The following is a 56,937-nucleotide window of genomic DNA, read 5'->3' on the forward strand; positions in this document are numbered from 1 at the left end:
CGCATAGCATCGAGATCCAAGGATTGATCCCAAACAAGGACGGGCCGAGCGCAACCGAATACGCGCCCAGAACGAAGAATCCCGCGTGACCGAGGCTGACCTGTCCCGCATACCCCATGAGAAGATTGAGGCCGAGAACGACGATTGAAAAGATAAAGACCATCGTCGCCATACGGATCTGAAAGTTCGACCCGACGATTAACGGGATGATGGCGATCAAGACCGCAATCAATAGAGTGGGAACGAATGGATTCTTGATGAAGCGTGACATTTTCAAACTCGCTGCACGGACTGGCTGCCAAATATTCCCTGCGGCCTAAAGGCGAGAACCGCGAGCAGAACAACGAGCGCAACGACATCTTTATAGGTGGACGACAGATAGCCAGCGCCGAAGGCCTCCAGCAGTCCAATCAGGAGTCCCCCGACGAGTGGCCCAGCGGCCCCCGACATGCCTCCGAGCATTGCCGCGGAAAATCCCTTGATCGCCAGCATCGTTCCGGAGTCGTAAGTGGACAGGGTGATAGGTGTCGCCAGCAGGCCTCCGACGACGCCGATGAAGGCGGAGATAGCGAAACAAAGTGCGACGATCAGTGACGGATTGATGCCTACGAGACTTGCCGCCATCGGGTTGGCGGACACGGCAGTGACTCCCTTCCCGAGGACGGTGAGCTTGAGAAACAACCAAAGCACTAGGGACATGATCCCGGTGCCCAGAATAACCAGTACGGCCTGCGACTGCACTGCAACACCCCCGATGTGAAGAACTTCGGGAGAAATGAAGCTCGGAATTCGGACGAAGTCCTTGCCGAGAATTGCCGAAGTGAATCCTCGGAGCAGGACGGAGATGCCGATTGTGATGATCAGTATCTGAACCGGCCCTGCCAAACGCGCCTGCCGGATAGCGAGGAAGTATCCTGAAAGACCGATACCCACCGTCACAATGATGGCAATTGCCCCGGCGGGGACCAAGCCGAATCCAGACGATACCATCAACACGCCAGTGATCATGCCGCCGAGCATGACATATTCGCCCTGAGCAAAATTGAAGATGTCAGACGCGCGATAAACAAGCGTGAAGCCTATGGCGACAAGCGCGTAAATCGATCCGACGGTGATGCCCGACACGAGCAACTGGAAGAAGGTTGTCACCCTATACTCCTTGCGGAGATTCCGGCGGCGCAATGTCCGCCGGTTCTCACCTATGACCTAATATTGCCGAGGATCAGTCTGCCGCGGTCCATTTCCCGTCTTTGACGGTAATCATCCGGAAAGAACTCAGGTCGATGCCAAGGTGATCCGTAGGGGTCATGTTGATGCTGCCGACCGTGCCGAGGAATCCCTTAGTGGCTTCCAAGGCATCGCGCACAGCTTTCTTGTCCTTTGAACCCGCGCGCTTCATCGCATCAGCCAGAAGGAGCAGGCAATCATGAGCATAACCGCCGAACGCATCGGCTTCCTTGCTCGTGGATTTCTCGAAGGCCGTCTTGTAGTCGACGAGAACCTTCTTGAGAGGTTCGCTGTCGGGCAGAGAGTCCGCAATCAAAAGCGTCGGAGCCGGCAACAGGAGTCCCGCCGCATCATTTCCGACCGCCTTCAGATAGCCAGACGTCGCCGCCGCATGGCTCAGATAAAGCTTCTGCGTCATTCCGAGCTGCCGGAAGTTGCGCGTCACGACGGCTGGCCCCTGCCCGATATCCGGATTGAGGACAGCTTGAACATCCGGCAACGCCTTAATACGGTTCAACTGAGGGGTCACATCGCTATCGCGCGGCCCGTAGCTTTCCGAAGCGACAATGGTGATGCCGTGTTCGCCTGCGACACGTTTGCACTGCCGTTCCATAGACTTGGCCAAGCCGACCTGACCGGCGATAATCGCGACCCTAGAGATGCCTCGCTTCTTCATATCCTCATAGATCTTCTGGCACGCCATGAGGTCGGTGTGCGGGGGCTTGAAAACCCACTTGCGAACCGGGTCAATGATTTCGACACCGCCCGAGAACGACACGTATGGTACCTGCGCGTCTTCGAAGACCGGAATCATTGCCAATGAATTGCCGGTGCCGCTGCCTCCGATCACAGCATCAACCTTGTCTTCCTCAACAAGGCGCGTCGCGAAGGTGCGAGATGCGTTGGCGTCGCTGCCGTCGTCGTACAGGACTAGTTTGACGGGTTCGCCGTTGATGCCACCCTTGTCATTGAGCTGCTTCACATACAGCTCGACGGTCTGCTTCTGCGGATCTCCCAAGAAGGATGCAGGCCCCGTCGCCGAAACCACGGCTCCAATCTTGACGTCTGCGAACGCAACATGCGCGTTCAGCAGAAGCGCCAGAAATGAACAAGCGCCGTACTTCGCCACCTTCATTGCATCTCCCCCATTCATGCTTTTCGAGTTGAGGTCTTGTTTGCTGGGACCTAAGGCCTGATATCACGCAGCCTTTGCACGGAAAGGGACCGAAAATGACAATGGGGGAGACAGATTCGATCACGTGGCTGTCACTGACGCTCTAGCTTCGATTGCCTCAGAAGACAGATCATCGTCCAGTGTCGCATGCCGCCGGACACGGCGCTGATATTTCCCCGTTCCCGTTGGGACGCCACGAATAGCTGCGGAACCAAAAGGGTAAACCACGGACAGGGGCAATCAGCACAGGGCTCGCGACGAGCACAATATGACAGGGCCACATATGATGGGCGGCATTCTCCATTGAGGTCTCGCAGATCGAGCAGGTCACAAACATTCCGACGCCGATCGGCGGCGAGAATGTGCCGAGCTCCATGTTCGTCGTCAGATAATTTGAGACCGCTCAGGCATTTCGAGAAGGGAGGATCTGGCTCATCTAGGGTTAAAGTTTAAGCGGCTTGCAATAGATGCTGCAAGCGGCGGTTTGCAATGGTTTCACGTTTGATGCGCGCACGCTCAGTCAGGATGGTTTCGGCTCGGCCGAAGTAAACATCCGCAGGCGTGAGGTTGTCGATGCTCTCATGATAGCGGTGATGGTTGTAGTGTTCGACGAAGCCGCTGAGCTGACGTTCGAGGTCCCTCGGTAAATAGTAATTCTCGAGCAAGATGCGGTTCTTCAAGGTCTGATGCCAGCGCTCGATCTTGCCTTGGGTCTGGGGATGATACGGCGCACCGCGCACATGCTGCATGTCCTTGCCCTTGAGCCAGGTGCCAGATCTTCCGCGACGTAACTTGATCCGTTGTCGCTCAGAAGCCGTGGCCGCTGCTTTATATTGACGTGGTCCAAGCCTGAGGCGGCAAGCGCCTGATCGAGCGTGGCCGTGACGTCGGAGGCGCACATGGTGGGACCAAGCCTCCAGGCCACAATGTAACGAGAGAAGTCGTCGAGCACCGTCGATAGATAGTACCAGCCCCAGCCAGTGATCTTGAGGTAGGTGAAGTCGGTCTGCCAAAGCTGGTTGATCGCCGTGGTCTTGTCCTTGAACTCATTAGCCGCCTTGATCACCACATAGGCGGGGCTGGTGATCAGGTCGTGCGCCTTCAGCAGCCGATAGACCGAAGCCTCGGAGACAAAGTATTTTCTCTCGTCGGTGAAGCGCACCGCCAGCTCTCGCGGCGACAGCTCGGGGTGTTCCAGTGCCAGATCGACGATCTGACCGCGGACATCGTCCGGGATGCGATTCCAGACCCGGTCCGGCTTGGAGCGGTGATCGGCCAGCGCCTCGATGCCACCCTCGCGATAGCGATCGTACCATCTATAAAAGGTGGCTCGCGGGACGCCGAGCTTTTCCAACGTGCGCCTGGCAGGCAGATGCGATTGCTCGACCAGCGCGATTATTTCGGATTTCTCGGATGCTGGATACCTCATGCCTCGTCCTCCCCAGCCCCGTTCATGCTTTTTTTGAGCAGGCGGTTCTCCAGGGTCAGGTCGGCCACCACCTCCTTCAATTCGGAGGCTTCGCGGCGAAGGTCTTTCACCTCACCGGACGTGGCGGAGCGGGCCGTGTCACCCGCCAGGCGGCGTTTGCCGGCCTCCAAAAACTCCTTCGACCAACCGTAATACATCGAGGCGGCAATGCCTTCACGGCGGCACAGCTCGGAGATGTTCTCCTCGCCGCGCAGTCCTTCCAGCACGATACGGATCTTCTCTTCCGCCGAATACTGCCGACGCGTCTGCCGCCGGATATCTTTTAGCACTTGTTCTGCGGGCGCTTTGCCCAGTCCGGATTTCTGCTTCATCTTCGCTCCCTGACGGCTACGATGAACCAGAAGTCCTCCTTTCGTGAAGTCCCTCATTTGGTCTCAGAGGCGATGACGCCGAACACACCGACTGTGGAACGACGTCGCGAGGATTAATGAGATGTTTGACGTGCCAGTCGTCGGTGTACTTGCCGCCGAGCCTTGCGAGGTCGGGGCCAGTTCGCTTCGACCCCCATAGCATCGGATGATGGTACTTTGATTCGACGGCGAGCGAGTAGGGTCCGTAGCGTCCCACTTCGTCGCGCAAGGTGCGGATCATCTGTGAATGACAGGAGTAGCACCCTTCTCTTATGTAGATGTTGCGGCCTGCAAGCTCCAGCGGCGTGTAGACGCGCATGTCTGGTGCATCTTCAACCGTCTGATGAATGGTGAAGAGCGGAGCGATCTCGACGATGCCTCCGATCGAGGCGGCAAAGATGATGCCGATTGCAAGCGTCATGGTCTTTCGCTCGACGCGATAATGCAGCCCGAGAAATCCCATGATCACTCTCCCGACTGCAGAACTGGCGGTGTCGATGGCAGCGGCAACGGCCGATCAGAGGCCTTCGCGTCGGTCGCCTCACCCGACTCGCGGATCGTCATCCAGACGTTGAAAAGACCAGTCATAGCGCCGGCGAGGAAAAACAGACCGCCGATCGCACGAGCGACATAGTACGGCTTCATCGCGGCGACCGTCTCGATAAACGAGTACGAGAGCGTTCCGCTACTGTTGTACGTACGCCACATCAGGCCCTGGATGATGCCGGAATTCCACATTGCGAAGACGTACGTGAAGAGTCCGGCGACAGCGAGCCAGAAGTGCACCTCGATCAGACGCGACGAGTACATGCGCTCCCGCTTCCAGAGCCACGGGACGACGGCATAAATGGACCCGAAAGTGATCATAGCGACCCAACCGAGAGCCCCTGCGTGCACATGGCCCACCGTCCAGTCGGTGTAATGCGACAGCGAGTTCACCGAGCGGATCGCCATAAACGATCCCTCGAACGTTGTGACGCCGTAGAAGACGGCCGCGACCATCATGAAGCGAAGCGTGGCATCGCTTCGCACCTTGTGCCAGGCTCCGTTCAGCGTGAGCAGAGCGTTCGCGGCCGAGCCCCAGGACGGAATCAATAACATCAACGAGAACGTCATTCCGAGGGTCTGCACCCATTGAGGCAGCGCCGTGTAATGCAGGTGATGCGAGCCCACCCACATGTACATGAAGGTGATGCCCCAGAACGAGATGATCGACATCCGATATGAATAGATCGGCCGCCCTGCTCGCACCGGGAGGAAGTAATACATCATGCCGAGGAAGCCAGAGGTGAGGAAGAAGGCGACGGCGTTGTGGCCGTACCACCATTCGGTCATCGCATCCTGCACGCCGGCGAAGGCCGAATAACTCTTGGCGTGGCCGAGCGAGACCGGCATCGTCAGGTTGTTGACAGTGTGCAGGATCGCCACCACCAGGATGAACGCCATGTAGTACCAGTTCGCGACATAGATGTGCGGCTCCTTGCGCCGGGCCAATGTCCGCACATAAATCGCGAAGTACACGATCCAGACAATCACCAACAGGATGTCGGCATACCATTCCGGCTCGGCATATTCTTTCGACTGGGTAATCCCCATCAGGTAGCCGGTGCCGGCAAGGAGGCAAAATAGATTGTAGCCGAACAAAACGAACCACGGGCTGAGTTGATCCGGCACACGCGCGCGGGAGGTCCGCTGCAAGACATAGAGCGAGGTGCCGATCAGCGCATTGCCGCCGAATCCGAAGATGACGCCGCTGGTATGAAGAGGACGGAGGCGACCGAAACTTGACCAGCCCGCATCGAAGGTGAGATCTGGGAAGACCAATTGCCACGCCACCCAATCGCCGACGAAGGCCCAAACCATCGCAAGTACGAGTGCGACCTTCGTCGGATCATCGTAGTAGCGCGCAAGCCGCGCCTCGTCCGGTTCGGGGTCGTAGTAGACATTGATGACCTTGAAGATGCCGGCGATACCCACGAGCATCACGATTGCGCCGTGGGCACTAAGAGGATCGCTGATCCCCATGATAGTCATCGCTAATCCAAAAACCGTCAGCGCCAACAGCAAAATCAACGCAAGGTCGCGTTCCGATCTTGTCAACTGAGCCATCATCTCTGAATTCGTCGCATGACGTCCCCGCCGTTCCCAAGCTCAACTCACTAGACGCCCCCGCCGCCGGCGAAGTTGCTCCAGGTCAATCTCGGCTCGGTTTCGTCAGAAAAAGCCGGCGAAACCAATGGACATCACCTGGTGGCTTACGGCCATAACCGGCCAAGCACGCCGACGGATGTCTGGCGCGATACGACGACCTGATGTCCGATCAGAGACCCGACCGGACCGTGTTTGAAAATGCGATGCTTATGATCGGGGATAGATCGCACCCGACGTTCCGCACCGGCGATCTAGGCCATTTATGCCGCGCAATCGAGCCGTGCATACTATACCGTCGAATAGGTTCGGCGCGATTGATCCGCAGTTTCCGATAGCGGAATGAATCGCGACCCGCCCGGCGACGACCGCCGAGCGAGCCGTACATCGACCTCTCCGAACAAATGGATGCACGTCCGCGATCGGAGATGACCTGATGTTACGCTTGTGACCGCTTCACGTACTTTACCGCGACCTTTTGCATTCCCACGCGCTCATAGAACCGCTGCGCATCGACGTTATTCAAAGCTGTGTCGAGGACGACGGTCGTCCCGCCGGCCGCAACGCACGCCTTGCCGACCGCTTCCATCACCTTCGCTCCAAATCCCTGTCCTCTGACCTGGTCACAACTAACAAGGTCATCGACGTATACATGGTTGCCGAAGACCAAGTTTTCCTGCTGCCTGACGCCAGCAAGTGCGACGATCTCATCGTTACGTCGCAGGACAATGAGCTTGTATCCGTGCGCGCTCTGGCGGATCACCCGATCTACGAAGGCCTTCGGCGATTCGAGATGGGGCCGCAATTGACGCATGAGTGGCCAGCATTCGCCGATCTCGCTGGCCATCTCAGCATATCCAACTGAGAAGTTGTCTTTTGACATCATGCGACCTCCGACATGTCCGGCGTTCGGAGGCTCCACTTACCGGCGATGCTGCTCAATTCAACGCGGGCTTCGGAGATCGCCCGTTGCTTGCGCTCCTCGCCGCTCACCAGTAGCGGCTGCACATTCACGTACGCCGCCTCCTTAAGGCCGATGAACTTAAAAACGGCGCGGATACCGGGTAGCAACCCGTCCATGTCCTCCCAAGCGGCCCCCGGGCTGAAGTCAAGCCCACGCGTCGAGACGACCAACGCCCAGTGTGCGCCCATCTTGCCACTGATCGTGCCGTCAGCCTCCGCGACATGCGTCACGCCGGGCCTTACAACCTGGTCAATAAAGGCCTTGAACGTCGAAGGCATTCCGAAATTGTAAAGCGGAACGCCGAAGAGCAATGCGTCTGCCGACATCATGCGCGCCGCCACTTTATCTCCCTGCTTGAGAGCCTCTCGCATGGCGTCCGTTCGCTGCGGAGGAGGAGTGAACATCGCAGCAGTGAACATTTCCGTGACGTGCGGCAACGGGTCTGTTGCCAAATCCAGGTAGTCGACCTTCAGATCTCTCACATGACGTCGCAACTCTTCGACGAAATATGCCGTGAGGTCGCGGCTGATCGAACCTTGTTTGCGGGCGCTGGAGTCAACATGAAAGAGGCGCATCTGCTTTACCTTCCAGAGAATGTCGTAGATTTTGCGAGCGACGGACCTTCCGTCCATAAAGTCGAACTTGTCGCAGTGCTCCGGCTTCCCACAGTGGATTGAGATGCCGAGGAACTGCGCCCCCTCTTGATATGCGCTAGGCCGCCTGTCCGGCAGAACCAAGGAATGAGCGTTTGACTGTACCAAGCGAGAAGACCGTGATCTCGTTCGAGCTTGATCGATCCAAACCGGTACCGTTAGGTGAGCAGATCAGCAACGCGATCCGGTCGGCAATCCTTAACGAGCGATTGGCGCCCGGAAGCCGCCTGCCTTCTTGGCAAGATCTAGCGACCCAACTCGGCGTATCGCGTGGTACTGTGAAAGGAGCATACGAACGCCTCGTAGATGAGGCTCTTCTCGTCTCGGCAGGGGCTGCCGGCACAAGGGTAGCGGAGGCAGTGCCAAACCGGTCGAAGTCGTCCACCGTCAGGTCCGAAGCACCCTACTCCGGACTGCTCCCCGCCTTCTACAGCACCCCCCTTCCGTTTCAGATGGGCGTGCCAGCGCAGGATGCCTTCCCGGCCAAGATTTGGGCCCGCCACCGGATGCGCGCCGTCCGTGCCGATGCAATGGCGTCGGTCGGGCAGATCGATCCGCGCGGACACCCCGAACTTCGCACGCAGATTGCGAGCTACCTAGCCATCGCGAGGGGTCTTCAGTGTGACCCTGATCAGATCATCCTGACATCCGGCTACCGCAGCGGGCTGGCCATGGTGATCCGAGCTCTTCGATTGCAGGGACGCCCCGTCTGGATCGAAGAACCCGGCTATCCATTCACGAAAAAGGGGCTCGAACTCGACGGCATGAAGCTTGTGCCCGTCCCGGTGGACGGTGAAGGAATCGACGTCGGTGAGGGCATCCGAGCCTGTAAGGACGCCGCACTGGTCGTCGTCACGCCCGGACAGCAAGCGCCGACCGGTGCTGCCCTGTCTCCCGCGCGTCGAGCGGCACTTTTGGGTTGGGCTGCCAAGTCCGGAGCCTGGATCATCGAGGACGATTATCTCAGCGAACTGCAGCTTTCCGGAAGGGCCATGCCGGCGTTGGCCAGCGAGGTCGGAGGCGACCGCGTCATACACATTGGCAGCTTCGGAAAAACGATGAGCCCAGCGCTCGGTCTCGGCTTCGTAGTGGCGCCGCTCGAACTCGTCACTTGTCTTTGGCAGGTCGCGACCTATCTGCAACCCGCGCCAAACACGACAACTCAACTGGACTTTGCCGGATTCATGGCAGACGGCCACTACCTCCGGCATCTCCGACATATGAAAGCACTATATTCGGAGCGCCGCGACGCCTTGCGGGATCGCCTCGGCCAAAAGATCGCGATCGAAGCGATGTCGGGACTGGCCATAAAAATAAAGTTGCCGCATCGCATCGATGATGTCGCATTGGCAAGGTCGGTCCTGCCGCAAGGAATTGCTCCGATGCCATTGTCGCTGTGGTGGAGCGCCCCTGAACGGCGAGAACCGGGCTTTCTACTCGGCGTGACCAATCTCCGCCCCAAGGTCTTAGACAAAGCTTGCACCACGCTCGAAAGGGCTATCGGCTCACTTTGACAGGCTAAGGGAGTTAGCATTGAACACTTTGACTGCGGCGCTCTAGCTGTCGGTTCATAGAGCGTCATGAGCCTGTGACGGCGGCGCCGGACTGATGTCGAAAGACGGCGAATACTTGATAGGCGGGAGCAGCTTTTTGAGCCTGCTGGCGTTAGAAGACGCAGGCGCGAGGTGTTATTTGGACATTCCACGGCTTCATCCTCTCAAAGCCGCGAAGCTGGGTTGCTCGGGCGAACTCAGAGTGCTGTGACCCGCAGCCCCTCCTAAGGTTGCTGCGATCGCGACACGAACCTTCTGAATCGCACGTTCTTCGACCTGACGGACACGTTCTCGGGAGATCCCCAATTCAGCGCTGAGCTCATCCAGAATCAATGGTTCGTCGGTGAGCCATCTCGCCCTGATGATACGTTGCTCTCGCGCGGAAAGTCCGCTCAGCGCCTGTTCGAGGGCTTGTCGACGTCGAGCGCTATCACTCCGCTCTGCATAGACTTCCTCCACATCCATGTCGTCCGCAAGGCGATCCTGCCATTCCAAGCCTTCATCCTCGTCGTCGGAGGACTTGGCGTTTAAAGACATATCGCCTTGGAGACGCCTGTTCATGTCGATGACTTCGGCCTCGGACGCGTCCAGACGCCGCGCGATCCGCGTGACCTGCAATGCTTGCATATCGCCGTCCTCCAACGCGCCAATTTTACTCTTCAGACGACGCAAATTGAAAAAAAGGCGCTTCTGAGAGTTCGAAGCTGCGATCCGGACAACGGACCAAGACCGCAGAATATATTCGTGAATCGTCGCCTTGATCCACCAGGTCGCATAGGTTGCGAGCCGGAATCCGCGATCCGGGTCGAAGCGTTTGACGGCCTGCATCAATCCGATATTGCCCTCCGAAATGACGTCGGAGATCGGCAGCCCGTAGCCGCGATAGCGCATCGCGATCTTTGCGACGAGGCGAAGATGACTCGTCACCAATTGGTATGCAGCGTCTTCGTCGTCCTTCTCACGAAGCCGCCGCGCGTAGGCAACCTCCTGATCCGGCGTAAGCATCGGGAAGCTTTTGATGGCGTTCATATAGCGAGTAAACCCGCTTCCTGCTTCCAGGGCGGGAAGAGCCGTTGTGGCCATTGTCGAACTCCATGGTGGATGCCTGGCACCCGCGCGCCGGGCAACCGGCGCGCGGAGTCGAAAGCTACTTAGGCAGCCTTCGCTTCCAGTTGTTCGACGTTATTGCGCACACCCTGTCCGATCAAGATGTTGCGAGGCTTCATGGCCTCGGGCACTTCGCGCTTCAGGCCGATCCGCAGCAGGCCATTGTCAAAATGAGCGTCCGTGACGGTGACGTGCTCAGCGAGATTGAACTGCCGCTTGAAGCTGCGCGCCGAAATGCCCTTATAAAGCAAGTCGCGCTTTTGCTCGTCTTTGCGGCCTTCCACCGTGAGGACGTTCCGCTCCGCGGTCAACGAAATGTTCTCGGGAGCGTAGCCCGCCAGTGCAATGGAAATGCGATAGCTGTCTTCGCCAAGACGCTCGATATCGTAGGGCGGAGAGCCCTCTTCGTTGGCGCGCTGGGTCGCGTCCAAATGGTCGAACAGGCGATCGAAGCCGATGCTCGAGCGCCAAAGCGGGGCGAAATCATAAGTCCTCATAGCCAAATCCTCCGTTGAGCAAGATGGGTATGAGCAGACGCCGGACACCACCGGCGCCCGCCTTTGCCGGACCCTGAGGCATCCGACAGCCGATATTTAGAAAAAATGGCCCGGCGTTTTCAAGAGGCCTGCACAAAATTTTTTGCCAAGCCCCGCCGGCCGAACCTTCTACCAGCCGATGCAAGATGCCTATCGCCAGCGGTGCGGTCCGGAACGCAGATTTCGTCAAGGCGAAGGAGGCGATCAATCGCGGCGTCGACCAGGCCTACGATAGTCTGGACGGGAAATATGAGTGGGATAGCGGCGACCCGCTTGTCATGGGCGCCTGGAACGTGCCGTCCGCCCTGAAATACGCGTTACGTAAGGGCCAGGTCGCACGGATCGAACTTTTGACCGCCATGCTGCCACTGCACCAACTGCTGCAGTTGGCCAAACCGCTGAGCGTCAAGCGCCCACAGAGGGAGACGCCGTCGACACCGGTCACGCAGCCCGGGTACATGACGTGCCAAGTCTGTGGTCGATCGATCGGCGCCACCACTGGCGTGATCGCGCTCCATGGCTATAGCCGCCCCGGGGATGGATCGCAGACCCAGTCATGCTCGGGCGCCAGCGGCGCGCCCTACGAAGTAAGCCGGGAAAGGCTTCGAACGCTAATCGAATCCTTAGACGCCAACGCACGCGAGATTCGCAAACAAATCTGTGACGCAGCGGCTGACCAGATGCCCATCAATCTGCGCGTGCCGGACCCTTCGCGACCGCGCAGCCGCTACGGCGGGAGCGCGACAAAGGTCGTGACGATGACGCGCGAAGACGCTTCTGATGTTTTGGCCGGCGTGGACTGGGACGGAAGACCACCCATTGCGACATTCGAGCAAGCCATGGCGATCTGGCTAACGGGCCAAGAACATTTGCTACAGGAGATTGCTTGGCGAATTGAGCCGCTTCAACATCGCTTCGACGCATGGAAGAAGACGCACGAATGGGATGTCGAAAAGGACGGCTGGGCGCCGATCGGAGATGCGGCTGCCGTCGATGGTGCGCCCTAATGATCACGACGATCCGACGCCTTGCCGAGGAATTCCGCAGCGCGATCGAGCGCTGCCCTGAGGACCTGTTGCCCATTTCCTTCGCCGACTTTCCCTATGGATCGTGCGGTGACGCAATACTACTGCTGGCGAAACACCTCGAACACCACGGCCACACCGGCTTCGCCTACATCTTGGGAATGCGCGCCGGCCGGTCACATGCCTGGCTGGGTCGCGACGACCTCGTCGTCGATATCACTGGCGATCAATTCGATGATCAGGACCACCCTGTCGTCGTGCACTTTTCTTCGAAGTGGCATCGTTCCTTCGAGCTTCGATCGGAGGATCAGCGCCATCCTGCGGATTTCTGCTTGTACGATCCTGACACCGTTGCGGTGCTCGCGGCAGCTTATGCAGCGATCGCGGCTCTGATACCTCATGTATATGATGACAGAATCCTCTGAAGCGCCGTCGCGCAGCGACAAATCTTGCAGAGGCTGATCGCGTGGAGGCAGCCTGGGATATGGATCACAGGGTTGACGACGTGGCTGGCTCCTCATTTGTGCAAGGATTCGGAGAGCCAACAGAAAACAGGCATGACGCTCAGTCTGAAGGGGACGGAACTCGCAACTTTAGCTTGCTCCGGAAGATGATAAAGGCTGAATTCACGGCGTAAATCAGGAGCCGGTGATGGCGATCGTCCGACGAAACAAGCGCGTGAGAGTTGCAAAAGGCGTGTATCAGATCTTCGCGCGGATGGCTCGATCCGATCCATGACCTACAAGCAAGGGAACCGGACCGAGACCGTGAGCGGCGACGGTCGTATCCAAACGATCAATCTCGGAAACGGCCTGTCGGACGTCTACCGTAGCGGTCGCTATGCGAGACGCGGGGCAAAACGGGAGGAGAACGAACTCGCCGGCGAGATATTGATCTGGATTGCGACTTTGACATTCCGACTACTGGCCTGGGCCGGCCGGGCGCTATGGTCTCTTGTTCAGGAAACCTACCATCGAATACAGGAAGAACGCCTCGAGCAGCGGCAACGTGTTTTCGAGCAGGTAGCCGCGAATAACTCCGCGGTCATCGAATCCGATGGTGCTGTGCACCGAAGCGGTCTCGCCACCACGGGCGCGCCGACCGAATGCGACTTTGATGGAGAGTTGCCTCGGACGCCTGGGAAGACCGAGCATACGAACACAGAGCTCACACGGGAAGCAATCGCCGATGCGATCTGCTCATCGGGCGCCGACGCCGTTCGGGAAATCAGAATGATGGCGGGTGTCGACCACGACAATGAGATCAGGGAAGAAACGCTGTCCGCTTCGATTGCCCGTAAACTGCATGAACGGCTGAAGGCGAATGTCAGGACGGAGGTGTACTACTCCGCGATCGCGTCCATGCTCGAAGTTCGGCTGACCGAGGAACAGAAAGTCGCTATGCAAGGTCTCAGGGCGGACGTCGTTATCTTCGACGGCGATTTTCCTGACGCGAAACCATCCGCTATCGTCGAGATCAAGAAATTCGCCGAGCACCAAAAGCCCGCTCACATCATCGCCGACCTCCATAAAGCTCGGAAGGCTTTCGGCACCGATGAAATACTCATTTGCGTCGGCGTCATGGTCTGCGAAACAAGAAACCAGGGTTTGCGTCAGCGAGAAGACATGCTGAGCGGATCCGATTGGTCGTCCCATTTTTCCGAGCCGGAACTCTCAGTCAATCGTAAGTGGAGATGGTCCTTCGGATGCCTCCAGGCGATTTAGGTTGGGCATTTCGCCTAGGCTCGACGTACGCCCGTGCTCTGGCCAATTCGGCTTCGCTCAAAGGCGGGACAGTCCGCTCGGCTCTAGATCCCGCCGCACGGGGCGGCGCCGGGCCGCGACATGTCCGACCTTCCTAGGCAGAAGCTTTGATCGCGGGATCGGAGGCCGCGATCTTAAAAACGGTCTACTGCTGTAGCGGGCATAGCGAGAGGCATTACCCACACACATCAGATCGGCGCTTGAGCAGGCTCTCAGACAGAACCTCCAGCAGCCAGAAACTTGTCCTGATGCCTCCTGTCGCGGCAGCTTGTAACACGCCATTGAGCGGCCATCCTCCGTTTGCGCACAAAAGTAGCGTTGCTTACGAGATGCGCCCGCTGCACTTAGCAAATGGATTTCACTGGCCACTGCCGAGGCAGGATGTCCTGTCGGCGGCACAGCACCGGATATTGCCGCGGTGCAGATAACTAGGAAAGCAATCGACGTAAGCTTCACGAAATTTTCAAAGCTTCCCCGCCGGGATGGCATAGCAGAGCTACAACAGCAACAGTACAGCTCCGACGTTCCGTCGTTAGCGCCATTCTAGACCGCCTGTTTGACGAGATGCCAGCCCTTCGCGTACGAAGCACTTGGGCGGCCTAAATCGCCACAAACCATACTGATCGGCAGAAAGGTGCTAGGAGCACCCACATCTTTGGGCGTCCCATGCAATCGCCTGCTCCGCTCGATGTACTCGATTGTATAGCGCTGCAACCGGGAGTGCGGCTCATTACGGACGGACCTTATGCCCCTGCCAGTCTTGACTTACGATGACGCGCTGAGAAATGCTGGAGAAAAGCCATCGCTTCTGCTCGGCAACGGCTTTTCCGCCAAGTATTTCAGCTACAGCTCGCTTCTTGAGAAGGCAGGTCTGAAGCCAGACGACCCCGTAAGGGTATTGTTCGATCGCCTTAAGACGGTCGATTTTGAGAGAGCGGTCAAGGCTTTGGAAGGCGCATCGGAGGTCGAACTTGCCTATGACAATAAGGATCGCGCGGCGGAACTACTCTCGGATTCAAAGCGGTTACGTGAAGCGCTAGTCCACGCCATTCGCGAGACCCACCCTGCTCACCGAGAGGACATCGAAAACGTCATACCTAGCTGCATCACCTTTCTATCCGGCTTCGAAAACATTTTTACCTTGAACTACGACCTATTGTTGAATTGGGTCTCGTTATCCGAAGGAGCCAATCTGACTGATGGTTTTGGACTCGGTAAGCAGCGTAACGGCTTTCAAGGACCGTTCCAAGAAGACGCCTACTGCCGCGTGTACAACCTGCATGGCGGGCTTCATCTTTTCCGGAATGAGCCCAACATCGACAAGAGGCTTGCCGGCGATTTAGGAGTGATCGAAGCAATATCTCGGACCATCATAAACGACAGGCGCTTTCCGTTGTACGTAGCGGAAGGCACATCACCTGCGAAGATGAACCGGATCAAGACGAACAAGTATCTAGTCATTGCTACCAAAAACTCAGCGAGAGCGTAGGTTCGTTTTTCATTTTCGGTCATTCAGCAGACCCGAACGATGCGCACATCTACTCAGCGCTATTCGGGTCTAAGGTCAAACATATTTACTTCTGCGTGTATCAGCCCACCGACGAGAAGCTGCGGAAGCTCAGAGGTGAGCTGGCGCGATACAAGGAGCTTAGCGGCTCGGACATCGATTACACATTCGTGGATTCGGAGTCTGCGCATGTGTGGGATCGATCGAAAGGCTGAGGTCTTTTGGACCAATGACTCAAGTCGAATACGCTTCTTAATCACAATTTCTCGCTCGATCGTCCTCTATGGTCGGGTCGGCAAATCGACTTCGCGTCATACAAGCCGGAGACTAAGTTCCTACTGTTTCAATTAGTGCGTTCGTTTGTAACAGCCTCGAGGTCTGCCACTCGCTGCAACGCTCCACGTGACCACCGCTTAAAGTCTTCCGGTTCGCGCTTTGAGTGTTCATACCCTTCGTTCTGATCGGCAAGGTCCCTCAGCAGGGCGATAATCGCTGCAGCCTGAGTGTCGGCGGCATCTGCGCCGACCTCGATATAAGCGGCTAAGGCCCGCAGTCCCTCTATGGCGATCGGGATGCCATCGTTGTTGTGGGACGCGTTTGCGACGTTTCGGAGCTCGGCAAGGGCGTCGCGCCAGCTCGACAGGGCTGCGCGTTGGCGTTCGCTACGAACAGAACGGCGCACAAGCGCGTCAGCAAGCAGATGAAGTTTTTCCGGAGCTTGATCGAGCAGGCGATCAATGAGCGGCATTGCCACCTGGGTGGGCGAGCGCGCGATCGTGCGTGCGTCTGCTGCCACCGTTGTGATCCGGCCTGGCAGAAATCCGCAAGCCTCTCCTATTTCGCGCTGAAGGAGTCTGAGCTCCGCGATATTTATGGGCCACCATCGTCCGAACTCCTGGGCGCGATAAAACGCGATCGCATCAACAACGATTGTGCCAGCATGATTTCGGCGCCGGAACTCCACCAAGCAGAACGAGGCAAACTCTTCCTTTTGTGGCGCTGGATTAAAATCTCGAAAAGGATCGACAAGGACTGCCACCGCTCGGGTGCTCTCCTTTGTCTTTAAGAGATCGATGATGCGCTTGATCTGATCGATCTTGCCGCCATAGCGGCGTAGCCGAGCGCCGTGAATGTAAGGAATGCGGTGCTCTAATTGCGAGCGATCCCGTTGCCACCAATCAACAAGATCGCGGAGCCACTCGTCTCGTTCGGTAGTACCTAGCGTTTCAGGCAGTGGATAACCGACAGGCAATGGGAGTGTGGGACCACCATCATTGGGCAAATCTAGATGGACGATCAATATGCCACGCGAGGCGTCAGAATTCGCAGCGGCACAAGCACGCTCGTAAACCTCATCAACGTCGGATCCTTCGATCACGATCGGCGCGGACGGCACTATTACCACGGGATCGCCGGGTCTGGCTTTTTGCACCCACAATCGCTTTAATATATCTGGAGCCGGCTGCCACTTCGCTCCCGCGCGCGGCAGGGGCAGAGGCCTGATCGTCACTTGTGGAGTATAAGGCGTGCCCTCTACGGTCAGTAGCCGCATGGCATCCTGTTCGCGGCCTTGCTCGAAGGTTGCGCCAGAGATGATGAGGGTCCGCCTAGCTTACTCGCCCTCGTCGTTGTAGATGTGGTCGAAGTAAGCTGCACGCTCGTGTTTATGACCGTGAACGACGATATCAATGCCGCTGTCCCGTAGAAACGCCCGCATCTGCTCTAGGTTGGAGATGTCCGAAAAGGGCTTGAGCTCCTCTCGCAGTGTTGGCGACCGCAGATGGTGGTGCATCGCCGCGATCCGTAGCTGACTGCCCGAGTTCGGAACGGCCGTGTCCGCAACGATCGCTCGAAGGGACTCGAGTTGTCGTTCCGAGATCCGCGCCATATCGTAACGCGCAAGTGACTGAAGTTGGTCACGCAGCTTCGATGCCCGCTCTAAGTCGCCCTTTGCCATTTCATCCGGAATGGCGTTCCAAACATCCCTCAACGGCTCTGGCAGTATCGAGCTCACGTGAGACCAATTGCTCGTGTTGACCGGAAAAATAGCCCAACTCCGGTCTTCAGAGAACAATCGATGCCGATCCATCCTGTCGCGAGGCAAGGGCCACGGGTCGATGCCGTCGAGCCACGGTACGACGCACCCGTTATCGGACCAGACTTTGCAGAATGCTGCGTAACGGTCTTTGCTTCCCGGCGGCGCATCGCGAGGCACGTCGTGATTTCCGGGGGTTGCCACGATGCGCTCGGGCCTCACTCCAGCCGGTCCGAGATGCTTAATCAAGAGCTCGAAGACCACTTCGTGGCCACCAGGCGCGCCTTGGTTTTGTGCGTCCCCCGAGAAGATTACGGCATCCACAGACCGTCCCTCTTCCAAAAGCCTTTCCGCCAGACGGACAAACAACTGCTCCAGCGCCTCCTCACGTCGACCAGGCGCAATGCCCGGTACGATGACCTTGCGGTCGTCCCTCATGAAGGGAACCCCCACTACGGAGACGTGAGCGTCAGTCAGATGAAGAAAAGTCGCACGGTTTGGCATCGACTCAACTATAGCAAGGCTGTTGATCGGTGCACAACTGTGTGCCGTCTCTGCGACGCGGGAGGTGTACACTAACATGGCGACCGCAGTCTCATGAGCCCCGCAAGGAAATCTCGATGTGAATAGCTCGGCCGGCCCCTCCTTATTTCGCCGTCAGGCATCGTTGTTCCAGGACGCCGAGGCGCCTTTGGGGCTCGACGAGTATCAGCAATTTACAACCCGGACGGACCGAAACACGGCGCCTGGCACCGGTGGGCTTGGGTTCGTGCTGCTGGGGCTGTTTGGTGAAGTCGGCGGTCTGCTCAGCGCCTTGAAGAAGAAGCAGCGCGATAAGGACGCGTTTGTTGCATATCACGACGTGGTTCTTGAGGAACTTGGTGATACCCTTTGGTACTTCGCGAACGCCGCATTGCGCGCGGAATTGCCGCTCTCCGTCATCGTGCAACGCACGCCGGCCAAACTCGACGACTGGGATTACCGCGGCCGAACCGGTGCTTTGACCTTCCTCGAATTGCAATCTCCCACCCAGGCCTTGGGCGGAGCGACATTTACCGGTGCTGTCGAGCATCGTTTGCTCGCTTTGGCTGGTAAAGTGGGCCGTCTGTTGGAGGATTGGAGCAGTGGCCGGATTGCTGATAATCGCGATGTGCTTTCAGCGGATCTGGTCGATATTTTCCGCGCCTTACTGGCCGCTGCGGAGGATGCCGAAGTTAGCTTGGACGAGGCCGCGCGTAGAAACATAGCCAAGACTTTCAGCCGATGGCCGGACCTACCCGAATGGGGAGAGCTTTTCGACGCCGGATATCCCGTCGAGGAACAACTTCCCCGGCGCTTCACAATGGTCTTCACCGAGCGGACCGTAGGTGATCGGCCGTATGTGGTGCAGCAGTTGAACGGGGTCAATGTTGGAAGTCGGCTGACCGACAATCGCCTAGAACCGGACGATTATCGCTTCCACGACGTCTTTCACTTGGCCTTCGCAGCGGTTCTGGGCTGGTCTCCAACTTTGCGTGCGCTTTTGCAACTGAAACGTAAGAGCAGGCCGGAAGTCGACGAGAATGAGGACGGGGCTAGGGCCAGCATCGTTGAAGAGGGGATTTCGAATTGGATATTTGGTCACGGGGTGCGCAACAACGATTTTCGCAACGTTGACAACCTCGAATACGGGCTGTTGAAAGCCGTGCACGAGTTAGTTCGAGGCTACGAGGTCGAGCGGCGACCGCTTTGGCAGTGGGAAAGAGCAATTCTTGAGGGTTTCCGAATTTTTCGAGAATTGAGGTATCACCGCGGCGGCGCGGTCACCGTCGATCTCGTCGAACGCACCATTGAATACGAGGCTCCCAAGTGACCAATCATCGCCGCACCGCGCAACGCTTCGTCCGTCGACTTGCGGATAGACAGTTCGATGACGTCTTTAACCCATATTCAGATGCGTGCGGTGATCACGACGAGGCGGATGCCCCCTCCATCCGGCGCCGCAACCTCGCATTAGTGCTCGAAGCCGCTCTGACATCTGGAGTAGAATCCTTCTGGATAGCGCGTGACCTCGGCTACCGAGGTGGAAGGAGGACAGGGCTCGCTTTGACCGACGAAGTTCACCTGCCCGCACATGGAGGCTTGTACGGAAATCTCCCGTTGGCCCGTGCAACCCGCGGTCCCATCGTGGCGGAAAGAACGGCGACCACTATCTGGCAGGTGCTACGTAGCCTCGATAAACCAGTCTTTCTCTGGAATGTCTTTCCATTTCATCCTCACGAAGCCGGTGACGCTATGTCAAACAGATGCCACACTCGAGCTGAGCGTCGGGCATGTCGTCCGCTCTTGGTGTGGCTACTTGAGACATTGCAGCCTAAGACGTTGGTTGCCATTGGGCGCGACGCTCAGATAGCTTTGGACGATCTCGACATCGTCTCACAGAAGGTCCGACATCCGAGTTATGGTGGACAGGCGGAGTTCATTGCCGGAATGGAGGCGCACTACGGTATCAGTGCAGCGCCGCGCGTGGCGCAGGGCTCTTTTTTTTAGAATGCTTGGCGCCAACCGAAGACAACAGTGCTGATCCCGAACAGTTTTATCAAGCGGCGATGGACGCATCAACCGCCAGAAGCTCTCCGCAGCGGGCGTGCAGCGCCTTTAATTCGTCGCGACTTCCGCCTGCAGTATCAACTTCGGCGTGGGTCGAGAGTACTGACAGCGGTCCGACGCAGACGCCCGCCTCATCTGCAACGAAGGCCATCAGACGTCCCAGTCCTATGAGATTTCCTAGCAATTTTTCCGTGTAGTAGTGATTTCGGTAGATTGCCGACAAGAGAAGCCGATGGTCTTTGTCGAGTTTGAAGCTCAAAAAACTGAGACATTGGCCGCCCCGTGGAGAGCCTTTGGCGTCCTTCAGCGGGTTATAGATTGGAAGCTCGTAGATGTTCCGATAGGTCGAGTCTTTGGCGACATTCCTCTTCATCTTGGCAACCATGTCCTCAAGCAAATTAACCGGCCCGTCCTCGCTGGGAAACGCGATCATGCGCTCGAAATAACGCCCCCAATCTTTGGAAGACCTCTTCAGCCGCGGGAAAACCTGCCGCATGTAAACGTCGTAGAAGTCGGGTGCGCCGTGCCGATCGTAAGTAGCCTGCGGAAAGATTGTGTTTGCCACTGTCCGGACCAGGAAACCGGTTGCGCTGTGCTTTCCCAGATACGCATCGACTTGTCCCACGACCGCGCCCGCAGACGACGATAGAGACGTTGGGTCGAGCACATCAACCACGACGTGATGGCCTTCGTGCTTGGGAAGCGCGTGGACAACGCGCGACGCCTGCAGCCAAGCAGAAGCACAATCAGGCTGCGAGATTCTGGGCGGAAACATCAGCTACCTCCGTGAGTACGGCCAAGCGGAAAATGCGCGGCGCGAGATATGGCCTGGGAAGCCAAGCGTGCCCCTGGAGGCCCCAATCCGGACCCCAGCTATTGCGTATCAATATCGCCTCCTGACCTTGGATAGTACCGTATCCCACGGCGACGACGGCATGGCGTCTGACCGGATCCTCACCGCCTACGCCGCTTACCACGCCAATGGCGTCCGGGAGGTAAAATGCGTCCGAGATCGTCATCATCACGACGGGCGTCTCTCCAACCCGGAGTCGGCGAACGACCTCGTCAAAGTCCTGAAGTCCTGCTTCGCCATGCCGCCGAAACAATTGTTGGACATCAGGCGGTCCGTATTCTTCGAGGGGCTCTGGAAGCCGGTCCAGATAGGGCCAGTCGATTTCAAGCGGTTGTCCATCATGCCGAAGAGCCTGCAACATGGCCGGCAACGTTGCTCCGTCCGACGGCGGTCGGCCTGCCCGGCGCTGGGCGTGATAGAAGACGAACTCGCAAGACAATGGACGAATTGTGTCGAGTAGAGCCGCGTGCGCGTCGCTCAATGCAAAGGCCAGGCAGGTCGGTCGCGCACCCTGGTCGCGGGCAGGTCCGAATTTGCCGCGCAAATCGATGTCCACTTCGATATCGTTCACGCGACCTTCGCCTCCAGATCGAGACGGTGCTGCTTCCTCTGATCGTGATACCATCCCTGGCGCTCTGCGCCAGAAAGGTCGTATTGAACGGAGAAGGTGTTCAGCGGGACGGTCGGTTGCCAGGGACGAGCTTCTGCCAGTCGCAGTTCGCCGGCACAGCGGTCTTTCGCAACGGTCGTAATCAATCGCGTACTCGGACCGCCGACTGTATCCGCCCCGATCGATTCTCGATGATCTGCCACCACCGTGAGCGCTTTGCCGTCGATTGCATCAATCCGCCACAGATAACCCGACCCACTGTGCTCGGTGAGCTTCACTACAAAAAGATCATTGGGGCCTGCGTTGAGGCGGTTGTCCGCGTCATGCGTCGTAACTAGCCAGACGTCTGTTTGTCGAAAATTCTCCGGCTTATAACCGCTGAGGAGATGTTGCTTCACCGACTTGAGTTCGACATCAGCCAGTGAACGCGCAGTTCCACGATCGAAAACACCGTATTGGTGCATGGTCCATACGGCGGCTTCGTAGCTGATGCCTACTCGCAGCGCGAGCTGATAGGCGTTGACCGGATCGGCGAGATCCTCGTCCGTCCAACCTTGACGGTCGCAATGCCAGTCCAGCAGCCATCGCGGCAACAGAAAGGCCGCAGCAAAAGCCTCCGCTTCAGCTTCCTGCAGTTCCTGCTGTGACGATGGACGACGCGCCGACCGGCGCAGTATATTTTCGTTATCCAGACTGGGGGAGTGTCCAAGATGGTGATGACCGAGTTCGTGCGCAGCGGTGTAGCGTTGTTGGCTTGAAGGTCGCTGCGTCGTCACCAAGATTCCCGGCGATGGATCGCGATAATACGCCCCGAGCAAGCCATCCAGCCGGGTAAACATCAGCGGAATGCCAAGTCGCGCGATTGTGCCGTAGACATCAACCCGGCCATTACCGTGAACCGTCTGCGCGGGGATCGAAAGGTCCCTATGCAGCCGCGCCGCCTCAAGCGAGGCCTTGCGAAGCGAGCTCTCGTAGCTGGCCATGGATCAATCTCCGCCGTCCGACCGCGTCTTGAGAAACTCGGCGAAGCGAGCGAGCTCATCGCGATCTTTCGTCGACAGCTTGGCGGCCGCGCGGGCCAAATGGGCGACGTCTGCAGGAAGTGAAGCGGTGGCCTCATCCTCTCCGGTGAAATACCCTACCGGTCGTCTATAAAGTTCAGCGAGGCGTTTCAACTCGATGGCCTCAACCTTCCGCTGGCCATTTTCCATATTTGTGACTGCAGTGCGTGTTACAGTCAGAAAAGTAGCGGCCTCGTCCTGCGAGTAACCAACGTACTCGCGGGCCTGGCGCAGACGCTCTCCCAATCTAAGCCGCTCTGCTTCGTCGCTCATTTTTTCTTTCCAGCGTGGTGGTCATTCCACTTCTTTTCGACCCGGCCTGTGACGTGCGCAACTGCAGCGTCGATCGAGTCGTAGCCTCCGGCTTTGACCACGCTTTCCGTAACCTTGAACGGAAGGACATCGTCCAGCACCTGCAAAGTCTCAACGACAAGCTGGGAATCGATTTCAATGGGCCTAACAACAACACTTGCGTCATCTGACGGAAGCGCCAAACCCTTGCGACGGTATGTGCTTCGAACCGCTCTCAAAAGTTCATCGCGCATCAGGCTGGCCACACCTGCGGCGGGATACGCGATACCGACCTTTATAGACGACTGACTGGTAGAGGTATCTGTCATTTTGATCTCCCTTCCCGGCTCGACATATAGCACACAATGTCCGAAAATCAAACATCTTTCGTCCGATTAAGAAGGAAGTCGTTCTGATCATTGGGATTGGCATCGACATGCACGAGGTCGAACGGACCGCGGGAGCGATCCAACGTCGCGGCATTGGATACTTGGAGCGCCTCTTCACGGCGAACGAGATTGCCGCCGGTGTCACCCGCAGCGACCCTAATGGATTTTTCGGCCATCGGTTTGCAGCGAAGGAAGCCTGTGCAAAAGCCTTGGGGACTGGGATCACCGGTCAAGTGAGATGGCATGACATAGAGATCGGCACAGGAGCGCTGGGCGCTCCCAATGTGACGATTTCGGGAGGCGCACTTCGACGCGCCCGCCGGCTCGCCCCGAAAGGCGCACAAATCTGCGCCCACCTTTCGCTCTCGACCAGTGGCGGCATCTGCATCGCTTTTGTGGTCCTTGAGGCCCGGCTTTAGATTAGTTTGACGATGGTGCAACGGGGGCGGCGCCAGTCGGCTGCAATCCGCTAACCAGCATTTCGCCGAAACTGGGACTGGCGGCACACGTGCAGAGCGCATCTAATTGCTCTGTCCGGCGACCTGAACCTGTGCTACATACTTGTGCTACACAGGCCTCACCCGAAGGCTTGCAGAAACCCTTATTTTGCTGGGTTCTCGGCCCTATCGAGCCAACTGGCGGAGAGGGGGGACTCACCCCACCCCGTACCGCCTAAGTGACTGTTCTCTCGAATTTTACTGGTATTTCAAGGCGTTTATCCATGGCTTGGGGCTACACCAAGGGGCTCCACCATGGGGAATCCGAACGTGCCGGCACCGGTCCGCAAGAAGAACAAGAACGGCAAGCTCAAGTCTGACATCTGGTGGTTCCGCAAGAAGGTCCCGGCGCGCTACCAGGCGATCGTGGGCCGCAGCGAGGTCTGGCGCTCTCTGGAGACGACCGACAAGCGCCTGGCGATCACCCTCTGCGCCAAATTCAGCGCCGAGATGGATAAGGACTGGGAGCTGCGTCTGCGCGCCGCCGAAACGGGCAAGGCGATCCCCCTCGCGCCGCAGACATCGCTCTCGATGCGGGAACTGAGTGGGCTCCAGCGCCTCGCCCACGAGCAGGTGCGGGCCGCATACCGCCACCGCGACCCGCCCGCCGCCTACAGGTGGGGCATGGACATGCATATCCGGACGGAGGAGCAGCTCGCGGACGACCGGGAATACGACGAGGCCGACCTCGACGCGTTTCTGGGCTCGAACGGATTCGGAGGGGCGACCGCGGCCGACCGCGCCCGCTTCCTGCCCATGTTCCTGGAAGCGCGCCGGCAGGGGGCCATCGATCTCCATCTGATGACGAAGAACGACTACAGTGAGTCGCAGGTCTTCCAGGCCAACGCCGAGGCCCCGACCACGAAGATCGACCTGCCGTCCGCGTTCGAATTCTACTGCAGGACGTCGGGCAACAAGGGCGGCGAACGCGGCGCGACCGCCAAGCGGTGGCGGCCGAAGATCCTCGCGTTCTGCGAGTTCGTAGGACACAGCGATCTCGCCATGTTCACGACCGAGGACGGATATCGCTGGATGGACCATCTCATCGCCCAGGGTCACGCCCGCAAGACGGTCCGCGACGTATGGATCGCCTCGCTGAAGGCGACCGCGAACTACATGGTCGAACGCGGCACGCTAAAGACCGGCAATCCGTTCGCCAAGATCCGCGTCCGCAGCGTCAAGAGCGTCGGCAAGAACAACAAAAAGGCCTTTTCGCCGGCGCAGGCAAAGATCATCCTCACCGCGACCCTCGCCGAGCCGTCCCGTCTGACCTCCGCCGAGACCCGCGCCTGCCGTCGCTGGGTGCCGTGGGCCTGCGCCTACACCGGAGCCCGGGTCGGCGAGATCGTCTCGCTGCTGCCGAGCGACATCCGGCAGGATCCCGAAACCGGGATCTGGTGCTTCTATCTCCGGCCGGAGGTGACGAAAGGCGCCTACGAGCGGGTGGTACCGCTTCACTCGCATCTGCTTGAGCAAAAACTCCTCGATTTCGTGGACGAACGCCGCAGGCGCGGACTGCCGCTGTTCTACGTACCGACCTCGGACGATCCGCAGGACATCGCACGCATCTGCCAGAAGAAGGCCGACAGGTTGGCTGACTGGGTAACGGGCAGTTTGCACGTGACCGGAGCCATGCCGAATCATGCGTGGCGGCATCTCTTCAAATCCGTCGCACGTCACGTCAACATGCATCCCGAGGTCGAGCACTTCATCGTCGGTCACGGCGGATCGGACGATCGCGGTGATCGACAAGGTCTCGGTCCGGTACGGCGATGCCTGGGTCGCAACGCTGAAGAACGCGATCGAGATGTATCCGCGGTTCGAAATCGGGGCGTTGAACAGTCCCCCGGAGCCCCGCAGGAAGACGAGGCGCACGCGCGCGCAGATCGACGCCGAGAAGGCGGCCAAGCCGGTCCGGCGCCGCGCGGCACTCCCGACGGTGGGAGCTGCCCGATGAGCGACGTGATCAATGCGAGATTCAGCTACGAAGCCAGATACAGGCTCAAGGGTCGCAGCAAACACGTTCCGGTCGTGCTCAACGGCTTCCAGCCGATCGTCATCGACGAGATCGCGGCGTCGGACGCGCCCGTCGCCTATAGCATTTCGCCGGGCGACCTGCTGCATGCCCCGTTCGAAGTCCGGATCCATGACGGCGCGCTATGGTGGCCGGTGCACGGCGATCACGGGCCGATGACGAGCGCGCAGTTCCTGCAGTTCGCACGGCAGGATTGGGATCGCGCCAATGCTGTGCTCGATCCGCTCGGCCGCACCTACCGGCAGTTCGGCGAGACGCACAAGCAATTCTTCGGCGAACGGGATGTCAGGGACTTGAGCTCCGATATCGAGGACCAAGCGAGACAGGTTCGGGAGGATGCTGCGCGGCTGATCTATCTGGACGGCGTCGTTCACGTCGATGCGGGAGAACCCGTGTGGTACGCACGGTTCAACAAGGAGACAAGGAGGACCTTCGACCTCGTCGTCGGTCCCTCGTCTCTCGACCGCCGTGACCGCCTCGGCTGCCATATGCCCTGCGTGGATCGTGGGACGAGGCTCTCGGCGGCGCGCGTCGCCCGTGCCTTCGGTCTCGGCGAGCTCGATCAGGGCCTGGAGTGGCTCGCGCCCGATGCTACTCATCGCGTTTCGGAAATCGTCGCGACGGGTGCGCACGTCGCCGGGCCCGCTGCCAACGTCTGCGCCATCGCATGGGCGCAATACCTTTGGGAAGTCGCTTGGAGACACCCGGACCTGCGCCGGCTGATACCCGAGATCGCCGGTGCGGAGAAGGACAGGCCGCCGCCGGCCGATCTGGCCTTTGCGAACATGCTGGCGGTGTTCGTTTCCATCGACGGAACCGAGGCCGCCGCCGGATTGCCAGCGACTTTCGCCGAGGCCCACCTGATCCTCGAGCGGATCGCTCGCGCCGAGCACATCGATGACGAAGAGACCGAAGCCTTTCTGGCTTCCTTGGGAGGAGCAGCAGCATGAGCATCATCGAGCAGCAACGATCGTTGCTCCGCACCGCCGGAGAAGAGACGGTGCCTTTGTGGTACGTCTACTCAGAAAGCTACGTCCGGGTGGGCAAGCGCAGGACAGAGACGGTCAACTTCTGGGCCAAGGGCCTCGTTGTCGTCCGCACGCTCGATCCGGATGAGACGCAGCCGGCCTACCGGATCGTCGATCCTGTCGGTTGCGGGAATGCGGACTACACGATCCGCGAGATCGACGGCGCGTTTTGGTGGCCCCTTCTCTACTCGGGCCGGTTGCTGTCTCCGTCGCTTTTCCGCGAGCTGGCCGAAGCCGGAGATCGCGACGTCCTGCATCTCCTGAACATCGGCGGACGATGGCCGCTACGCGAAGACCGGACCACCCACTACAAGAACATTGCGCTGCGAGAACACCTGGGCGACACGCGTGCTGAACTGCAGAGACAGGCGCAGGTTGGTGCGGCGGAGATCATCTTCTGCGGCGACATGGTACTCGTCGAAGCGGGGATGCCTATCTACTACGCGCTGCCCGTGAGTCAGACCGTTCGCAACCGGGTGGTCGCAGGCCCTTCAAAGCCGGAGAGGCTTTCCGACGGAGGCTTCGGCGTTTCCGGTCCCTCCGGACATGCTGCCGTGCGGTGCTTACGCGCCGCACAGGCCTTCGACCTGCATGAGATCGACCTCACGCCGGCTTCGTCGTCGCCGACCTCTGACGCTGGAGACATCGTCGCCCGCATCGAAACCCTCTCGTCGCTCGGAGCGCCTTGCCGGTCCGCAGCCGTTTTGGCCTGCGCGCGGGCCTTCGTCGAGCTCGCCTTCGCCGACTCGACGCTCGATCATCCGCTATGTCGTCTGCTCCGCGCAAATGTCATGAGCTTTCAGGAAGCTGGGCATAACTTCGCGAAGTTCAGACAGATCCCGAGCGAGACGGTCCTCGAGGAAATTGCCTCCATCTCTGATCCCAAGCTGATCCAAGCACACCCATCCAGACTCACAGATGCCGCCAGACTATTGTCCCGCCTCCGTTCCGCGTCGCGGCCGGCGCTGTCGGACGAGGAAGAGGAAGCGTTGGCCAGCATCGTGTGATTCAAACATTCACGCATCCCAAAATCCAAAGCCCTCCAGTGAATCGATGACGATGAGCTGGCTTCCGGAGTCCGTAGCGGAATGCCGCCCCGGCTGCAGGCTCCTTGCTGTATCGGAAACACCGATGATCGACGAACAACCCGTTACCTTGCGGATTCTGCACAAGCAGCAGGTTCGCCTGAAGTATGGTCAGAGATTCGAACCCGCGCATTTCGTCCACGACGTTCCTGTCATGATCCGGAGCATCGATCCAGAGGATGCGCCGGTGGCCTATCGCGTCCGTTCGAACGCTGCGCCGTTGGATCCGTCATCGCAGGACGAATACGTGATCAGAGGTTTCGAAGGAGGCCACTGGTGGCCCGCACGTTGGAACGGTCGATCGATCGATCCCGAGGGTTTCGTAAACAGCGCCAATGGCGCTTCCGGTCATGCGGCAGCCATGATCGATCCGATGCCAGGCCTATATGGCGATTTTCCTCCGACGGACATCATCTGGTTCGAGCGGGACAGGATCCGCGAGACTAAAGAGTCGGACCTGGAGCTACGCCTTCCTTTGATACGTCGCCGGGCGGCCATGTGATTTTCTGCGCAGACGAAGTCTATGCCGAGGCCGGTCTCCCGGTCTTCCACGCGGTCAGCGCAGCCCTCGGTCTGGACCTGAAGATTGGGCCATCCCGTTGGGATCGCCTGATAGATCTAAAATTGTTGCCAGGCCCTAGCGGCAAGGAAGCAATCGACAGCGTCCGCCGAGGCCACGTTTTCGCGATCGACGACGCGGCGGCTCAGGCCAGTCGCCTCAGCGCTCAGGGCCAAGACGTTCGGTGTTAAGATCGCGCCGATGCCACCGGTCCGGAGCGACGTCCCGACGCTGCCATGCAACTGCGCATGCGATCGCTGGCTGAAGACGCCTACGCCGGCCTGCGAAACGATTTTCAGGCGTACGAGCGGACACTGCTCGCGCCATCGCTCTTCGATCCGGAAGGTCGACGTCGCTTCGACGACGACATCGTATGGCGAAAGGCGATCGACGATCTCGCCGAGATCGAAGACCCTCGGCACGCACGCTGGCTGCAGAAATACATCGATGCGGCTCGTAGCCTGATCGCCGAAGTGAACACGTCCTCCGCGCTTTCCCGTCGAGGAGGATGACGCGCTGATGGCACTTTCGCATTGACGGAGGCGATCAGATAGACGTCGGGCGCTCAGCCGCGCGCCCTGGCACATCCGAAGTCGGGATGGGCCCTTACCCGCTGCTTGGCGGCCCCACGGTATGCCCGTCACTGGCCACCGGGCCCGCCGAGGGGGACTGCGCCGGAACGATTGCCGCAGCGATTGTCTCCGGCTTCCCTAGGTCCGCTTGCTGCCTTTGTATCAAACGTTCGAGAAGTCGCCGGAACGATCTTGTTCGGCGATCACGTGCAGCATCGCGTCGTCGATGGGTGCAAGGTAACGGCGACGATTGGCTTTCCTGATGAAAGCTCTTTCTTGTTGCCAAAATCGCCGCAGATCCCAATGCAGCATCGAGAATTCGTGCGGTCCGTTCGGAAAATGCTTCTTTTCGCAATAGTCACGCAGGGGCTTGAGCGCTCGGATCCTCGCGGTGTCAACGATGCCATCGTCTCCGATCTGGTCTGTCGCGACGATTTTCGCAGCCATGGGGAAAAGACCGGCATCGGCATCCATGGCAGCATCCGCTCCCAGTATCCAATGCGAGAAGCGCGTGGTCAGCCTGAAAATCGCATCTAGGCGCGCGCGAGCAGGAACCAGCCGAAGCATTTCAGGCATTGACACTTCGATCTCGGGTGCATGCGTCCCGTGCTGACGCGCAGCTGCTTCGGCGTCCGCGTGCCGATCGGCGGTGAAGAATTCCCCGTTCCTGATGGGCTCTTGCCCCTCGGCGTAGAACGCCGGCGCCTCTTTCAACCAGTCGATCTGCGGAATTGCCGAGCGATCCGCGCCGGGATTCGCTACGTTTGCCATGTACCGCCAACTCGATCTGTTGAGATAGACCGGCTCGCCACCGCGCACCCAGGAGTGTCCGTCGTGCAACAAAAGATTTTCGGCAGCTCTGCGTCGTGCCATGGCCACGATCCGATCCCGCTGCCCGGAAGAAAAATCGCGGACCCCCGCCAAATCATCCGCCGTGCGCGTCGGCCTCGGAATCGTGGTGTTTCCACGAATATCGGCGAACGTGGATAGAAGATTCCAATTCCCTGCCTTCAGTTCGGTCAGGCAATCCTGTTCGCTCAGATGACCTTGCCAATCGTAGTTGTTCAAGCACAGCGGCCAGTAGAGATTGCCACGAAACTCCAGTATGTCGTAGTCCTGTACGCGCTCGTACGTCGCGTGGGGGTAATGGACCCTGAAGGCATTGCGGACCCCGGACAATGGACGCGGGATCAGCACGACATCAGAGCCGTTCAGCTTTTCGCGAACGGTATTGCGAGCCCGATAGGGTATGAACGTAGCATTGTACTCGAAGGCGACCACTGCCACTGCGATTTCCTGTGACGGCTCTGGTATCATCATGTCCGCTGCGCGGATCTCGGCTGCAGCGTGGGTCACCCGACGAGGCTTTGGCCCGGTATCCGCCCCTGTTGCGCCGCTTCCGTCGTTCCTTGCCATTTCGCTTGTCTCCATAAGCCTGGATGTCGACGACTAGCTCGTGCATGAGGCAACATCTACTCGTATCGAGCGAGGATAGACGCTTACGAGTGGAAAACCGGCGGGAACGTCACGCGAACCGGATGAATCGAACCACCGCCTCTGCAATCCTGCTTCGTGACGCTCTTCCCTCGGACATCTTGTCGTCGGCGCCGTGCGTCCCCGGCCGGGTTGGAGGCGCGTGATAGGGCGGAGATGGCTGGCGCTCCAACTCCGCATCCCACATGTCTCGATTTCCGACGACAATAGGAGCAAGAGTCGTGGCTCGGTACTTGAAACGCTGCGATCGAGTGATCCGTGCCAGCGCGAGGGACTGTCGCCTTATTCACACGCGATCAGAGAAACGGTCGATCGCCGCGATCTGCCGGCACACGATGTCGGCGACCTGCTTGCAGGCTTGCGCCGAGAGAAATGCGATTTCGGCATCGCGACCATCGTCCTCGACATCGACGTACCAGGCTTTTCGAACCGAGCCCTGATCTCCGCTCCATCGGTAGCCGCGCTTCTTCAGCTTCTCCTTCACGCCGAACGGCGTGTTGGTCGCCCAGATCCGCCATTGGGTTTGGCGCGCCCGCTTGAGAAGGATGTCGAGCGCGGGCCGGCCGCTAACTGGTAAGGGCCGCCCGAGCAGCTCGATCGCTGCGAGGCAATCGTTTGCTGCCCGATGTCGGTCGTAGAAGAAGCCTGCACCCATCGCCAGGTAGGCCAGCTTCGTTCCCTCGAAGCCTTCCGAGACCCAGTCGATCTGCGTCATCGAACAGGCCCATGGCTTCGTCATGAAGCAATCGTCGAAGCGTTCCAGGAACCGGCGATCGAACGCCGCATTGTGAGCAAGGACGAGATCGGCCTTCCGGACCATGTGCGATACGGCATCGTGGTCGATTGATTTGCCTGCGACCATCTCGTCGGTGATGCCGGTCAAGGCTGTGACCGCGGCCGGCAAGGGTTTCGCGGGCTGCCGGAGCTGCGCGAAAGGCTGCCCGACATCGATCAGCGCGCCGTCGAGTGCATATCGGAAGGGCACCATCGCCAATTCGATGATCTCATCGCCGGAATGATCCAGACCGGTCGTCTCCGTATCGACGAACAAGCCGTTGCGGGTCGGGCCGGCGACGAAATGCGCTACGCGTTCCTCACGTGAAAGCTTGCGCAACACGCGGAAATGTGAACTGGCATCCAGCGCGATCGCCATGCGCTCTAGAGCGTCGTCGGTGTGCGGCGTCATGCAGTGGTCTCCGCAAATCCGTTCGGCGACCGGAACATGACCGGTGCGCCGGCGAAGCGTACGATGATGCGCTCCACGGCGTGGCCATCGATGCGTCCCTCGACCCGAAGAACCCGAGCGACTTCCTGAAGCGCCGCGATATTGTCGGAGAGAATGATCATCGTCTCCCGATATGCCTCCGCGAGCTCGTTCTGGACCGCCTCTCTCACATATAGCTGATCCAGCAACTCCTCCGCGTGACGATGATCCGCGAGAAAGACGAGCGGATGCGGACCGGCGTGTCCGACGCTTCCCACCAGCGCTGCGGCGACACGCGTCGCGCTCGCGAGATCGGACGTGCGGGCAATGCCGCCGGACCCGTGTCCGGCCGCCCCAAGCATCAGCTCTTCCGCGGCACGGCCTGCCAACAATCCCTGAAGGATCTTGCGGTAATCTTCGAGCGTACCCGCAATTTCGGTGTCGTCCCGTCCGACGACGAAGCCGGCCGAGCCGCTCATTCCGCCGACGACGGCCTGGATATCGGCCGCACCGCGTTGAATGACCGAGATCAGGATATGCCCCGCTTCGTGAACCGATGCCCTCTCGAGCATCTGCGGCGAGAGCTTCTCATCCGCCCCCGTGACGGCCAGCCGCAGGTCTGCAAGCGAAACCGGCCGGCCTGCTTGCCGAGCAGTACGACGGGCATCCTTGACGGCCCGCTCGATGTCGGCTCCCGTGCTGCCAGACGCCAAAAGGGCGATCTCATCCAGATTTTCCTCCGCCAGGTCGCCGCGGAGCCGGACCCGCATCATCTTTACGATGTCCGCCGTATCCGGAAGTCCGATCGGGATCACGCGATTAAAGCGTCCTGCGCGCACGATCGCCGGATCGCAACGCCCGACATCGTTGGTCGCGCCGATGAACACGATTCCTTGACGTCCCTGAATCCCGTCGACCTGCTCGATGAAGCCATTCACCACCTCCACGACGTAGTCCCGGTGCTGGTGCTTGATCGTGGCTCGGTCACTGAAGCTATCGAGTTCGTCCACGAAGAAGACGCACGGTGCCTTTGCCCTGGCTTCAGCGAAATCGGCCTTCATCGCCTTGAGTAGGTGGCCGAGATGTCCATCGCCGCTACCTTGCCATCCAGCGAGCGTCCCGGAGATCATCGGCACCCCAAAGCTCGCCGCGGCGACCTTTGCGAAAAGCGTCTTCCCGACGCCCGGCGGTCCATTGAGCACGACGCCCGTATCGAGGGCGTCCCATCCGATCTCTCCCCGTCTCCATGCATTCAGGTCCGCGGCGGTAGCACGTGCCCAAGCGACTGCTGCATCCATGCCGAACAGCTCGTCCAACGAAAGGTCCCTGCCGCCCGCGGTCGCTGCCTTCTTTCGCGACGAGTTCAGCACACGCTCCATGCAATCGCTCGCCGACCTATCGAACCTTACTGCGAGCAGCAGTTCGTGCAATCCGACCCGCAAGGCTCCGCCCTCGGTGAATTCGGCACAGTTCTCGCCAGTCACGATTTCGATCACCGAACGGACGATGTCGGCGTCGATGGCCGGAACGACCAGGCGGTCGGTCGCCGCGTCGATGAGAGCTCTCGACAGGTGCGTCTCCGCCGACGGCGTGATCGCGATGATGGGAACGGCGATCTGCACGGCGCCGTAGGCTTGCGCTTCCGCGTTCTCGCGATCGCCCTTGCGGAGCGGCGTGGCGAAGACCGCGTGCACGGCATCGACGGTCTTCCTCGTCGTGGCGTCGGTGACCTCCTTGACGGAGATCCAACGCATGTTTTCGAGACCAAGGATGTCCCGCCAGCCCCGCGCGATCCTGTCGTGGACTTCTACATCTGGAACATCGACGATTACGATCGGCGTGTCCGAACGCAGGCGATCGAGAAGCGTCGGATCGGTGTCGAAGAGACGCGCGAACAGAAGACGCGCGGCGATGCGCCCCGGCATCGGAGCTTCGGTCTTGCGACGGACGAAGACTTCTCCATGCTCCGCTTCTCCGTCCGCGGAAAATTTGGTCTCCAGAGCTCTGAATCCTCCGGCATGCGTGCCGCCGAGTTGGTCGAGCGCATCGTCCGACGTCGCGCCCGCGAGATCGATCGTCCTGCGATATGCCGCCGCCGAAATCCAGCAGGCTCGGTACGCGGCTTTTTCCAACGGACCCATTCGCCGCGAATGATCCGTTTCCTTGAAATCGTCGTAGCTTCTCATCTCAGAATCCCTTTGTAGTCTGCTGTGTCCATGTCCTCGTCGCCGTCATCTTCGGCGCGGGCGCCCAAGCGATAGTAGCGGTTGGTGGTCCTGGCCCAGCGGAGGTTCGGATCCACGACCCACAATGGGGATGTCATGATCTGCCCTCCCCGCAGCGTCGGGTGTCCGCCGACCTTGCCGATTAGGCGGACGCCCAGCAGCGAGGGCGCGTATCTCCAATGCTCAAGCAACGGCGCGGCTTCGATGACATCGGGCAGCGGCCCTACCCCGCAGACGATGCGCTCGACGTCGTTGGCGAGGTCCCTCAATCGCGAAGGAAGCTCGGCAGCAAGCCTTCCGGGATCGAGGAAACTGTAGCTGGACCTTGTCATATCGAATTCCTTGTCGAGTGAGCCGGTAGTTGCGTCGGGGCAACATCAGGGGGGCGGCCGTGCCCGTTCCTGCACGGGGGGCTCGGTGCGGAGGAGTTGGTAGGGGCCGGTCAGGACGTGAACGCCTGAGCCGAACGCAAGGCCGGCACCAGACTGCTCCTGAACGCGGAGACCAAATTCGAAGACATGCATCCAAAAATCCTCGATGATTGACGACGAACGAAGCGCTGCTTCGTCAGGGGGGCGGTTGCGCTCGTTCCTGCACGGGGGATCGTCGCGGCACAGCCGCGACGCGGCCGACGATTTCGCTATGCTGCCTTCGACGAGCTCGTAGGGGGGGGGGCGAAAAGGCGCCTTCCGTCGCTTCGATGCCGACGGTAGAGGGGATCTGGGACGTCATGCCGGGCGCTCCGCGTCGATGACGCCCGACGGCGCCAACGGGGGCGAGCGCAGCCGACGATCCGACCACGAGAAGGCGAGACGTTCGCGTTCATCCTCCTGCAACGGCATCTTCGACAGAAGCTTTTCCATCACCAAGGCGCAGGCAGCGTCACCGAGCAGCGCGGCGTTCACGAGCACGCTCATGCGCAGATCGATCGGATAGGTAATCATCGTCGGGCGGCGAATTCTCATCGCGATCGCGACCGAACTCGCAGCATCCCCTTCGAGGGCCCGCCGCCACAACATGTCGGTCGTCGACACCGCGCCCAGCATGCACGTCAGTTGGAGACGGCGCACGATGTCGTATTCCGGCTTCTCGAACGTCCGCCAATAGGCGTACGGTGCGATCGAACCACTTACGCACGGAGCGGAACCGCTCGCCTTTTCATTTTCGCTTTTCATGGCATGACTCTCCGATCGCGCAGATGCGCGGCAACGCTGTGGGCGACAGTCTCGAAAGTGATTGCTTGGCTGGTTGGTGCTAGGCGACGCGGGGACGCCACGGCCCCGGTCCGGTCGGGCGGGCGCTGAGGATCCGCTCGATGGGATCGTCGCCCGGGTCCTCCTCGAAGATCCGCCCGACCGAGATCGCCTGGTCAGCCCCATTGCTCGGGCGCTCGGTGCGCTGCTTCATCTTCAGCGCCGGGGCGAGCAATGCACGCATCTCCGCGTGGAGCGCGGTCCGGAGCTCTACGGTCATCGCTTCGAGCGTCTCCAGGACCGGCACGCCGAAATGCTCGTCGAGCCCCTCTTTCTTGATCCGCAACTCGTCGTCGAATCCCGATGCACCGTAGAAATCGATGATGCCGGTTGTGACGCGCGTGATGTCGCCGTACCCGTATTTGCTGAGAAACGACGCAAGTACCAATCGCGTGGCTCGGAGATCATGTTCGAGCGGGCGACGCTTTCGGCTCTCCGTCGCGCCATTGCCGCGCTTCATGTCGTACGCTCCAGCCCATCCCGCCTCGACGTCGATGGCGATGATATCGACAGTAACCATTCGGATCACGTTCGCGTCCGCTCGCAGACGGATGTTCGCAAGGTCGCGATTCGAATTCCGGGAGGTCAGCAGATCGTGTGCCGCTTCGGTGACCGGGACCGGAACATCGTGCATAACCTCGAAGCGTCCGCTTGCAGACAACGCGTTACCAAGAGTGCGCTGCAACAGAAGGCCGTGGCGTTTCACCACGCTGTTCACCGCGGAGAATGTCCGTGAGAGATCGGCACCGATAACCGGATCCACCGGGAAATCCCCGTTGACTGCATTCGACACGACCGCCCGTGCCGCGCGTCGGATCGCATCGTGGGAGATGAGTTTGCTCTGCTGGTTCGGTTCGTTCGTCATTTCGTCTTCCTCGGCTGAGCGTTTAACGCTGCCCTATGGGTGACATATGTAACCCCTCCGGCTGATGGAGGCAAGAAGAAAACGTTACAAATGTCACCCCGCATGCGTTAACCTTAACCATGATGATTCGAGACGAGGTAGAACGGTATCCCTCCGGGGCAATGATCCGCGCAGCCCGAGCTCTCGTCGGCATGGAAGCGATCCAACTCGCGCAAGCCGTCGGGGTGTCGAGGAAAACCCTGCATGAGATTGAGCGCGAGGCTAATCCGCCCACGCACGATCGACGAACGGACACGGTCCGTCGGATCAGAGACCTCTTCATAGAGACATACGGCGTGCTTTTCCTGTTCGACGAAGACGATGCTGGTGAAGGCGTGAGGCTTTCGCGGCCGAGCGCTTCGTTCCCAAGCTAAAACCGACGCTCGGAAACGCAAGCGCAGCTTCCACCTCTGCCTTCGACGAAGACTTTCTCGAATAATGAGACGGCAGCCGCGCGGTGTTTCCGCACTTCGTTCTGGACAGGAGCAAGCCCGGCACGCTGTGCGTCGATCAAGGCGGCAGCCGCTTCGTCAATGAGTCGACCTCATATCACGCCTTCGGGCGCGCGATGCTCGACAGGAACGAAACGGTCCCCTGCGTGCCCTGCTTCATCATCACGGATTCGACCGGGCTGCGCCGCTACGGGCTCGGCATGGTTCGACAAGGCACCCGCAATCTCACCGAATTCATCGCCGATGGATATCTGACCGAGGCATCGACGATCGCTGGATTGGCCGCAGCCTTGAACGTCCCGGCAATGCAATTGTCGCAGACCATTGCGCGCTTCAACGGCTTTTCCGCGACGGGGGTGGACGAGGATTTCGGCCGCGGCACCACGCCGTATCATCGGGCCAATGGTGATCCGATGCACGCTCCTAATCCCACGCTAGGCCCGATCGCCGCTGCGCCATTCTACGCGGTCCGTCTCTATGTCGGTGATATCGGAGCTACCGCCGGGCTTCGTGTCAGCAGGGATGCACAGATCCTTCGATCGGACGGCAGCGCCATTCCCGGCCTCTATGCCTGCGGCAACGATGCGGCCTCGATCATGGGGGACGCCTATCCCGGTCCGGGCATCACATTGGGCCCCGCGATCGCGGGCGCCTTTCGCGCGGTACAACACGGAATATCCAATCCAAAGGCTGACGACGTTTGGTCCCATCATCCTCCTAATCGATAGAGCCGAGTTCCAGTCCTGCTCAAGCTCGATGACCGGTCGACATTGCCTGGGCGCCATTCAATGGTGGCGTCACCGCTTTGTCAGTCGCTGGCGATCCGTAGCGACGCCCGAGCACCGCGATAAGGATCCCCGCAAGCACCATCGGAACTGATGCGATGTAAAGAATATTCTGGGCGGACAACTGATAGGCCAGCATCGCGCCAATCAGTAACGGACCAGAAATGCCGCCCAGTCGGCCTATGCCAAGGGCCCAGCCAACCCCAGTCGAGCGAATTGCGCTCGGATAATAGATTGCAGCAAGCGCGATGACGCTCTTCTGTCCCCCGCTGATGCAAAATCCCGCCAGGAACGCTGCCATCACCAGTTGCCAGTCCGGACGTCCGATCGAAAAGCCGAAGAGAAGCACCAGGAGTGCACCACTGAGATAGACCACGGCGAGCGACTTGTAAGCGCCGATCCGATCCATGGCCGGGCCGATCGCGAAAGCGGCAATGATCCCGCCAACCGTCGTCATCGATGTCGCGAGGGCGACAGTGCTGAGGGAGTAACCCGCATTGCCGAGCACCGTCGGCAGCCAGCTCTGCAGACCGTAGAACTCCGCGAGGTTGAGCACGAACACCACCCAGATCACCAGCGTCCCCAAGCTCCGCCCGGCTGCGAACAGGCTGCCGATCGAACTGCGCTGCTCGGCCATCTCGGTCGAGAACCGCGCAGGACCGCTGACAGGGAGCGTGGTATCGACGCGCCGGACAACACGCCAGATGCGCTCGGGAGACGCCTTGGTGCGGATCAGAAAGTCGATCGACTCCGGCAGAGCGATCAGCGCAATCAGTGCGACGGCGAAGGGGGCAACGGCGCCGATCCACAACATCGACCGCCAGCCATATTGCGGGATTGCCCAAGCGGCCACGCCACCTGCGGCAACAAAGCCGAGCGAGAATCCGCAATAAATCGCCAGCACGAAGGTGGCACGCATCCGCGACGGGCTAAACTCCGTCGTCAAGGCGATGGCGCTGGGCACGACAGATCCAAGTGCAATGCCCGTGACAAAGCGAAGCACGATCAGCTCAGTAACCCCCGATGCAAATGCCGTCGCGCAAGTCAGCAATGCAAAGGCAAATGTGCTGACGACCACCATCTTGCGGTGTCCATAACGATCCGACAGCGGCGATACCAGAAGATATCCGATCATCAGTCCAATCAATGCGGACGAGAAGATCGGACCGAGCATCCCCTTGGAGAGATGCCACTCGCTGGAGATCGACGGCGCCATATAGCTGATCGCCTGGGTGTCGAAGCCATCCAGGAACATCACCAACCCGCACAGTATGATGATCGAATATTGAATGAGCCCGACGCGACGACTATTAACGAAGTCGACCACGTCGAACGATCGTTCCGAGACCATTTCCGCTCCTGCCTGCATCTATTCAGACCGACCTTACGCGCCGTCTTCGCGCTTCAATCGACGGCGATCTGGGTGGACTTGATGATGTCACCCCAACGGCTGCGTTCTTCGTCGATGAAGTCTGCCGTGGATTTGACCGTCATCGGACTGGCTTGCACGCCAAGCGCCGTGAACTTCGACTGCACCTCCGGCTCGCGCAGGATTTCCGTGACCGCCTGATTCAATTTGTCGACGATTCCGCTGGAGGTCCCCTTCGGGGCCATCAGTGCGAACCAGGTCACGGACGTGAAATCCTTGACGCCGGCTTCCTGAACGGTCGGCACCCCGGCCAGTTGCGGCGTGCGCTCCGGACCGCACACGGCCAGGATGCGCAGCCTGCCACTCTCATGCAGGTTCAGCGAGGATCCGAGATTGTCGAAGAAGATGTCTACCGTGCCGCCGACAATGTCCTGCAAGGCCGGCGCCGTGCCTTTATAGGCGACATGGGTCATACTGGTCTGAGTCAGCCGCTGGAACAGCATTGCCGTCAGGTGAGATGTCGAGCCATTGCCCTGTGAGGCAAATGTCACCTTGTCGGGATTGGCCTTGGCGTAAGCGATGAGCTCGCCGATGGACTTAGCGGGAAAGTTCGGCCGGACGTCGACGACATTCGGCGCAGTCGCCAGTAGGGTGACAGGCAGGAATTCGGACGGCTTGAAGCTCATCTTCTTGTAGAGCGTTTCGTTGATCGCGATCGGCCCCGGCGGGCTTGCGAGCAGGGTATATCCGTCAGGCGCGCTGTTCGCCAGAAACTCGGCACCGATATTGCCGCCGGCGCCTGCGCGGTTTTCGATGATGATCGGCTGCCCCCATTTCTGGCGGAGCTTCTCGGCCACGATTCGCGGTAAAGCGTCAGCGGTGCCGCCGGCCGAGAATGGCACAACGATCTTGATGATCTTCGACGGGTAGTCCGCCTCGGCATTGGCGCGCGATACGCTGGCGAACAACAGCGTGCTCATCGCTGCGACCGACAGTGACTTCACGACAGATTTCGTGCTGATCATTCTTTTATCCCCTCCCAACGATCTTATTTTTAGATTTCATCCGGCCGCTGCCGCGCTTCAGCCTGGCGGAGCGGTATTGCTGATGAGACGTATCGTGCGCAGGACGGCCGTTGCGTCCGCCTCGCCCTTCCCGGCGATATCGAACGCACTGCCATGTCCGACACTGGAAAACAGGATGTCCGAGCCGACCGAGAACGCCGATGCGTTGCGCCCAGCGAGAAGTTTGACCGGAATATGCCCCTGGTCGTGATAGATCGCGACAAAGCCGTCGATGTCTTTGCGCGTCACCAGCAGATCAGCGCCCACCGGGCCTTCAACCGCGTGTCCGGCCGCGCGCAGCCTCGCCACCGCCGGGGACGTTATCAGATCGTCGTCATGACCGAACAACCCACCCTCGCCCGCATGCGGGTTGATGCCGAAGATGCCGATCCGCGGCGTCTCGACCCCAAGACGCTTCAGCGTGTTCAGGCAGGTCAGCGCCGCTTGTTCGATCAGTTCGGGCGTCAGGCGCGCCAGTGCGTCGTGTATCCGCTCATGCAGCGTCGCGTGCAAAATACGCAGGCCGCCGCCGACAAACATCATGAAGACGTCGTTCTCGGGCACATGTGTCAGCCGGGCTATCAGACCGGGATAGCCCGAAAACGGAATCCCGGCCGCATTGACCGCGGTCTCGTTATGCGGGCATCCGACGATGGCATCAGCGGCGCCTGTGCGGACAAGCTCGATTGCCGCCGCGACATAGGCGACAGTGGCCTTTCCGGCGGCAGCGTCGACAATGCCCGGCTTGAAATTCCCGGCAGGCAATGCCTGCACCGGATGCCAATATAGCGCGTCACGTCGGGGAGCCTCACGGCTCTGGTATCCGACCAGAGTCATGCCCGGCGCATGTCGCTCCGCATAATTCCGGATGACATGATCATCCCCGACAAGAATCACCCGGGGTTGCTCGCTACCCGCCAGGTCCATCGCGGCCTTGACCGCGATCTCCGGCCCGATCCCGTTCGGATCTCCGACAGTCAACGCGATCGTCTTGATGATACCGCTCATCGCCAACTCCTCACGTCAGGCCGCCGACTGGGACGCTGCCCCGTCGTCACCGGTGGCGACGAAAGCGTCACTGAAGAAGGCATCGCGCGGCAGGCCCGCTTCATTGAGAAAGTCGCGCCGGGCGGCATCGATCATCGCCGGCGCGCCGCAGGCATAGACCTCGAGCGCCGCCATGTCGGGATAATCAGACAGGACCGCCTGATGCACGAAGCCGGTCCGTCCGGTCCACGATGAACCTGGACTGGAAACGACCGGGGTATAACGAAACCACGAATGCACCGCAGCCCATTCGGCCAGCAGGTCGGTCATGTAGAGATCGGACTCGCGGTTGGCCCCCCAATAGAGATGGATCGGCCGCGTCTCGCCAAGACGGATGACGTTCTCGATCATGGACTTGATTGGCGCAAAGCCTGTTCCGGTCGCGATCAAGATCGCTTGGCGGCCGGCATTTTCGCTGAGCGCAAATTCCCCATAGGGCAATTCGATCTCCAACGTGTTCGCTTTGGCGAGATTTGCGAGCACGCCTTCGGAGAACTTTCCGCCAGGGACGTGGCGAATATGCAATTCGAGCTCGTCATTCTTCTGCGGCGAATTTGCCAGCGAATAGTTACGGCTGTCGCCATCCGCCATCATCACGCGCAGATACTGCCCGGCATGAAAGATCGCGCGGCGACCGATGGGAAGCCGCAGATGAACGACAGCCACGTCGGCGGCAGGCCGCTCGATCTTGCGCACTTTCGCAGCGAAGATCTTGCGTTCGATGATGTCAGCGGAACGGATACGCGTCGGTGCGACGACGAGATCGCTTTGCGGCCGGGCCTGACACAGCAAGACATCCTGCGCCGGTCCAATACATGCGCCCCGCCCGCGGACGACCGCTTGCCCGGCGACGAGCCCTCCCGCACATGACGAGCAGACACCCTTGCGGCATGAATATGGGATCGCATAACCGGCGCGCTCCGCAGCATCGAGAACCGTTTCATCCTCGGCGCAGTCGAAGCTGATATCCTTGTCCGCGACAGAAATCAGGAAACTCACGCAGTTTCCTCCCGAATGATTGAGTTGTTGGTTGGCAGCCGGATCGCAGACGCGACCCGACTCGCATCGTCACAGAGGGAAGCCGAGCAGCGTGTCGATATAGCCGCTGTCGAGCACGACGATCCGCTTCAGCAGCTTTGCGTCGTCACCTGCCACGCGGTAGCGGTCGATATAGCGCCCCGTTGCGAACAGATCGGTCGGCCCCTCGCGCGTGATGCGCGCCACCATGAATGGAGTCTCCGAATCCAGCTCGTCGCCTTCGATGTCCCCGATATAGGGCTGGCCGAGAATGTGCCGATAGGAATGCCGCTCATAAACATTGGCCTCGAGCAACGAGAGGATGCGATCATGCAACATCCCTTTGCTGTCCATCCACATAAGCCCGGCCTCGAGATTCTGGCTGTGATTGTCGGCCGTCGTGATCTTGTAGAAGCAATCGTCGGCGAAGTAGTCGGGCCAGGCAGTGCAATCGCCGTCGTCGATCTCCCGCACGTAACGCGCCTGCACCATCGAGATCAGCGCCATCAGTCGATGGCGCTCCTGCATGTCGCTCATAGACCCATCCTCTCGCGGTATTCCTTCCAGAAGCCGCGAATGGCAGCCTCGGTGATGCGGTCATCACTGCTTTCGATGGAATAGCCGCCCATCGCGAGCACAGCCTGTTCATCCTGAGATCCGGCCGTGCCACGCTGGACGAAGCCGCCGATGCAGCCGTCTTCCATCGAAACATAGCCACCCGGGCCAACCAGGTTCGACTGTTTCATCCGGATCTTGCGTTGCTCCGGCGTATCGTCGTCAAAGCCGAAGTAAGTCCATTTCAGATGCATCTGATCCGTGCCGCGCGGCAGGATGGTCCTGACTGCCAACGCGTTCTGGATCTGCTGCAGCACAAAGTTCGGAAACACCGACAGGATCTGGAGTGTGGTGTCGTCCTTGAATTCCTTGAAATTGCCGAGCAACGACATGTCCGACAGCTTCAGGTCGGACTGCGAGCGAATGTTCTGCTGGGAATAGACATCCTTGGATTTCGCGGCTTCCGCTTCGCGGTCGACTTCGGAATAGCTCGCATGCGAGCCGCCGCTTTCATTGACGACGATGCCTCCGCGCTGTGACAGCCGGTTGAGTTCGAAGGTCGTGAAGAATGTATGCAGGATGCTGGCGTGATAGCTATCCTTGGTGTTCTCGACGTAGAGCTTCCAATTGTTGGGAAGGATCTGCGTGAAACGACCGAGCACGACAGGCTTGCGGCCCTCCATCACCCGCGCGATCCGCGCGACGAGCTCCGGTCCGATATAGTCTTCGAGTTCCTCGGCGTCTTCGTCGAAACTACCAAAGACAAGGCCATGCAGGACGACGACCCGGAGCTTGCGTGGCCCGCGGTCTGACATGCAGAAATCCTTCGCGATGCCCCCCTTCCCGCCGAGTCCGTCCTTGAACGCAATGCCGATCAGGTCGCCCTGAAGGTTATGGCTCCAGGCGTGATATACGCAGGTGAAGTCCTTGACGTTGCCGCGATCCTCAAGCGCCAGCAGCGACCCGCGATGCGCGCAGCGATTTTCGAATGCGTATAGCTCGCCATCACGATCGCGCGTGACGATGACCGGCGTTTCGCCGACATGCACGGCGACAAAGTCGCCTGCCACTTGCAGCTCGACTTCGAGGCAAAGGAAATTCCATGTCGGACCGTGAAACAGCACCTGCTTTTCACGCTCGAACAAATCCTTGTCGCTGAAAGCCCAATACGGGACGCGGCGGATTTCTTCTTCGTCAGGCCAATCAGACCGACTTGCTTCGATGCGAGTGTGCTCGTTCATCCCGCTCTCCATGTTGTTCGTTATTCGAACATCGGCCGTTATTCGACTTTTCCTTTATAAGCGGGTATGAGATGTGTCAAGTTCTTAGAAATGTTCGAAATGCGGACACTCGCAATCACCATGCGCATAAACGCGGGCGATGCAGCCGCTCCTCAGCGAAAGATCGCGCGAAGATGAAACTGGTTTTTATTTCGGGAAGCAGTCATGTCGGATCGACCAACTGGAAGCTGGCGCCGGCGGCAGCGAAGATCGCTCAAGGTTGCTTCGATCATGTCGAGCCGATCGCGCTCGATCCCGCGCAAATCGATCTGCCGAGCTTTGAACACCAGAGTTCGCACGAAACGCCGTACGAGGTGCTGCAACTCAAATCGTTGCTCGCCTCTGCCGACGGCTACTTCATCAGTTCGGATGAATACACCGGCGTGTATTCATCCGTTCTCAGAAACATGGTGGGCTGGCTGAGGCTGGCCGACGCCGACCAGCGGACGCCGTTTTATAATAAGCCAGTCGCACTCTGCGGAATAGCTGGTCGTGGCGCTGGCGGCCTGCGCGGTCAGCCTGCACTGCAACAGTTTTTCCGGGAACTGGGAGCGACGGTCATCTCGCAACAGTTCGAACTCGGCTCCCTTGACGGGCCGTTCGATGTCGCGGGTCGATTGGCTGCAAAGATCAGGAAACAGCTCATTGACGGCTGTCTGTCCAAATTGTGCCTGCCCGCGGGATAGACCTTCCCGCTTTTCGGAGAGCGCTTAATCCTTGACCGCCGTCTTTCGTCTCGCCGTTCCCGCGATTTGGCGTTTGATGCCGAAACAGCGCTCTTCTAGGCGAGCAGCGCATTCGCGCACCACGTCGAGAAACTCACTGAGAAACATTTTCCGATCGACTCTTGCCGAATAGGCGCTCACGCTGACGGCCGCCACGATCGCTCCATCGATGTCGCGAACCGGAACAGCCAGTGCGCGCATTCCGATTTCAAGTTCCTCATCGCTGATGGCGAAACCGGAAGCACGGCTGTCATCGATCGCGTCCAATAGCCGCTGCGGTTCAACGATTGTCTTGGACGTCCGGCGATGCAATGGCTCGCTGCCAATGATCGTGCGGATCTCGTCGTCTTGTAGCTGGCCCAGCATGACCCGGCCGGTCGCGGAGCAATAAGCAGGAAGCCGGGCACCTATGCGGACACCGGTCCGCACGATATGCTCGGCTTCGGCACGCGCAACGAAGATGACGTGGTCTTTTTCAAGCACTGCGAGAGATACGGACTCGTTCAATCGGTCACGGCCATCGCTCAACACGTCGCCGCTCGCTTCAATGAGTTGATCACGTATGCTTCCTGGCTGGCCGAGGTTGCGCAGCCGGGGCAACGGCCTGAACTCGCGCCCGACCCGCTCGACATAACCCAGTTCAGCGAGCGTCAACAGGCAGCGGCGCGCTGCTGCGCGGGTAGCGTTGGCAGCCCGCGCCGCATCCGCGACACTCTGCGCTCCGCGGGACGACAATGCCTCGATAACGGCGAGGCCTTTTGCGAGCCCGCCCATCCCCTCCGCCTGACGCGCGGTACTCGCACGCGTCTGCGGCGTGGATTTCTCCGATGGCATAGCCGAAGGTCCATAAGCCAAAATGGCTTAATGCGTTCGGTATACGAACAGCCGGATCGGTGTCAACTCGCCGCAACGCAGGGCGGCGGGCTAGATGGCACACCAACCGCCGTCTTGCACGAAGACTTGACCGGTGATAAAAGACGACGCATCGCTGGCCAGTAAAACCATCAGACCCCGCAATTCTTCCGGCCGGCCGCGCCTTGCCATTGGCGTTCCGCGGAGAATGGCCTGGTCGAAAGCGCTGGTGGTTGCGGCAGCCGCCGCCGCGCGTCGCCGCGCACCAAGATTGGTTCCTTGATGCCATCCCGGTGCAATCGCGTTGCAACGAATATTGTCGCCGGCATATTCGGCCGCGACTTGTCTGGTCAGACCGATAATCGCTGCCTTCGTTGCGTTGTAGCCGGCCGAGATTCCCGGGACACCGGGATAGAAACCGGTCAGTCCCATGATTGAACTAATATTGACGATCGACCCGCCGCCGCCGCGAATCATACTGGGGAGAAGCGCCCTGGTGCACCGAAATACGCCATTGAGATTGACATCGATCGCTGCACTCCAGGTCTCGTCATCCATCTCATGAAGGCGCGTCGGCGCACCGGCAATCCCGGCATTGTTCACGAGGATATCGATCGATAGCCCCCGCTCGTCCACCTCCCGCGCGAAACCTCCGATCGACGCCTCATCGGCGACATCGACGATCCCCGCAAAAGCTTTGCCGCCGGCTTTCGAGATAGCGGTCACCGTATCCTGCGCGCCTGCGGCGTCCCGGTCGAGGCAGTGGACTTCCGCGCCATATGCGGCCAGCACGGATGCAAACATTCGCCCGAGCCCCGAGCCTGCCCCGGTGACGACGGCAACTCGACCGGGAATATCGAATATCTCGCGATGGTTGGAAGCGCCTGCAGTCATTGGTCGGCCTATTCCTTCTCAAAGGGACTATGAATTCCGGTCGAAGCCGGGTCGTGGGATAACGTCCATCATCTTCCGCGTGACGCCGCCGTCCACGACGAGATCCGCTCCCGAGACGTAGTCCGCGCGGTCGCTCGCAAGAAACACCACAGCGTCGGCGATATCCCGCGGGGATCCTATCCGCCCCCTCGGCACGAGCTTTTCCCGTGCGCGCAGCACGCCATCAACGGCATAAAGCACGTCCGTCATCGGTGTACGGATTAGACCAGGACTAACTGTGTTGCTGCGAATGCCGATCTCGCCCCATTCGACCGCCATCTGCTGGGATAGCATCAGAATCCCCGCCTTCGACGCGCTGTAGGCCCCGCTGAAGCATTGCGGCGAATGCGCTGCGATCGAAGCGATATGGACGATAGATCCGCCTCCAACAGCGACCATCTGCGACCGGAATGCCTTGGCGCAGCGCAAATAGCCCGTGAGGTTGAGCGACAGATTTGCATTCCAATCGTCCAAGGACACCGTTTCCAGCCCAGACGATCGCATCGTTCCTGCATTGTTGACCAAGATTGCCGCTGCTCCGAGCCCGCTTTCATCCGGCCTATCTGTTCGAAGTGACCACATCGCGCCCCGATCGCTTGGCGTGCTCCACGCCGAGCTCCTTGACGGCCTTGAGGTAGTGCCGCACGCAGGCATAGTCACCGGCCTGGCTCATATTCGGGAAAACATCCTTGCCGAGCCGTGGCTTGACCCGGCTCATGAAGCTGCGCGTGCGATCGTCCAGATCCCAATAGAAGGTCTCGGTCAGTGACAGCCCTTTCGCGACCGGCAGACCCATGCTCATCACATCGGTGATATAGCCGACCATGGCCGCCATGCGCGTGCCGCTGCGATCCAGCCCGAATTCCTGCGCCTGCTTGAGGCAATTGATCAGCTCGCTGCCCGAATTGGCGAAAGCCACCACATTCGCGCCACTCGACTGCGCCTGCAGCAGGAATGACGAGAAGTCTGCAGTCGATCCGAACGGATAGCGGACCGAGCCGAGAACCTGCCCGCCCGCAGCCTTCACGAACTTGGTCGCGTCCGCCTCGGCCGCATGGCCGAAGGCATAATCGGCGGTGACAAAGAACCATTTATTGCCGCCGGTTCGGACCAGCGATGTCGCGGTGGAATGGGCGAGACACCAGGAATCCCAGGCCCAGTGAACCAGATTGGCGCTGCAGTCCTTGCCGGTGAGGTCCGAACTCCCCGCCGTCGTGACAAGCCCGACCTTGTCCTTGCCTTCGATCAGATGCTTAGATCCAAGCGCGATCGAACTGTTGCCGACATTTTCGATGACATCGACACCGTCCTGATCGAACCATTTACGGATGATTCCAAGCCCGACATCCGCTTTGTTCTGATGATCGGCAACAAGCACCTCGACCCTGATGTCGCGGTTCTCGGCCATGAATTCTTCGACGGCCTGCTGCACGCAAGCGACCGTAGTCGGCCCCGAGACGTCGCGATAGACGCCGGACATATCGGTGATGACGCCGATCCGGATCGTGTTGTTCGACTGGGCGCGGGCCTGCCGGTGCGACAGGATCGCACCAGCCGCAAGGCCCGCCTGGACAAAGCTGCGACGGCTGATGTTCATGTGTTTCTCCCTGCTTTTGTCGTTCTGTTTTTGACTGTTGCGGACGCTAGGGCGCAAGACCCGCAAGATGGCGTCCGGTGATGTAACCGAACGTCATATTGGGTCCGAGCGTGATCCCGGCGCCTGGATAATTGCCGCCCATGATGCTCGCCCGATCATTGCCGACGGCATAGAGCCCCGGAATTTCGGCGGCGTTGGCATCCAGCACGCGGCCGACCAGATCGGTGGTCAGGCCATCGAAGGTGCCGAGATCGCCCATCAGCAACTTCAGCGCGTAATAGGGCCCTTTGCCGATCGGTGCGACATTCGGATTCGGCTTATGCTCGGCGTCACCGAGGAAGCGATTGAACGCCGTGGTGCCACGCCCGAATTCGCGATCGACGCCCTGTCGAGCGCCCTCATTGTAGCTGCGCACCGTTTGCTGCAGGGCTAGGGCATCGACGCCAATGGCTCGGGCCAGCCCATCGATCGTCGCAGCGCTTTTGAGATAGCCGTTGCGCAGATAGATGCCGATCGGCACCGGCGCCGGCTTGGCATAGCCGAGACCGTATTTGCGGATCGTCGCGTGATCGCAGATCAGCCACGCGAATGTCTCGCGGCCGGCCGATGCCTGCGCGATCATCGCTTCACCCGTATCGTGATACGAATTCGACTCGTTGGCGAACCGCTCGCCCTCGCCGTTGACAGCAATGATGCCCGGCTTGTAGCGATCGACGAGATGGGGGAATACGCCGACCTTGCCGCCGCCGAGCGGCACCTTCGACACCGGCATCCACGCTGCGGCATTCGGAAAGCGGATGTCGCAGACGCCGCCGACGCTTTCCGCCAGACGGACGCCGTCCCCGCTGTTCGATTCCGGTGTCGGCGACAGATGTTCGCCGCCGCGCGCGATATGCGGATAGGCGCGCGCGATGCGAGCGGCATCATGCGGAAAACCGCCGCACGCAAGAACGACACCGCGGCGCGCCGTGATCATGTATTCGCCGTCTGCATCCTTCACCACGACGCCGGTCACGCGCGCGTCTTGCCGCGCCATCGACACGGCTTCAGTGCCGGTGAGAAGCGGGATCTTGAGGTCGAACACAGTCTTTGCCAGCCGAGCGACAAGCGCGTTGCCGCTGGTGATCTGCACGCCGCGGCGATAAAGCGCCAGATCCTTCAGATGGCTGACCAACCGCTTGGCGACATAGGCAGCAGATTTCAGCGAACGCGTTGCCCGGAAGAAATGCTTGAGATCCTCGTTGGAGGAATTGAACATCATGCCGATGAAGGTGATGGTCGAGAGCGGCGGCTTCAGGCGCTGCAGCTCATTGCCGAGCTTGCGAGCATCGAAGGCCGCCGCCGTGACCGAGCGGCCGATATTGGCGCCGCCATCCACATCGGGGTGATAGTCTGGGTAGCCAGAAAGGACGAACTTGGCCTCGGTCTCGCGCTCGAAATACTCGAGCATGCGCGGGCCCTCATCCAGAAACGCATCGATGGCGGCTTCATCGAAGAAATTTCCGGTTTCATTGCGCATATAGGTTTTGGCTGCGTCCCGGCTATCCTGCACGCCGGCTTTCCTGGCGTGATGATTGCCCGGAATCCACAGCACGCCACCGGAAAAGGCGGTGGTGCCGCCATAGAACGGCTCCTTCTCGATGACGAGAACGTCAAGGCCGCCTTTCTTGGCGACAATGGCGGTCGATAATCCGCCGGCGCCGGATCCGATGACCAAGACGTCGCATTCTCGATTTCGGTTGCTGGTCTCCACGAGCTCATCCCTTTTGTTCGGGCGTTAGCGGACCGCCCCTATCGTTACAACCAGTCTAGGACCCGCGCGCTGCGGATCAAATGGACGAACTCCACAAACTTATTGTACTTTTCGTAAATCGCAGCTGCCGAGCCATGCCTGAGACGCCTGCCCATGATTCCGCATTTTTACCTCTATGAAGAAGACGCGCCGCAGCTGGATCCGGCGTTTCTGCATATCGAGCGGATCAATGTGCGCAGCAGCCGGCACGATTGGACAATTCGTCCCCATACGCATCCTCATCACCATCAGATCCTTCTGATCTCCGATGGCGGCGGGCGGCTTTATGTCGAAGATGCGGTGTTCACATTCCATCCGTCGTCGCTCCTCGTCATTCCCGCGCTGACCGTGCATGCCTTCGCCTTCGAGAAGGGCACCGACGGTTTCGTCATCACGGTCTCGCCGGCATTGCTGCGCCGTGCGGCCGATGACGACGACGACGCGCTCGACGGCTTCGCCGAGCCAAATCATTTTTCCCGCGCTAGGCTTGGCGATGTCGCCGCGCTGACCAAGATCTTCAGTTCGCTGCAGCAGGAATTCGTCTGGTCGGCGCCGGGGCGGCGCGCGGCGATCCGCAGCCTCATCCTGCTGCTCGCGGTTCAGGTTAGCCGGCTGCGCGGGCGACGGAAGCTGGACACGCGGCCGGAGACGACATCCGTTCAGACGGTCGCGCGCTTCCGCGCGATGATCGAACAATATTACCGGAAGCATCGGCCACTCTCCTTCTTCGCCGACCAGCTCGGTATGTCCACCGCGAAACTGAACGGGCTTTGCAGGTCGGTCAGCGGGCAATCCTCGCTGCAACTGATCGAGCACCGGCTGATCCTGGAGGCCAAGCGCAGCCTGCTCTATTCCAGCATGAATATCGCCGAGATCGGGGAGGCGCTCGGCTATGCCGATCCCGGCTATTTCAACCGTTTCTTCTCCCGCCATGCCGGCATGTCGCCGGGCCAGTTCCGGCGCACCGCGGGGCAAGGCTTCACGGTCGTAACGTCGTCCGCATGAAGGCGGCAACATCGGCGATGGCGGTTTCCGTGGTCGGAAATTTCACGCCCATCGTCAGGAAGCCGTGAACCTGGCCGGGATAATGTTTGCAGGTCACCGCAACGCCGGCGTCGCGCAGCTTGTCCACATACGCGCAGCCTTCATCCGACAGCGGATCGTAACCCGCGGTCAGAACATAGGCCGGCGGCAGGCCGGACAGATCCGCCGCGCGCAGCGGCGACGCGCGCCAGTCCGACTGCTGATCCGCATCCGAGAGATATTGCTCGCGGAACCAGATCATGGTCTTGCCGACAACGGGCAAGCCTTCTTCCGCGATACTGTGAGAGGGGAATGCAAATCCCAGATCCGTGACCGGATAGACCAGGACCTGGCATCGCAGTGGCTTCAGCCCGTTATGTTTGCGATGCAGCGCCACGACGGTCGCAAGATTCGCGCCCGCGCTGTCGCCGCCGAGACCGATGCGCGCTTCGTCGACGCCGAGTTCGGCGGCATGCGCCACGGCCCAGTCCACCGCCGCGATCGCATCATCCACCGCAGCGGGGAATTTGTGCTCAGGCGCCAAGCGATAATCGACGGACAGCACGGCGGAGCCCGCGGCGATCGCCAGTCGGCGGCAGAGAATATCGTGCGAGTCGAGATCGCCGAGAACCCACCCGCCCCCATGGAAAAACACCAGAAGCGGCAGAGACGCGTCGCCGCTCGGACGATACAGCCGGCCCTTGATGGAATTGCCCTGAGCGGCGGCGATCGTCAACTCGCGGACGGCGTGGATCGACGGCGGCTCGACTGCAGCGGCCTTGCGGGCAGCTGCCATCGCCGCACGGGCCTCCTGCGGCGAGAGGGTTTCATATCGCGGCGCGCTGATCGCGAGAAGGCGGGCGACAAGCTCGGCACTGTCCTGATCGAGTGGCATCTTCGATGTTCCTGATCCTCTATCGCGGCAGTCCAAGACCGCGGGTTGCGACAAGCGTGCGTTGGATCTCGTTGGTGCCGCCGCCGATCGTGTAGAGCAGCGCGTCGCGAACGGCATATTCGAAGCGCCCGGCGACATGTGCGGAGGCCGGTCCCGCCCGCAGCGAGGCACCAGCACCGAGGAGATCAAAGGCGGTCTCGGCAAGATGCTCCATCAATTCGCTGGCATAGATCTTCAGCATCGAAGCCTGATGCACCGGCGGCGCATCGGATTCGGTCAGGCACGCGACCTCGACCGCAAGCAACCGCGCGGCTTCGATTTTCACCGCGAGAGCGGCGATCGTGTCACGCACCAGCGGATCGGTGCGCATCGACCCGGCCGCGATGTGCCCCACTAACTGATCGAAATAAGACCGTGCCCTCGCCGCAATTCCGGCTAGAACGATGCGTTCATAGGCCAGCGCATCGGTGATGACCTTCCAGCCGCCGTTGACCTCGCCGATCAACGCATCCTCATCCAGATGCACCGCATCGTAGAAGACGACATTCGAGCGATGGTCATTGAGGCCATGCAGCGGCTGGATCGTCATGCCGGGCGCATCGAGTGGCACAATAAACACGCTGATCCCGCTCGCCCTCGGATCGGCCGGATTGGTGCGCGCTGCGAGCCAGCAGAAATCCGCATAACCGGCCGTGCTGGTATAGAGCTTCTGGCCATTGATGACCCATCCACGCGCGGTCCTGGTGGCGGATGTCTTGATTCCGCCGAGGTCGGAGCCATTGTCCGGCTCGCTATAGCCGAGCGAGAAACAGATCTCCCCGCGGCCGATGGCAGGCACGTAACGCTCGCATTGCGCTTCCGATGCGTGGTGGATCAGCGTCGGCGCAATCATGCCCGCCGATGTGTAATGCCATCCGATCGGCGCCTCGGCATAGGCGACCTCTTCCTCGAAGACGAGCCGCTCCAGGGCGGACCGCTCGGCGCCGCCCCAGCGTTTTGGCCAGGACAGGCTAAGCCATCCCTTGCGCCCCAGCTTCTCACTGAAGGCACGATTGGCGAGCTTGTGATTGACCGGTGCCGAGCCGTCGAAAGCGGCATGATCCGGCGTCCAGTTATCGGCCAGCCAAGCGCGCACCTCGTCGCGGAAGGCATTTGCGCTCGGGCCCAGATCCAGATCAGGCAATCGTAGCATCGACATCGTCTCCAGCGCAGTCAAATCGGTCCCAGGACGAGATCGGCTATCTCGCGGCGGGCCTCATGGAGCCCGCCGAGGCGAACCAGATCTCCATGCACGCGGCGGAAATGCCGCGGCATCTCGTGATCCTCCCAGAATGACACGCCGCCAAAACCATGATGAAGTTCGAGAACCACATCGCGGAGGGTGCGTGCCGCCGATGCGACCGCAACAGCAGCCGGATAGGCTTCAAAATCGCTGCGGGCGAGATCGACGCTCCCACCGCGCTCGATGGTCAGCCGGCACGTCTCGATGACGGTCAGGATATTCGCCATCTTGTGCTGCATAGCCTGATAGGAGCCGATCTTCTTGCCGAACTGACTGCGTTGCTTGACGTAATCGACAAGAAGTTCGAACCCGCGCGTCGCCGATCCGAGCGCACGCGCGGCCAACAGCAATCGCGCAAGCGACGCAAAACTACGGATCTCTCGCGTCGCGGTCGTCGCCGATCCGGCAACGCCATCGAAGTCGACCTCGGAAAGCGGCGGCCGAGATAGGCCAGGGGTCGGTGAAATACGGACACCCGCTGCAGAGCGATCGAGGATGACGAAACGCCGCTGCTCGACCTCGGTGATGACCGCAAAATCCGTCGCCATATGCGCGTTCTCGACAAAGGCCGCATGTCCGCTGGTACCAGCGTCGCCATGAAACGCGGGAAAGACCCAGACCGCGATGCGCTCGCCGGCATGGACGGCGCCGATCAGCGCCGCAAGAGCTTGATCCGCGGTGCCCGCCGCGGACAGATTGAGCAGGAAGGCATCCAGCAGCGGCAGCGGGCACGATGCGCGGCCGAGCTCCTGCATCAGCGCGACGCACATCATCAGAGCCTGTGGATCGGACGGATCACTGCCGATGGCCGTGAAGCCCTGCTCGGCCAATTCCTTCCACAGGCGTCGCTGCGCTTCGGCGTCCGCACTCGCCGATTCTGCGTTCTCCGCCGGCCAATGCCGTCCGAGCAGACGTCGCATGGCCTCCTTTGCCAGGACAACATCCTCTGATAGCGAAAATGGGTTGATGCTCCGCTGCATGCCGTCGCTCTAGCTGTTGGTCCAGACCGGGCGGCGCTTTTCAGCGAAGGCTCTCGGGCCTTCCTGATAGTCCTGGCTTGATCGCAGCCGTTGCACGGCAGGTGGCTCGGCACGTACAAGATCGGGAAATTCAGACGACAAAGCGACATTGCGCGCGACATGCTTGGTCGCCCGCAATGCGAGCGGCGAGCATTCGAGCAGTTGCGCCGCCCATTCCTTCGCTACTTCCAGCGCCGCCCCCGGCGCCGCCAGTGCGGTGACGAAGCCGAGATCGAACGCTTCCTTGGCCGACACGCGCCGTCCCGTGAGCAGAATGCCCATGGCGCGCGGCAGCCCGATCGCCTTGGGCAGATATTGCACGCCACCGGCAAGGGCCGCGAGACCGACACGCGGCTCTGACAGCGCGAAGAAGGCATTCTCCGCAGCGATGATGATGTCGGTGGCGAGCGCCAGTTCGAAACCGCCGCCCATCGCGATTCCGTTCACCGCAGAGATCACCGGCTTGTCGAGATCGAACCGGGTGGTGAGGCCAGCGAAGCCGGACGGCGGAAACTGCCGCCGGCCGCCGATCTTGGCATGCGCCTTCAGATCGTTGCCGGTGGAAAATGCGCGGTCGCCGGCACCGGTCACGATTGCTACCCATTGTTCGGGATCCTGCGCAAACGAAGTCCAGACGCCGTCGAGTTCGAGATCGGCCTCGTAGTGCAGGGAGTTCATCACGTCGGGACGATCGATGGTGACGATCGTCAAATGTCCCTGTCGTTCGACACGGCAATAATTGAGCTTCGATTCCATATCTTCCTCCCGTTATTGACGACCGATCACCAGGGCATCGAGTGCCTCGATGCGATCGCCCGCCGCAACGAGCGGATTGACCTCGAGCGTTTCCATGGTTTCCGGCAGCGCCATCGCCGCATCGCCGATCGCAACGATCACCTGCGCGAGTTTCCTAATATCGACCGGCGGCATCTTGCGATATCCCGACAACAACTTGGCACCCTTGAGTTCGGCGATCATCTCGACCACCTCGTCCTCGGACACCGGCAACAGCCGCAAGCTGCTATCCTTCAATATTTCGACGAATACGCCGCCGAGGCCGACGGCCAGCACCGGGCCCCATTCCGGATCACGCGTGATGCCGATCAGAAGCTCGGTGCCGCCGCGTCGCATAGGCGAAACCAGCGCGCCATCGATCGTCGCGGACCGCGACGCTGCGCTCACCTTGGCGATCATGTCATCAAAGGCCTGCGCAACGCGAGCAGGCTCGACATCGAGGACGACGCCGCCGACATCGCTCTTATGCGCGATATCCTTGGACGCGATCTTGAGGACGACACGATCGCCCATCCCCGCCGCGGCCTGGTGCGCCGCCGACGCCGTGGCCGCGAGCACCGTGGGCACGACAGGAACGCCGAATCCCGCGAGGAACTGCTGCGCTTCGAATTCCGTCGTCGGCAATGCGTCGATGACGCGACCGGTAGGCTTGCGTTCGACCTTACGCGCGCCTTTTGCCGCCTTGTCCCACCAGCGCATCGCGCGCGCCATCGCAGGGACGCCCAGTTCGAGACCGCCGGACACATAGGGCACGCCGAATTTCGCGATCACTTCACGCCCCGACGCACTCACCGCCTTCATCGCACTGGCGAGGACGATGACGGGCTTCGACGCATCGCGCGCGCCAGCGCCGATCGCTTCCAATCCCGGCAGCGAGAACGATGTCGTATCATCGTCGCCGGTCGGCACCTCGAACAGATAGCACACCAGCGAGACCGCGGGATCGTCGGCGATCGCCTTGATCGCATCGGTCATCATCGACGGGGTTTCGGTGGCAGCGCCGGTCAGATCGAGCGGATTATGGGCAGTGCCGAAATCCGGCAGGATCGCCTTCAGCTTGCTCATGGTGACGTCGGCGAATGTCGGCAGCGCGATACCCTCGTCGCTGGCGAGGTCGGCCGAGATTTCGCTGAGACCGCCCGAGATCGAGATCAATCCGACGCCGCCTGCCTGCAGCGCACCGGCCTTCGCCATCAGATCCGCCGTGACGGTGAGTTCCTCGATGGAGCGGACGCGGATAATGCCCATTTGGCTGCTCAGCGCATCGAACACCCGGTCATCGCCCACCAGCGCACCGGTATGCGCCTGCGCGGCCTTGGCCGTGATCTCGCTGCGGCCGACCTTGAGGACGATCAGCGGCTTGCGCGCGGCGAAGGCCTTCTCCGCCGCTTTCCTGAACGCAACCGGGTCGCGGACCGATTCCATGAAGACGCACAGCACATCGGTGGCGGGATCATCGACCAGATAGTCGATGCCCGATGCGACGCCGAAATTCACCTCGTTGCCGGTGGAGATGATCGCGCTCAATCCGACGCCCTGCTGATGCGCGAAATGCGCCATCGCATTGGCCACCGCTGCGCTCTGCGAGACGATGCCGATATGCCCGGTGATGGCCGGCAGCCGGAGCGTGCCGGTCCAGATCGCGGCCTTGGCCGAGAAGCTGGCAAAGCCCAGGCAGTTCGGCCCCACAATCGTGATGCCAAGCGCATCCGCACGTTTGCGCAAATTGTCCTGCAATTCGCGGCCGCTCGGCCCTGCTTCGGCAAAACCCGACGACAGCACCACGGCGAAGCGGATATCCGCCGCCGCCAGATCCTCCAGCGCATCGGCAAGGCCGACCGCCGGAATCAGAAGCAATGCGACATCGACCTTCTCCCCGATCGCGGCGCAGGATGTCGCCGCGGCCTGGCCCAGCACCTCGCCACCGCGCCGATTGACGACATGCAGCTTGCCTTCATAACCGAGCGCATCGAGATTTCGCTTGGCCATGCGGGCCCAGCGCGACTTGTCGCTGGCGCCGACCAGAACGATGGAGGATGGCCTGAACAGGCGATCCAGCGGATGGGTCTTGGTGTTCGATTGATCCATGGTCAGCCCCTTTTCAAACAAGCGTCTTGCCGGCGTCGATCAGAACCAGTTCATCGATGACGATGCGGTTCACGCGCCCGGCGAAGTTCGCCATATCGGCCGCTGCAGCCTGGCCGGCCGGCGACGCGTAGGCCTCATCCATATCGCTGCTGCTCGCAAAATGAAGCGTGGCGAAGCCGTCGAACGG

Annotated in this window: 54 protein-coding genes and 2 pseudogenes (2 of these 56 running past the window's edge); 15 read left to right on the plus strand and 41 right to left on the minus strand. The window is 60.2% G+C overall.

Annotated elements, in window-relative coordinates:
- From AC1RQ5_RS26785 to AC1RQ5_RS26825, 9 genes and pseudogenes are all read right to left on the minus strand, one after another.
- Positions 1–271 carry the start of a branched-chain amino acid ABC transporter permease gene (locus tag AC1RQ5_RS26785; RefSeq protein WP_493203047.1) on the minus strand. The gene continues 674 nt to the left of window position 1, outside the view, so 271 of the gene's 945 nt are visible here — the first part of the coding sequence; its start codon is at positions 269–271; its stop codon lies beyond the left edge, outside the window.
- A 2-nt stretch (positions 272–273) separates the two neighbouring features.
- On the minus strand, positions 274–1,149 hold the full coding sequence (locus AC1RQ5_RS26790; protein ID WP_493203049.1) for a branched-chain amino acid ABC transporter permease: 876 nt from the start codon (positions 1,147–1,149) through the stop codon (positions 274–276).
- Between the two features lie 73 nt (positions 1,150–1,222).
- Complete coding sequence (locus tag AC1RQ5_RS26795) at positions 1,223–2,362, minus strand: ABC transporter substrate-binding protein (protein ID WP_493203051.1); 1,140 nt, start codon at positions 2,360–2,362, stop codon at positions 1,223–1,225.
- Positions 2,363–2,531: 169 nt separating this feature from the next.
- Entirely contained in the window at positions 2,532–2,789 is a 258-nt protein-coding gene (locus AC1RQ5_RS26800) for a TRAP transporter large permease subunit (RefSeq protein WP_493203585.1), read from the minus strand.
- Positions 2,790–2,850: 61 nt separating this feature from the next.
- Positions 2,851–4,201, minus strand: a pseudogene (locus tag AC1RQ5_RS26805) (IS3 family transposase).
- A gap of 76 nt (positions 4,202–4,277) precedes the next feature.
- Positions 4,278–4,703: pseudogene (gene ccoO / locus AC1RQ5_RS26810) on the minus strand (cytochrome-c oxidase, cbb3-type subunit II); the annotation flags it as partial.
- 2 nt (positions 4,704–4,705) lie between these two features.
- Positions 4,706–6,352, minus strand: a complete 1,647-nt coding sequence (ccoN, locus tag AC1RQ5_RS26815; RefSeq protein WP_493203052.1) for a cytochrome-c oxidase, cbb3-type subunit I — start codon at positions 6,350–6,352, stop codon at positions 4,706–4,708.
- Positions 6,353–6,827: 475 nt separating this feature from the next.
- A complete protein-coding gene (locus AC1RQ5_RS26820; protein WP_493203054.1) occupies positions 6,828–7,271 on the minus strand; it encodes a GNAT family N-acetyltransferase in 444 nt (147 codons plus the stop codon).
- Positions 7,271–8,089, minus strand: a complete 819-nt coding sequence (locus AC1RQ5_RS26825) for an FMN-dependent NADH-azoreductase (protein ID WP_493203056.1) — start codon at positions 8,087–8,089, stop codon at positions 7,271–7,273. The genes AC1RQ5_RS26820 and AC1RQ5_RS26825 overlap by 1 nt, the downstream gene beginning before the upstream one ends.
- A 35-nt stretch (positions 8,090–8,124) precedes the next feature.
- On the opposite strand from AC1RQ5_RS26825, the gene pdxR reads away from it, so the two are divergent.
- Entirely contained in the window at positions 8,125–9,519 is a 1,395-nt protein-coding gene (pdxR, locus tag AC1RQ5_RS26830) for a MocR-like pyridoxine biosynthesis transcription factor PdxR (protein ID WP_493203058.1), read from the plus strand.
- Between the two features lie 195 nt (positions 9,520–9,714).
- On the opposite strand, the gene rpoH is transcribed toward pdxR, so the two are convergent.
- Together rpoH and AC1RQ5_RS26840 are read right to left on the minus strand one after the other, a co-directional pair.
- On the minus strand, positions 9,715–10,641 hold the full coding sequence (gene rpoH / locus AC1RQ5_RS26835; protein WP_493203060.1) for an RNA polymerase sigma factor RpoH: 927 nt from the start codon (positions 10,639–10,641) through the stop codon (positions 9,715–9,717).
- A gap of 68 nt (positions 10,642–10,709) precedes the next feature.
- Positions 10,710–11,162 carry an Hsp20 family protein gene (locus AC1RQ5_RS26840; RefSeq protein ID WP_493203587.1) on the minus strand — a complete coding sequence of 151 codons (453 nt, stop codon included), beginning with the start codon at positions 11,160–11,162 and terminating at the stop codon, positions 10,710–10,712.
- A gap of 185 nt (positions 11,163–11,347) precedes the next feature.
- Between AC1RQ5_RS26840 and AC1RQ5_RS26845 the strand changes: the two genes are divergently transcribed.
- The 4 genes from AC1RQ5_RS26845 to AC1RQ5_RS26860 all read left to right on the plus strand — a co-directional run bounded on the left by AC1RQ5_RS26845 (position 11,348) and on the right by AC1RQ5_RS26860 (position 15,478).
- On the plus strand, positions 11,348–12,208 hold the full coding sequence (locus AC1RQ5_RS26845) for a hypothetical protein (protein ID WP_493203062.1): 861 nt from the start codon (positions 11,348–11,350) through the stop codon (positions 12,206–12,208).
- Positions 12,208–12,651 carry a hypothetical protein gene (locus tag AC1RQ5_RS26850; RefSeq protein WP_493203064.1) on the plus strand — a complete coding sequence of 148 codons (444 nt, stop codon included), beginning with the start codon at positions 12,208–12,210 and terminating at the stop codon, positions 12,649–12,651. The genes AC1RQ5_RS26845 and AC1RQ5_RS26850 overlap by 1 nt, the downstream gene beginning before the upstream one ends.
- 309 nt (positions 12,652–12,960) lie before the next feature.
- On the plus strand, positions 12,961–13,950 hold the full coding sequence (locus tag AC1RQ5_RS26855; RefSeq protein WP_493203066.1) for a hypothetical protein: 990 nt from the start codon (positions 12,961–12,963) through the stop codon (positions 13,948–13,950).
- Positions 13,951–14,734: 784 nt separating this feature from the next.
- Complete coding sequence (locus AC1RQ5_RS26860; protein WP_493203068.1) at positions 14,735–15,478, plus strand: DUF4917 family protein; 744 nt, start codon at positions 14,735–14,737, stop codon at positions 15,476–15,478.
- 361 nt (positions 15,479–15,839) lie between these two features.
- Here the strand turns inward: AC1RQ5_RS26860 and AC1RQ5_RS26865 are convergent, their stop codons facing one another.
- Both AC1RQ5_RS26865 and AC1RQ5_RS26870 read right to left on the minus strand, forming a co-directional pair.
- Positions 15,840–16,928, minus strand: a complete 1,089-nt coding sequence (locus AC1RQ5_RS26865) for a thymidylate synthase family protein (RefSeq protein WP_493203070.1) — start codon at positions 16,926–16,928, stop codon at positions 15,840–15,842.
- A 180-nt stretch (positions 16,929–17,108) separates the two neighbouring features.
- On the minus strand, positions 17,109–18,113 hold the full coding sequence (locus AC1RQ5_RS26870) for a metallophosphoesterase family protein (RefSeq protein WP_493203072.1): 1,005 nt from the start codon (positions 18,111–18,113) through the stop codon (positions 17,109–17,111).
- Between the two features lie 40 nt (positions 18,114–18,153).
- On the opposite strand from AC1RQ5_RS26870, the gene AC1RQ5_RS26875 reads away from it, so the two are divergent.
- Together AC1RQ5_RS26875 and AC1RQ5_RS26880 are read left to right on the plus strand one after the other, a co-directional pair.
- Positions 18,154–19,383, plus strand: coding sequence for a pyrophosphatase (locus AC1RQ5_RS26875; protein WP_493203074.1), 1,230 nt, complete (start codon positions 18,154–18,156; stop codon positions 19,381–19,383).
- 347 nt (positions 19,384–19,730) lie between these two features.
- Positions 19,731–20,060, plus strand: a complete 330-nt coding sequence (locus AC1RQ5_RS26880) for a uracil-DNA glycosylase (RefSeq protein WP_493203588.1) — start codon at positions 19,731–19,733, stop codon at positions 20,058–20,060.
- Positions 20,061–20,109: 49 nt separating this feature from the next.
- On the opposite strand, the gene AC1RQ5_RS26885 is transcribed toward AC1RQ5_RS26880, so the two are convergent.
- The 5 genes from AC1RQ5_RS26885 to AC1RQ5_RS26905 are packed head-to-tail and all read right to left on the minus strand — an operon-like array spanning position 20,110 to position 23,264.
- Positions 20,110–20,895, minus strand: coding sequence for a thymidylate synthase family protein (locus AC1RQ5_RS26885; RefSeq protein WP_493203076.1), 786 nt, complete (start codon positions 20,893–20,895; stop codon positions 20,110–20,112).
- Positions 20,867–21,544, minus strand: coding sequence for a C1 family peptidase (locus tag AC1RQ5_RS26890; protein ID WP_493203078.1), 678 nt, complete (start codon positions 21,542–21,544; stop codon positions 20,867–20,869). Before AC1RQ5_RS26890 ends, AC1RQ5_RS26885 begins: the two co-directional genes overlap by 29 nt.
- The gene (locus AC1RQ5_RS26895; RefSeq protein ID WP_493203080.1) at positions 21,541–22,566 is read right to left on the minus strand and encodes a protease inhibitor I42 family protein; all 1,026 of its coding nucleotides are present in this window, start codon (positions 22,564–22,566) and stop codon (positions 21,541–21,543) included. The genes AC1RQ5_RS26890 and AC1RQ5_RS26895 overlap by 4 nt, the downstream gene beginning before the upstream one ends.
- 3 nt (positions 22,567–22,569) lie before the next feature.
- The gene (locus tag AC1RQ5_RS26900) at positions 22,570–22,917 is read right to left on the minus strand and encodes a helix-turn-helix domain-containing protein (protein ID WP_493203081.1); all 348 of its coding nucleotides are present in this window, start codon (positions 22,915–22,917) and stop codon (positions 22,570–22,572) included.
- The gene (locus tag AC1RQ5_RS26905) at positions 22,914–23,264 is read right to left on the minus strand and encodes a hypothetical protein (protein WP_493203083.1); all 351 of its coding nucleotides are present in this window, start codon (positions 23,262–23,264) and stop codon (positions 22,914–22,916) included. Before AC1RQ5_RS26905 ends, AC1RQ5_RS26900 begins: the two co-directional genes overlap by 4 nt.
- Before the next feature lie 107 nt (positions 23,265–23,371).
- On the opposite strand from AC1RQ5_RS26905, the gene acpS reads away from it, so the two are divergent.
- The 5 genes from acpS (at position 23,372) to AC1RQ5_RS26930 (ending at position 29,040) form a co-directional block, all read left to right on the plus strand.
- A complete protein-coding gene (gene acpS / locus AC1RQ5_RS26910) occupies positions 23,372–23,743 on the plus strand; it encodes a holo-ACP synthase (RefSeq protein ID WP_493203085.1) in 372 nt (123 codons plus the stop codon).
- A gap of 333 nt (positions 23,744–24,076) precedes the next feature.
- Positions 24,077–26,806 (plus strand): DUF8359 domain-containing protein, encoded by a 2,730-nt coding sequence (locus AC1RQ5_RS26915; RefSeq protein ID WP_493203087.1) that lies wholly within the window; start codon positions 24,077–24,079, stop codon positions 26,804–26,806.
- Positions 26,803–27,891 carry a DUF8359 domain-containing protein gene (locus AC1RQ5_RS26920; protein WP_493203089.1) on the plus strand — a complete coding sequence of 363 codons (1,089 nt, stop codon included), beginning with the start codon at positions 26,803–26,805 and terminating at the stop codon, positions 27,889–27,891. Before AC1RQ5_RS26915 ends, AC1RQ5_RS26920 begins: the two co-directional genes overlap by 4 nt.
- Before the next feature lie 124 nt (positions 27,892–28,015).
- The gene (locus tag AC1RQ5_RS26925; RefSeq protein WP_493203091.1) at positions 28,016–28,471 is read left to right on the plus strand and encodes a DUF8359 domain-containing protein; all 456 of its coding nucleotides are present in this window, start codon (positions 28,016–28,018) and stop codon (positions 28,469–28,471) included.
- Positions 28,472–28,764: 293 nt separating this feature from the next.
- A complete protein-coding gene (locus AC1RQ5_RS26930) occupies positions 28,765–29,040 on the plus strand; it encodes a hypothetical protein (RefSeq protein WP_493203093.1) in 276 nt (91 codons plus the stop codon).
- Between the two features lie 222 nt (positions 29,041–29,262).
- On the opposite strand, the gene AC1RQ5_RS26935 is transcribed toward AC1RQ5_RS26930, so the two are convergent.
- The 6 genes from AC1RQ5_RS26935 to AC1RQ5_RS26960 all read right to left on the minus strand — a co-directional run bounded on the left by AC1RQ5_RS26935 (position 29,263) and on the right by AC1RQ5_RS26960 (position 36,141).
- On the minus strand, positions 29,263–30,516 hold the full coding sequence (locus tag AC1RQ5_RS26935; protein WP_493203095.1) for a DUF8359 domain-containing protein: 1,254 nt from the start codon (positions 30,514–30,516) through the stop codon (positions 29,263–29,265).
- Between the two features lie 364 nt (positions 30,517–30,880).
- Positions 30,881–31,780 (minus strand): 3'-5' exonuclease, encoded by a 900-nt coding sequence (locus AC1RQ5_RS26940; protein ID WP_493203096.1) that lies wholly within the window; start codon positions 31,778–31,780, stop codon positions 30,881–30,883.
- On the minus strand, positions 31,777–33,984 hold the full coding sequence (locus AC1RQ5_RS26945) for an AAA family ATPase (RefSeq protein ID WP_493203098.1): 2,208 nt from the start codon (positions 33,982–33,984) through the stop codon (positions 31,777–31,779). Before AC1RQ5_RS26945 ends, AC1RQ5_RS26940 begins: the two co-directional genes overlap by 4 nt.
- Entirely contained in the window at positions 33,981–34,355 is a 375-nt protein-coding gene (locus AC1RQ5_RS26950) for a DUF6634 family protein (RefSeq protein ID WP_493203100.1), read from the minus strand. The genes AC1RQ5_RS26945 and AC1RQ5_RS26950 overlap by 4 nt, the downstream gene beginning before the upstream one ends.
- 396 nt (positions 34,356–34,751) lie before the next feature.
- Entirely contained in the window at positions 34,752–35,198 is a 447-nt protein-coding gene (locus AC1RQ5_RS26955; protein WP_493203102.1) for a hypothetical protein, read from the minus strand.
- A 79-nt stretch (positions 35,199–35,277) separates the two neighbouring features.
- Positions 35,278–36,141, minus strand: coding sequence for a hypothetical protein (locus tag AC1RQ5_RS26960; RefSeq protein ID WP_493203104.1), 864 nt, complete (start codon positions 36,139–36,141; stop codon positions 35,278–35,280).
- A 496-nt stretch (positions 36,142–36,637) separates the two neighbouring features.
- Here AC1RQ5_RS26960 and AC1RQ5_RS26965 point away from each other — a divergent pair, with 496 nt between their 5' ends.
- Positions 36,638–37,360: an FAD-binding protein gene (locus AC1RQ5_RS26965; RefSeq protein WP_493203106.1), complete on the plus strand. Its 723-nt coding sequence runs from the start codon at positions 36,638–36,640 to the stop codon at positions 37,358–37,360.
- Positions 37,361–37,379: 19 nt separating this feature from the next.
- Here the strand turns inward: AC1RQ5_RS26965 and AC1RQ5_RS26970 are convergent, their stop codons facing one another.
- The 6 genes from AC1RQ5_RS26970 to AC1RQ5_RS26995 all read right to left on the minus strand — a co-directional run bounded on the left by AC1RQ5_RS26970 (position 37,380) and on the right by AC1RQ5_RS26995 (position 43,710).
- Positions 37,380–38,786 (minus strand): MFS transporter, encoded by a 1,407-nt coding sequence (locus AC1RQ5_RS26970; protein ID WP_493203108.1) that lies wholly within the window; start codon positions 38,784–38,786, stop codon positions 37,380–37,382.
- Between the two features lie 35 nt (positions 38,787–38,821).
- On the minus strand, positions 38,822–39,811 hold the full coding sequence (locus tag AC1RQ5_RS26975; RefSeq protein WP_493203110.1) for a Bug family tripartite tricarboxylate transporter substrate binding protein: 990 nt from the start codon (positions 39,809–39,811) through the stop codon (positions 38,822–38,824).
- 57 nt (positions 39,812–39,868) lie between these two features.
- The gene (locus tag AC1RQ5_RS26980; protein WP_493203111.1) at positions 39,869–40,858 is read right to left on the minus strand and encodes a PdxA family dehydrogenase; all 990 of its coding nucleotides are present in this window, start codon (positions 40,856–40,858) and stop codon (positions 39,869–39,871) included.
- 15 nt (positions 40,859–40,873) lie between these two features.
- Complete coding sequence (locus tag AC1RQ5_RS26985) at positions 40,874–41,896, minus strand: 2Fe-2S iron-sulfur cluster-binding protein (protein WP_493203113.1); 1,023 nt, start codon at positions 41,894–41,896, stop codon at positions 40,874–40,876.
- Positions 41,897–41,965: 69 nt separating this feature from the next.
- The gene (locus AC1RQ5_RS26990; RefSeq protein WP_493203115.1) at positions 41,966–42,451 is read right to left on the minus strand and encodes an aromatic-ring-hydroxylating dioxygenase subunit beta; all 486 of its coding nucleotides are present in this window, start codon (positions 42,449–42,451) and stop codon (positions 41,966–41,968) included.
- Entirely contained in the window at positions 42,448–43,710 is a 1,263-nt protein-coding gene (locus AC1RQ5_RS26995; protein WP_493203117.1) for an aromatic ring-hydroxylating dioxygenase subunit alpha, read from the minus strand. Before AC1RQ5_RS26995 ends, AC1RQ5_RS26990 begins: the two co-directional genes overlap by 4 nt.
- A 173-nt stretch (positions 43,711–43,883) precedes the next feature.
- On the opposite strand from AC1RQ5_RS26995, the gene AC1RQ5_RS27000 reads away from it, so the two are divergent.
- Complete coding sequence (locus AC1RQ5_RS27000; protein ID WP_493203118.1) at positions 43,884–44,435, plus strand: NADPH-dependent FMN reductase; 552 nt, start codon at positions 43,884–43,886, stop codon at positions 44,433–44,435.
- 24 nt (positions 44,436–44,459) lie between these two features.
- On the opposite strand, the gene AC1RQ5_RS27005 is transcribed toward AC1RQ5_RS27000, so the two are convergent.
- From AC1RQ5_RS27005 to AC1RQ5_RS27025, 5 genes are all read right to left on the minus strand, one after another.
- Positions 44,460–45,248 carry an IclR family transcriptional regulator domain-containing protein gene (locus AC1RQ5_RS27005; RefSeq protein WP_493203120.1) on the minus strand — a complete coding sequence of 263 codons (789 nt, stop codon included), beginning with the start codon at positions 45,246–45,248 and terminating at the stop codon, positions 44,460–44,462.
- A 150-nt stretch (positions 45,249–45,398) separates the two neighbouring features.
- Positions 45,399–46,220 (minus strand): SDR family NAD(P)-dependent oxidoreductase, encoded by an 822-nt coding sequence (locus tag AC1RQ5_RS27010; RefSeq protein WP_493203122.1) that lies wholly within the window; start codon positions 46,218–46,220, stop codon positions 45,399–45,401.
- Positions 46,221–46,247: 27 nt separating this feature from the next.
- A complete protein-coding gene (locus AC1RQ5_RS27015; protein WP_493203590.1) occupies positions 46,248–46,913 on the minus strand; it encodes an SDR family NAD(P)-dependent oxidoreductase in 666 nt (221 codons plus the stop codon).
- Positions 46,819–47,856 (minus strand): ABC transporter substrate-binding protein, encoded by a 1,038-nt coding sequence (locus AC1RQ5_RS27020; protein WP_493203123.1) that lies wholly within the window; start codon positions 47,854–47,856, stop codon positions 46,819–46,821. Before AC1RQ5_RS27020 ends, AC1RQ5_RS27015 begins: the two co-directional genes overlap by 95 nt.
- A gap of 46 nt (positions 47,857–47,902) precedes the next feature.
- Positions 47,903–49,573 carry an FAD-dependent oxidoreductase gene (locus AC1RQ5_RS27025; protein ID WP_493203125.1) on the minus strand — a complete coding sequence of 557 codons (1,671 nt, stop codon included), beginning with the start codon at positions 49,571–49,573 and terminating at the stop codon, positions 47,903–47,905.
- Positions 49,574–49,762: 189 nt separating this feature from the next.
- On the opposite strand from AC1RQ5_RS27025, the gene AC1RQ5_RS27030 reads away from it, so the two are divergent.
- Complete coding sequence (locus tag AC1RQ5_RS27030; RefSeq protein ID WP_493203127.1) at positions 49,763–50,653, plus strand: helix-turn-helix domain-containing protein; 891 nt, start codon at positions 49,763–49,765, stop codon at positions 50,651–50,653.
- Here AC1RQ5_RS27030 and lipP1 read toward each other — a convergent pair.
- The 6 genes from lipP1 to AC1RQ5_RS27060 all read right to left on the minus strand — a co-directional run.
- Positions 50,628–51,566, minus strand: a complete 939-nt coding sequence (gene lipP1, locus AC1RQ5_RS27035; RefSeq protein ID WP_493203129.1) for a LipP1 family hormone-sensitive lipase — start codon at positions 51,564–51,566, stop codon at positions 50,628–50,630. The genes AC1RQ5_RS27030 and lipP1 overlap by 26 nt on opposite strands.
- A 19-nt stretch (positions 51,567–51,585) precedes the next feature.
- Positions 51,586–52,758, minus strand: coding sequence for an acyl-CoA dehydrogenase family protein (locus tag AC1RQ5_RS27040; protein WP_493203131.1), 1,173 nt, complete (start codon positions 52,756–52,758; stop codon positions 51,586–51,588).
- Between the two features lie 20 nt (positions 52,759–52,778).
- A complete protein-coding gene (locus tag AC1RQ5_RS27045; protein WP_493203133.1) occupies positions 52,779–53,768 on the minus strand; it encodes an acyl-CoA dehydrogenase family protein in 990 nt (329 codons plus the stop codon).
- A 69-nt stretch (positions 53,769–53,837) separates the two neighbouring features.
- On the minus strand, positions 53,838–54,623 hold the full coding sequence (locus AC1RQ5_RS27050; RefSeq protein WP_493203135.1) for an enoyl-CoA hydratase-related protein: 786 nt from the start codon (positions 54,621–54,623) through the stop codon (positions 53,838–53,840).
- 12 nt (positions 54,624–54,635) lie between these two features.
- Positions 54,636–56,750: an acetate--CoA ligase family protein gene (locus tag AC1RQ5_RS27055; RefSeq protein ID WP_493203137.1), complete on the minus strand. Its 2,115-nt coding sequence runs from the start codon at positions 56,748–56,750 to the stop codon at positions 54,636–54,638.
- Between the two features lie 13 nt (positions 56,751–56,763).
- On the minus strand, positions 56,764–56,937 hold the 3' portion of the coding sequence (locus tag AC1RQ5_RS27060) for an EthD family reductase (RefSeq protein WP_493203592.1). 171 nt of this gene lie beyond the right edge of the window; only the last 174 of its 345 coding nucleotides appear in the window; its start codon lies beyond the right edge, outside the window — the gene reads right to left on this strand; the stop codon is at positions 56,764–56,766.

Source organism: Tardiphaga sp. GW821-FHT12E02, from assembly GCF_058807155.1.

Coding starts and splice junctions, on each gene's coding strand:
- AC1RQ5_RS26795 (WP_493203051.1), bottom strand. CDS start 2,362: ATGAAGGTGGCGAAGTACGGCGCTTGTTCATTTCTGGCGCTTCTGCTG.
- ccoN (WP_493203052.1), bottom strand. CDS start 6,352: ATGATGGCTCAGTTGACAAGATCGGAACGCGACCTTGCGTTGATTTTG.
- AC1RQ5_RS26820 (WP_493203054.1), bottom strand. CDS start 7,271: ATGTCAAAAGACAACTTCTCAGTTGGATATGCTGAGATGGCCAGCGAG.
- rpoH (WP_493203060.1), bottom strand. CDS start 10,641: ATGGCCACAACGGCTCTTCCCGCCCTGGAAGCAGGAAGCGGGTTTACT.
- AC1RQ5_RS26840 (WP_493203587.1), bottom strand. CDS start 11,162: ATGAGGACTTATGATTTCGCCCCGCTTTGGCGCTCGAGCATCGGCTTC.
- AC1RQ5_RS26845 (WP_493203062.1), top strand. CDS start 11,348: ATGCCTATCGCCAGCGGTGCGGTCCGGAACGCAGATTTCGTCAAGGCG.
- AC1RQ5_RS26850 (WP_493203064.1), top strand. CDS start 12,208: ATGATCACGACGATCCGACGCCTTGCCGAGGAATTCCGCAGCGCGATC.
- AC1RQ5_RS26855 (WP_493203066.1), top strand. CDS start 12,961: ATGACCTACAAGCAAGGGAACCGGACCGAGACCGTGAGCGGCGACGGT.
- AC1RQ5_RS26860 (WP_493203068.1), top strand. CDS start 14,735: ATGCCCCTGCCAGTCTTGACTTACGATGACGCGCTGAGAAATGCTGGA.
- AC1RQ5_RS26870 (WP_493203072.1), bottom strand. CDS start 18,113: ATGTTAGTGTACACCTCCCGCGTCGCAGAGACGGCACACAGTTGTGCA.
- AC1RQ5_RS26885 (WP_493203076.1), bottom strand. CDS start 20,895: ATGTTTCCGCCCAGAATCTCGCAGCCTGATTGTGCTTCTGCTTGGCTG.
- AC1RQ5_RS26895 (WP_493203080.1), bottom strand. CDS start 22,566: ATGGCCAGCTACGAGAGCTCGCTTCGCAAGGCCTCGCTTGAGGCGGCG.
- AC1RQ5_RS26900 (WP_493203081.1), bottom strand. CDS start 22,917: ATGAGCGACGAAGCAGAGCGGCTTAGATTGGGAGAGCGTCTGCGCCAG.
- AC1RQ5_RS26905 (WP_493203083.1), bottom strand. CDS start 23,264: ATGACAGATACCTCTACCAGTCAGTCGTCTATAAAGGTCGGTATCGCG.
- acpS (WP_493203085.1), top strand. CDS start 23,372: ATGCACGAGGTCGAACGGACCGCGGGAGCGATCCAACGTCGCGGCATT.
- AC1RQ5_RS26915 (WP_493203087.1), top strand. CDS start 24,077: ATGGGGAATCCGAACGTGCCGGCACCGGTCCGCAAGAAGAACAAGAAC.
- AC1RQ5_RS26920 (WP_493203089.1), top strand. CDS start 26,803: ATGAGCATCATCGAGCAGCAACGATCGTTGCTCCGCACCGCCGGAGAA.
- AC1RQ5_RS26925 (WP_493203091.1), top strand. CDS start 28,016: ATGATCGACGAACAACCCGTTACCTTGCGGATTCTGCACAAGCAGCAG.
- AC1RQ5_RS26930 (WP_493203093.1), top strand. CDS start 28,765: ATGCAACTGCGCATGCGATCGCTGGCTGAAGACGCCTACGCCGGCCTG.
- AC1RQ5_RS26935 (WP_493203095.1), bottom strand. CDS start 30,516: ATGGCAAGGAACGACGGAAGCGGCGCAACAGGGGCGGATACCGGGCCA.
- AC1RQ5_RS26940 (WP_493203096.1), bottom strand. CDS start 31,780: ATGACGCCGCACACCGACGACGCTCTAGAGCGCATGGCGATCGCGCTG.
- AC1RQ5_RS26945 (WP_493203098.1), bottom strand. CDS start 33,984: ATGAGAAGCTACGACGATTTCAAGGAAACGGATCATTCGCGGCGAATG.
- AC1RQ5_RS26950 (WP_493203100.1), bottom strand. CDS start 34,355: ATGACAAGGTCCAGCTACAGTTTCCTCGATCCCGGAAGGCTTGCTGCC.
- AC1RQ5_RS26955 (WP_493203102.1), bottom strand. CDS start 35,198: ATGAAAAGCGAAAATGAAAAGGCGAGCGGTTCCGCTCCGTGCGTAAGT.
- AC1RQ5_RS26960 (WP_493203104.1), bottom strand. CDS start 36,141: ATGACGAACGAACCGAACCAGCAGAGCAAACTCATCTCCCACGATGCG.
- AC1RQ5_RS26970 (WP_493203108.1), bottom strand. CDS start 38,786: ATGCAGGCAGGAGCGGAAATGGTCTCGGAACGATCGTTCGACGTGGTC.
- AC1RQ5_RS26975 (WP_493203110.1), bottom strand. CDS start 39,811: ATGATCAGCACGAAATCTGTCGTGAAGTCACTGTCGGTCGCAGCGATG.
- AC1RQ5_RS26980 (WP_493203111.1), bottom strand. CDS start 40,858: ATGAGCGGTATCATCAAGACGATCGCGTTGACTGTCGGAGATCCGAAC.
- AC1RQ5_RS26990 (WP_493203115.1), bottom strand. CDS start 42,451: ATGAGCGACATGCAGGAGCGCCATCGACTGATGGCGCTGATCTCGATG.
- AC1RQ5_RS26995 (WP_493203117.1), bottom strand. CDS start 43,710: ATGAACGAGCACACTCGCATCGAAGCAAGTCGGTCTGATTGGCCTGAC.
- AC1RQ5_RS27000 (WP_493203118.1), top strand. CDS start 43,884: ATGAAACTGGTTTTTATTTCGGGAAGCAGTCATGTCGGATCGACCAAC.
- AC1RQ5_RS27005 (WP_493203120.1), bottom strand. CDS start 45,248: ATGGGCGGGCTCGCAAAAGGCCTCGCCGTTATCGAGGCATTGTCGTCC.
- AC1RQ5_RS27010 (WP_493203122.1), bottom strand. CDS start 46,220: ATGACTGCAGGCGCTTCCAACCATCGCGAGATATTCGATATTCCCGGT.
- AC1RQ5_RS27015 (WP_493203590.1), bottom strand. CDS start 46,913: ATGCCTGCGTGCGGCACTACCTCAAGGCCGTCAAGGAGCTCGGCGTGG.
- AC1RQ5_RS27020 (WP_493203123.1), bottom strand. CDS start 47,856: ATGAACATCAGCCGTCGCAGCTTTGTCCAGGCGGGCCTTGCGGCTGGT.
- AC1RQ5_RS27030 (WP_493203127.1), top strand. CDS start 49,763: ATGATTCCGCATTTTTACCTCTATGAAGAAGACGCGCCGCAGCTGGAT.
- lipP1 (WP_493203129.1), bottom strand. CDS start 51,566: ATGCCACTCGATCAGGACAGTGCCGAGCTTGTCGCCCGCCTTCTCGCG.
- AC1RQ5_RS27040 (WP_493203131.1), bottom strand. CDS start 52,758: ATGCTACGATTGCCTGATCTGGATCTGGGCCCGAGCGCAAATGCCTTC.
- AC1RQ5_RS27045 (WP_493203133.1), bottom strand. CDS start 53,768: ATGCGACGTCTGCTCGGACGGCATTGGCCGGCGGAGAACGCAGAATCG.
- AC1RQ5_RS27050 (WP_493203135.1), bottom strand. CDS start 54,623: ATGGAATCGAAGCTCAATTATTGCCGTGTCGAACGACAGGGACATTTG.
- AC1RQ5_RS27055 (WP_493203137.1), bottom strand. CDS start 56,750: ATGGATCAATCGAACACCAAGACCCATCCGCTGGATCGCCTGTTCAGG.